This window comes from Streptomyces sp. NPDC093546 (genome assembly GCF_044765045.1).
Taxonomy (GTDB): domain Bacteria; phylum Actinomycetota; class Actinomycetes; order Streptomycetales; family Streptomycetaceae; genus Streptomyces.
In genome coordinates this window covers 319,548-377,218 of record NZ_JBIWJG010000005.1, presented here as the reverse complement: position 1 = coordinate 377,218, position 57,671 = coordinate 319,548, and the positions used below count along the sequence as shown (strand labels likewise).

The following is a 57,671-nucleotide window of genomic DNA, read 5'->3' as shown; positions in this document are numbered from 1 at the left end:
CGCCTCCGCACTGGCGGAGGCCGTCGCGGGCGGCGAGGTCGGCGCCCTCGACGTCACCGAAGCCCACCTGGCGCGCATCGCCGCGGCCAACCCCGAGGTGAACGCGGTCACGAACGTCCTCGCCGACGGCGCCCGCGCCGCGGCGCGCGACACCGACCGCCGACGGGCCGCGGGCGAGCCGCTCGGCCCGCTGGCCGGCGTGCCGTTCACGGTGAAGGAGAACATCCACGTCGCCGGCTCGGCGACGACGTTCGGCGTGCCGCGGTTCCGCGGTCTCGTGCCCGCCGAGGACGCGCCGCCGGTGCGCCGGCTGCGCCGGGCGGGGGCGATACCCGTCGGCCGCACCAACCTGCCCGACATGACGATCGGGGGCATGCACACCGTCAGCACGCTGTACGGCGCCACCCGCAACCCCTGGGACCCGGCCCGGACGCCCGGGGGCACCAGCGGAGGCGACGGGGTCGCGGTCGCCACCGGCATGGCGCCGCTCGGGCTCGGCAACGACTCGGGCGGATCGATCTGCGTTCCGGCGGCGTTCAACGGCGTGGCCGCGCTGAAGCCCTCGTACGGCAGGTTCGCGCTCGACCACCGGATCGGCCCGCAGGACCCGACGCTGTCCTCCCAGCTCTTCCCCGTCGACGCGCCGCTCGCGCGCTCGGTCGCGGACCTGCGGCTGGTGTACGAGGTCCTCGCCGGCGCCGATCCGCAGGACCCGCGTGCGGTGCCGGTCCCGCTCGACGGTCCGCCCCCGGCGCCCGGCCGCCCGGTCCGGGTCGGCGTCGTCACCGACCCGGGCGGGGACGGCGTCCACCCGCATGTGCGCGCGGGTGTGGAGGCGGCGGCCGCGGCGCTGGAGGACGCCGGGTACGCGGTGGAGGAGACCGAGGTGCCGAGGCTGGGCGAGGCCGTCGACGCGTACCACGGGCTGATCTTCACGGAGTTCGCCCTGATGTGGCCGGCGGTGCGGGACCTGCTCACCGAGGAGAGCCGGCGGCACGTCGAGTACACCCTTCAGGAGCACCCGCCCGTCGACCTGGCGGAGTACCTCCGGCTCACCGGTGTGCGCCTGAGCGTCCAGCGCGACTGGGCCCGGCTCTTCGAGCGGTTCCCGCTCGTCCTCGGGCCGGTGTCGACCGAGCCGGCGCCCTTCCCCGACACCATGCACGGCACCGCGGCGGACAACGCCCGCACGATGGCGGCGCTCCGGCTGTGCCGGGCGAACACGTTCGTCGGTACGCCGTCGGTGACGGTGCCCGTGGGCGTCGCCGACGGGCTGCCGCAGGGGGTGCAGATCATCGGCGCGATGTACCGGGAGGACCTGTGCCTGCGGGCCGCGGCGGCGATCGAGCGGAGGCGGGGGACGTTCACACCGGTCACGCCCGCCGCGCCCGCAGCGCCGGTCACGCCTCCCTGACGCCCTCGTACATCTCCTCGATCAGGTGCTTGTACTCGCGCTCCACGACGGGCCGCTTCAGCTTGAGGCTCGGGGTGAGCTCGCCGTGCTCGATGTCCAGGTCGCGCGGGAGCAGCCGGAACTTCTTGATGGTCTGCCAGCGCTGCAGCCCCTCGTTGAGCCGGTCCACATAGCCCTGCACGAGCTGGTTCACCTCGGGCCTGGCCACCAGGTCGGCGTACGGCGTGCCGCCCAGGCCCTGCTCCTCGGCCCAGCCGAGCAGGGCGGGCTCGTCGAGGGCGATCAGCGCCGTGCAGTAGTTCCGGTCGGCGCCGTGGACGAGGATGTTCGAGACGTACGGGCAGACCGCCTTGAACTGGCCCTCCACCTCGGCGGGCGCGATGTACTTGCCGCCGGACGTCTTGATGAGGTCCTTCTTGCGGTCGGTGATGCGGAGGTAGCCGTCGACCGACAGCTCGCCGATGTCGCCGGTGTGCAGCCAGCCGTCCGGCTCCAGCACCTCGGCGGTCTTCTCCGGCAGGCCGTGGTAGCCCGCCATGATGCCGGGGCCGCGCAGCAGGATCTCGCCGTCGTCGGCGATGCGGACCTCGGTGCCGGGCAGCGGCTTGCCGACCGTACCGGTGCGGTACGCCTCGCCGGGGTTGACGAAGCTGGCGGCGCTGGACTCCGTCAGGCCGTACCCCTCCAGGATGTGGATGCCGGCGCCGGAGAAGAAGTAGCCGATCTCGGGCGCGAGGGCGGCCGAGCCGGAGATGGCGGCGCGCAGCCGGCCGCCGAAGGCGTCGCGGAGCTTGGTGTAGACGAGCGCGTCGGCGACCTTGTGCTTGGTGGTGAGGCCGAAGGGGGCACTGGCGGTGCCGGTGCGGCGGAAGTTGTCCTGGGTGACCTTGGCGTAGTCGCGCGCGACCTCGGCCGCCCACTTGAAGATCTTGTACTTGGCGCCGCCGCCGGCCCGCGCCTTGGCCGCGACCCCGTTGTAGACCTTCTCGAAGATGCGGGGCACGGCGGCCATGTAGGTGGGCTGGACGATCGGCAGGTTCTCGATGATCTTGTCGACGCGGCCGTCGACGGCGGTGACGTGCCCGACCTCGATCTGGCCGGAGGTCAGCACCTTGCCGAAGACGTGCGCGAGCGGCAGCCACAGGTACTGCACGTCGTCGGCCGTGATCAGGCCGGTCGCGGCGATGGCCTTGGCCATGTACGACCAGTTGTCGTGCGGCAGCCGTACGCCCTTGGGGCGGCCGGTGGTGCCGGAGGTGTAGATGAGGGTGGCGAGCTGGTCGGCGGTGATCGCCGCGACCCGCTCCGCGACGGCGTCCGGGTGCGTGTCGAGGTACGCCTTGCCGCGCTTTTCGAGGTCGGCGAGGGAGAGCACCCAGCCCTCGGGGTCGGCCTCGTCCGCCTCCACCCCGGCGGCGTCGATGACGACGACGTGGGCGAGCTGGGGCAGGTCCGCGCGCTTGGCGCGGGCCTTGGCGAGCTGGGCGGCGTCCTCGGCGATCAGGACCCGGCTGTCGGAGTCGGCGAGGATGTACGCGGACTCGTCGGCGTTCGTCTGCGGGTAGACGGTGGTCGTGGCCGCGCCGGCGCACATCACGCCGAGGTCGGCGAGGATCCACTCGACGCGGGTGGCGGAGGCGAGCGCGACGCGCTCCTCCGGCTGGACGCCGAGGTCGATGAGGCCGGCGGCGATGGCGTACACGCGGTCGGCGGCCTGCTGCCAGCTGAGGGACTTCCAGTCGTCGGGGCCCTGGCCGGAGGCCGCGGGGACGGGGTAGCGGTAGGCCTCGGCGTCCGGGGTCTGCGCGACGCGCTCCAGGAAGAGCGTCGCCACGGAGGGCGGCCGGTTCTCGATCAGGGTCTTTGTGTCGCTCACGGCGTCCTCCGGGCGGCGGCTTGCGGCAGGGCTGCACGACGGGATGGTTGTTTAACTGACGAGTAACCCTCGGGCGGGATCAGGTTAGAGCGCAGTCGTCCGCCATGTAAGGGGCTGCGGCCTGGCGCTTCATACCCGGTTCATAACGACTGTGCAGTACCTGTGCGATCCCCGGGCACGCAAAAGCGCCCGTCCGTGAACCGAACGGGCGCTTTGGCGCACGTACCCGCGCAGGCGGCTGCTTCCGGTTACTTCTTGGTCTTGCCGCCCGCGGACTCGTCGCTCGACAGCACCGCGATGAAGGCCTCCTGCGGCACCTCGACGGAGCCGACCATCTTCATCCGCTTCTTGCCTTCCTTCTGCTTCTCCAGCAGCTTCCGCTTACGGGAGATGTCACCGCCGTAGCACTTGGCGAGGACGTCCTTGCGGATGGCGCGGATCGTCTCGCGGGCGATGACACGGGAGCCGATGGCCGCCTGGATCGGCACCTCGAAGGCCTGCCGCGGGATGAGCTCGCGCAGCTTGGCGACGAGCCGCACGCCGTACGCGTACGCCGCGTCCTTGTGCGTGATGGCGGAGAAGGCGTCGACCTTGTCGCCGTGCAGCAGGATGTCGACCTTGACGAGGCTGGAGGCCTGCTCGCCGGTGGGCTCGTAGTCGAGGGAGGCGTACCCGCGCGTCTTGGACTTCAGCTGGTCGAAGAAGTCGAAGACGATCTCGGCGAGGGGCAGGGTGTAGCGGATCTCGACCCGGTCCTCGGAGAGGTAGTCCATGCCGAGAAGCGTGCCGCGGCGGGTCTGGCACAGCTCCATGATCGAGCCGATGAACTCGCTGGGGGCGAGGATCGTGGCGCGTACGACCGGCTCGTACACCTCGCTGATCTTGCCCTCGGGGAACTCGCTCGGGTTGGTGACCGTGTGCTCGGTGCCGTCCTCCATGAGGACGCGGTAGACCACGTTGGGCGCGGTGGCGATGAGGTCGAGGCCGAACTCGCGCTCCAGCCGCTCGCGGATCACGTCGAGGTGGAGCAGGCCCAGGAAGCCGACGCGGAAGCCGAAGCCGAGCGCGGCGGAGGTCTCCGGCTCGTAGACGAGCGCGGCGTCGTTGAGCTGGAGCTTGTCGAGGGCGTCGCGCAGCTCGGGGTAGTCGGAGCCGTCGAGCGGATACAGACCCGAGAAGACCATCGGCTTGGGGTCCTTGTAGCCGCCGAGGGCCTCGGTGGCGCCCTTGTGCAGGGTGGTGATGGTGTCACCGACCTTGGACTGCCGGACGTCCTTCACACCCGTGATCAGGTACCCGACCTCGCCGACGCCGAGCCCGTCCGCCGGGAGCATCTCGGGCGAGTTGGTGCCGATCTCCAGCAGCTCGTGGGTCGCGCCGGTGGACATCATGCGGATGCGCTCGCGCTTGTTGAGCTGTCCGTCGATGACACGGACGTACGTCACGACACCGCGGTACGAGTCGTAGACCGAGTCGAAGATCATCGCGCGGGCGGGGGCGTCGGCGACGCCGACCGGCGCCGGAACGTCCTTGACCACGCGGTCGAGCAGCGCCTCGACGCCGAGACCGGTCTTGGCGGACACCCGCAGGACGTCGTCGGGCTCGCAGCCGACCAGGTTCGCCAGCTCCTCGGCGAACTTCTCCGGCTGGGCGGCCGGGAGGTCGATCTTGTTGAGCACCGGGACGATGGTGAGGTCGTTCTCCATCGCGAGGTAGAGGTTGGCGAGGGTCTGCGCCTCGATGCCCTGGGCGGCGTCGACGAGCAGGACGGTGCCCTCACAGGCGGCCAGGGACCGCGACACCTCGTACGTGAAGTCGACGTGGCCGGGGGTGTCGATCATGTTGAGGATGTGGGTGCTTCCCTCACCGGGGCCCGTGGTCGGGGCCCACGGCAGACGCACAGCCTGGGACTTGATCGTGATGCCGCGCTCGCGCTCGATGTCCATGCGGTCGAGGTACTGAGCACGCATCTGCCGCTGCTCGACCACACCGGTCAGCTGGAGCATCCGGTCGGCGAGGGTCGACTTGCCGTGGTCGATGTGCGCGATGATGCAGAAGTTGCGGATCAGCGCCGGGTCGGTACGGCTCGGCTCGGGCACGTGGGTAGGGGTCGCGGGCACGCAGGGTCCTGATTCTCGAGACGCTGGCGTCTCTGCTCGGGTCGACGTCGGATCGATACGTAGGTTCCATGGTCCCACGGACGGGGACGGGCGCTCGGTTTGGGCCGCTCGGAGCACGACTGGTACCGTGGGCAGCTGTGTCTCATAGCCCTCTCAGCGTTGAGGCACACCTCTAAGAAATCCTTACGAACCTGCAAAGGCTCTTTCGTGGCGAACATCAAGTCCCAGATCAAGCGGAACAAGACCAACGAGAAGGCGCGCCTGCGCAACAAGGCCGTCAAGTCGTCGCTCAAGACCGCGATCCGCAAGGCCCGTGAGGCTGCCGCCGCGGGCGACGTCGAGAAGGCCACCGTGGCCGCTCGCGAGGCCGCCCGCAAGCTGGACAAGGCCGTCTCCAAGGGTGTCATCCACAAGAACGCCGCCGCCAACAAGAAGTCGGCGCTGGCTGCCAAGGTTGCCTCCCTCCAGGGCTGAACTCTCTGCTCTTGATTCCATCTGATCCCACGGGATCAGCCGCCGGAAGGGACCCAAGCGGGCCCTCTCATCCGCTCCCGACCGGCACCCCGGGACCGTACGCGGCCTGCGTTCGCCACGCGGGTACGGCCCCAGCATCGTGATCCGAAGGCCCCGGCCTCGGTCCTTCCCCAGGACCGCGGCCGGGGCCTTCGGCGTACCAGGGGGCGCGGGGGTCGGCCCGTCGGCGTGCCGGCGTCGGTGGCCGCTGGGCTCCGCCGGAGCCCAGCCTCAGCCTCGGCGGGAGCGGGCCGCGCGGGCGATCGTGACGACCGCTTTCTCAAGGGCGTACTCCGGATCGTCCCCACCGCCCTTGACCCCGGCGTCCGCCTCCGCGATCGCCCGCAGCGCCACGGCCACGCCGTCCGGCGTCCAGCCGCGCATCTGCTGCCGCACGCGGTCGATCTTCCACGGCGGCATGCCGAGCTCGCGGGCGAGGTCGGCGGGCCGGCCGCCCCGCGCCGAGGACAGCTTGCCGATGGCGCGCACGCCCTGGGCCAGCGCGCTGGTGATGAGCACGGGTGCGACGCCCGTCGCGAGCGACCAGCGCAGGGCCTCCAGGGCCTCGGCCGCCCGGCCCTCCACCGCCCGGTCGGCGACGTTGAAGCTGGAGGCCTCCGCACGGCCGGTGTAGTACCGCCCGACGACCGCCTCGTCGATCGTGCCCTCGACGTCCGCGGTGAGCTGCGAGACCGCGGAGGCGAGCTCCCGCAGGTCGCTGCCAATCGCGTCGACGAGCGCCTGGCACGCCTCGGGCGTCGCCGACCTGCCCAGCGCGCGGAACTCGCCGCGTACGAACGTCAGGCGCTCCGCGGGCTTGGTGGTCTTCGGGCAGGCGACCTCGCGCGCCCCCGCCTTGCGCGCCGCGTCGAGCAGGCCCTTGCCCTTGGCGCCGCCGGCGTGGACCAGCACGAGGGTGATGTCCTCCTCGACGGGCGCCCCGAGATAGGCCTTGACGTCCTTGACCGACTCGGCGGAGAGGTCGTGCGCGTTCCGCACGATCAGCACCTTGCGCTCCGCGAAGAGCGACGGACTCGTCAGCTCGGCGAGCATGCCCGGCTGGAGCTGGTCGGCGGCGAGGTCGCGGACGTCCGTGTCGGCGTCGGCGGCGCGGGCGGCCGCCACCACCTGCTGCACCGCGCGGTCCAGGAGCAGCTCCTCCTGGCCCACGGCGAGGGTGACGGGGGCGAGGGGATCGTCGGTCGTGTTCTTTCTGGTGGCCATCGCGAACCAGCATCGCACGCGCCACCGACAACCCGTCTCCGCCCGGCCACCTCACGCAAAAGCCGATCTACGGCTCCTCGCGCCAGCCGTCCCACTCCGCCGCGAACGCGTCCAGCTCGGCCGCCGGGAACCGCCCGTCCGGGTCCTCGACGACCACCAGCCACTGCGCGTCCTCAGCGTCGTCCTCGCCGGCCAGGGCGTCCCGCACCAACTGCGGCTCCTCGTCGAGTCCGAACCGGTCGCCGAGCGCCTCGGCCGCCTCCTCCGCGGCATCCCGGTCGGGCAGCACCAGCACATGTCTCACATCGTTCACGGGACCATTGTTCAATGCCGGTTCCGGGCCGTGGCCCGCAGGTCCCGCCCTGTGCCGGTGACCGCGATCGGGCCGTCCCGGTCGGTGCGCAGCACCACCGCTCCCCCGTCCCGCAGGGCGGCGACCGTACGCGGTGAGGGATGGCCGTAGTCGTTGTCCCGGCCGGCCGACACCAGGGCGAGCCGGGGCCGGACGCGGTCCAGCAGGCGTGGCTCCTGCCGGGACGAGCCATGGTGGGCCACCTTGAGCACGTCGACCGGCGGCAGGTCGGGGTGGGCCCGCAACAGGCCCCGCTGCGCGGGCGGTTCCAGGTCGCCGAGGAGCAGCAGGGTCACCCCGGAACCCCGGGCCCCGGTGCGGACGAGCAGCGTCACGCTGGCATCGTTCGGCTCCCCGGGGTCCGGTCCCGGGAAGGCGCCCGGCCACAGCACGCGCCACTCCAGGGCGCCGGTCCGGCGCCGCTCCCCCGGGGCCGCCGGTATGACGGGCACCCCGGCGGCGCCGGCCGTCCGGTACACGAACGCGGCTTGGCCCGCGGGTTCCCGGAGGACCGTCGTCTGTACGGCGCCGACCTCGCGGCCCCGCAGCACCCCGGGGAGTCCGGCGACATGGTCGGCGTGGAAGTGGGTGAGCACCACGAGCGGTACCCGGCTCACGCCCAGGTCGCTCAGGCACCGGTCGACGGGCCGCGGGTCGGGTCCCGCGTCCACGACCACGGCCGCGCCCGGACCCGCCGCGAGGACCGTCGCGTCGCCTTGCCCCACGTCGCACATCGCGTAGAGCCAGCCCGGCGGCGGCCATCCGGTGACGAGCCGGGTCAGCGGGGGCGGCCGCACGACCGCGAGCAGCAGCATCGCGGCGCAGGCGGCGGCCACGGGTGAGCGGTGCGGAATCCGCCGGGCCAGCAGCAGGGCCGCTCCGGTGGCGGCGGCGAGCAGCAGTCCGCCCCGCCAGCCGCCCGGCCAGCCGGCCTCCGCGCCGGGCAGCGCGGCCCCGGCGCGGGCGACGGAGGCGATCCACCCGGCCGGCCACCCCGCGCACTCGGCGAGCAGCCGGGCCAAAGGCATCGTCACGGGCGCCGCGGCGAGCGCGGCGAAGCCGAGGACGGTCGCCGGGGCCACGGCGATCTCGGCGAGGAGGTTGCAGGGGATCGCCACCAGGCTGACCCGGGCCGCGAAGACCGCCACCACGGGCGCGCACACGGCCTGGGCCGCCGCGGTCGCGGCGAGCGCCTCCGCGATCCTCGGCGGCACGCGGCGCCGCCGCAGCTCCGAGCTCCACCGCGGGGCGAGGGTGAGCAGCGCCCCGGTCGCCAGCACGGAGAGCAGGAAGCCGTAACTGCGCGCCAGCCACGGGTCGTACAGCACCAGCAGCAGCACGGCGGCGGCCAGCGCGGGGATGAGGGATCTGCGGCGCCCGGTCCCGATGGCGAGCAGCGTGATCAGTCCGCAGGCGGCGGCGCGCAGCACGCTCGGGTCGGGCCGGCAGACCACGACGAAGGCGAGCGTGAGCATCCCGCCGATGAGCGCGGTCGCCCGCAACCCGAGCCCCAGCCGGGGCGCCAGCCCGCCGCGCTCCGCGCGCAGCGCCGAGCCCGGCCTGCCGATGAGCAGCAGCAGCGCGACGCTGAGGTTGCTGCCGGACACGGCGAGCAGATGGGTGAGGTCGGTCGCCCGGAACGCGTCGTACAGCTCGGGCGGGATGCGGGAGGTGTCCCCGACGACCAGTCCGGGCAGCAGCGCGCGGGCGTCGGGCGCCAGCCCGTCCGTCGCCGTGCGCAGCCCCGCGCGCAGCTTCCCGGCGGTGCGCTGGAGCGCGCTCGGCGGTCCGGTCACGCGCGGCGGCCCTGTGCCGACGCGGACGACGGCCGCGAACCGGTCCGCCGTGCGCCACGGCGGGGCCAGCCGCGCGGCCACGCGTGCCGTGGTGGAGGGCAGCAGCCGCTGCCACCCGGCTTCGAGGGGCGCGATCAGCAGCACGGGCGTACGGATCCTGGTGACGCCCCCGCCGGTCACCGCGACGCGGGTCGCCTCGCCGTCCAGGACGACCCAGCGCGTGCCGGCCGGGCCGCCGTCGTGCCGTACCGGGCGGGGGTCGGAGGTGACCGTGACGTCGAGGGTGACGCGCGCGTACTCCCGCGCGAGTCCCGGCAGTGGCCCCCGCCGCAGATCGGCCCCGTGGAACCCGGCCGATGCCGCGCCGGCGGCGCCGCACAGCAGGACGGCGGCGCACGCGGTGACGTTCGCCCGCCACCGCCCGCCGTGCGACCGGCGGGTGGGCCGCAGCCGACGTACCGTCACGGTCGCGAGCAGCCCCAGCGCCGCCGCGACACCGACGGCCACGCCCGTGAGGGTCCACCACCCCGGCGCACCGACCGCGAGGGCGGCAGCCAGCCACGCGGCCAGGGCCGGGGGCACGAGCCGCAGGTCGGCAGGCTCCTCCTGGCGCGGGTCGGCGGCCCCGAGCGGGTGCCCGGAGGCGGCGTGGACCGGTGCACGGGCCGGGGCGGTCGCGCGCGTCATGGCCGTACCAGGGGCTGGAGGTCCGCGAACCGGCGGTCGCCGATCCCGTTGACCTCGCGGAGCTCACCGACCGACCGGAAGCCCCCGTGCCGGGCGCGATAGTCGACGATGTGCCGGGCCAGTACGGGCCCGACACCGGGCAGCGCGTCCAGCTGTTCGACGGTGGCGGTGTTGAGGCTGAGGGGCCCCGCGCCCGCCGCACCCGCTTGACCGGCGGTGCCGGCGGGGCCGCCGAGACCCGCGGGGCCCGGCCCGGGTGCCGAACCGGGTGCCGGGGTGATTCCCACGAGCACCTGCTCGCCGTCCATCAGCACGCGCGCCCGGTTGAGTCCGGAGACGTCCGTGCCCGGCCGGACACCGCCCGCCGCGTGCAGCGCGTCGGCGACCCGCGACCCGGCGGGCAGCCGGAGCACGCCGGGCCGGCGCACCTTCCCGCTCACATCGACGATCACGGGCGGGGACGACGCCGTCGGCGTCGGCGGACCGGTCGCTCCCGGCGTCGCGGCGGCCGCCGGTTCCGCCGCCCCGACGACCTCGGGAGCGCGCACGGCCTCGGGCCGTCCGAGCCAGAAGTACCGCCCGGCCACGAGCGCCGCCACGACCAGGACCACCGCGAGCGCGGCGAGCGCCCTGGGCTCCACCCCGCACCGCAGTTGCAGCCACAGCGGTAACCGGTCCCGCAGCGCCGGCCACCACCGCTCACGGTGTCCCCGCCGCTCCGCGCCCGGCGGTTCCGCTGACGGGGCCTCCGGGGGCGGGGGCATCGCGTACGCCGCCGCGCCGTCGAAGAGCGCGTCCGCACGCCGGCGCGGCACCGCGTCCGTATGCCCGCCGCGGACCCGCCGCCGTACCCGACCGCGGGGACGAGCGCGGGCACGGGAGCGGGCACGGGTCCGCCCGTCGGATCCCGGCAACCGCCCGGGCCCGCTCGTCGCCGGCGCCGAGAACGGCGGCGAGAGGGGTGTCGAGAGTGGTGCCGACGCCGGAGCCGACGACACCGGTGCCGACACCGCTGCAGAGTTCGTCACTGTGCGTGTTCGGTTCGCCATGGCGCACACGGTACGCACATACGCCCGAACCCGCCGAGCAGCCTCAAAATTGGTGGATAACCCAGGAGTTGTGGAAAAACCGGCCACCCGAACGAGCGATGGCCGCGGCCGCCCCCGTCACCAGGACGAGACGACCACGCCCAGCAGCCCCGGCCCGGTGTGCGCTCCGATCACCGCGCCCACCTCGCTGACGTGCAGCTCGGCGAGGTCGGGGACGCGCCGGCGCAGCCGGTCCGCCAGCGCGGCGGCCCGCTCCGGGGCCGCCAGGTGGTGCACGGCGATGTCCACCCGGCTCGCGCCCGCCCGGTCGGCGGCGATCTCCTCCAGCCTGGCGATGGCCTTCGACGCCGTGCGCACCTTCTCGCGCAGCTCGATCCGGCCGCCCTCCAGCTCCAGCAGCGGCTTGACGGCGAGCGCCGAGCCCAGCAACGCCTGGGCCGCGCCGATGCGGCCGCCCCGGCGCAGGTAGTCGAGGGTGTCGACGTAGAAGTAGGCGGAGGTCCCGGCGGCCCGCTTCTCGGCGGCCGCGACGGCGTCGTCCAGCGTGCCGCCCGCCTCCGCCGCCTCGGCGGCGGCCAGGGCGCAGAAACCGAGCGCCATGGCGACCATGCCGGTGTCGACCACCCGCACCGGCACCGGCGCGTCCTTCGCGGCCAGCCCGGCCGCGTCGTACGTGCCCGAGAACTCGGCCGACAGGTGCAGCGACACGATCCCGTCGGCGCCGCGCTCGGCGGCCGCCCGGTACGCCGCCGCGAACGTCTCGGGGCTCGGGCGTGACGTGGTCACGGAGCGCCGTTTCTGCAGGGCGAGGGCGAGGGAGCGGGCCGAGATCTCGGTGCCCTCCTCGAGGGCCTGGTCGCCGAGCACGACGGTCAGCGGCACCGCGGTGATGCCGTGCCGCTCCATCGTCTGCGGCGGCAGGTAGGCCGTGGAATCGGTGACGATAGCGACATGGCGGGACATGAGCGGGAGGTTACCCGCAGGCGGCACCGCACGGCAGTCCGCCCCCGCCGCCGTGCTCGGTTCGGGTCAGTTCGTGGTCTCGGGCCGGGTCGTCTTCTGCCATGAATAGACGTGCGACTGCCGGGGGTCGGGCGCCGTGATCGCCGGCCGCTCGCCCTGCGCCGACGCGGCGCCGCGGTCCGCCTGCGCCTCCGCCTCGGCCTCCGTCGGCCAACCCTGCTCCGCCCGCCCCGCCGACGAGTCCGATGAGGTCGACGAGGAGGCCGACGGCTCGGCCGACCAGTGCCGCAGCGCGCCCGCCTCGATGTCGATCTGGGCGCTCAGCGTCTCCAGCTCGTCGTCCGCGAACCTCCGTGCCCGGTCCCGGGCCGCCCACCGCAGGGAGTCCGCCGAGTGCGTGATCCGCTGCGTACGCTCCCGCAGGCCCGGCAGCTGCTCGGCGACCCTCGCCCGGTCCGGGTCCCGCTCCATGCGCCGCAGGTCGTCGTCCAGCTCGTGCCCGTGCGCGCTGAGCCGGCGGAACAGCTCCAGCGACTCCTTGAGCGAGGCGTCCTCGCGCGCGCCCGCCTCGAGCGCCTCCTGGGTGGCCCGCATCGAGGTGCGCAGCGACAGCCGCAGCTGCGCCAGCTCGGCCACGACGCCGCCCGGTCCGTAGCTCTTGGCGCGCAGGGTGGTGTCCTCCACGGTGCGCCGCGCCTGGGTGAGCGTGCGGTCGACGCCGCGTTTGACGCCCTTGACCACCTTGACGGTCACGTACACGCCCAGCGCGACGAAGGCGACGAAGAGCAGCGCCAGGATCAGGATCGCGGCTTCCATGAAGTCCCCTTGGTGTCGGTGCCGGACGCTCGCGCCCGTGGTTCCTCCACGGTAAACGGAAGAAGCAGGTCGGGGGTTCCATCGAAACCCCCAACCTGCCCGTAAGGGAATCCCTCAGGCGCCGTGCCCGGGATCGCCCTCAGGCCGGGACGGCTACGCCGGGACGATGTTCACCAGCTTCGGCGCCCGCGCGATCACCTTGCGGATGTCCGCGCCGCCCAGCGCCGCGACGACCGCCGGGTCGGCCAGGGCCAGCGCCTCCAGCTCGGCGTCCGTGATGGACGGGGAGACCTCCAGCCGCGCCTTGACCTTGCCCTTGATCTGGACCACGCAGGTCACGGTCTCGTCCACGACGTACGCCGGGTCGGCCACCGGGAAGTCCTGGTGCACCACGGAGTCGGTGTGGCCCAGCCGGTGCCACAGCTCCTCGGCGATGTGCGGCGCCAGCGGCGCGATCAGCAGCACCAGCCGCTCGGCGACGGAACGCGACACCGGGGTGCCCGACTTGGTCAGGTGGTTGTTCAGCTCGGTGACCTTGGCGATCGCCGTGTTGAACCGCATCGCGGCCATGTCCTGGGACACACCGTCGATCGCCTTGTGCAGGGCGCGCAGCGTGTCCTCGTCGGGCTCGGCGTCGACGACGGTGACCTCGCCGGTCGCCTCGTCCACGATGTTGCGCCACAGCCGCTGCAGCAGCCGGTACTGGCCCACCACCGCGCGCGTGTCCCAGGGGCGGGAGACGTCCAGCGGGCCCATGGCCATCTCGTACAGACGCAGGGTGTCGGCGCCGTACTCGGCGCAGATCTCGTCCGGAGTGACGGCGTTCTTCAGTGACTTGCCCATCTTGCCCAGGACGCGGCTGACCTTCTCGCCCTGGTACCAGAAGGCGCCGTCCCGCTCCTCGACCTCGGCGGCCGGCACGGCGATGCCGCGCGCGTCCCGGTAGACGAAGGCCTGGATCATGCCCTGGTTGTACAGCTTGTGGAAGGGCTCGGCCGACGAGACGTGGCCCAGGTCGTACAGCACCTTGGACCAGAACCGCGCGTACAGCAGGTGCAGTACGGCGTGCTCGGCGCCGCCCACGTACAGGTCGACGCCGCCGTGCGGCTGACCCTCGCGGGGCCCCATCCAGTACTGCTCGATCGCCGGGTCGACCAGCGCGGAGTCGTTGTGCGGGTCCAGGTAGCGCAGCTCGTACCAGCAGGAACCGGCCCAGTTGGGCATGGTGTTGGTCTCGCGCCGGTACTTCTTCGGGCCGTCGCCCAGGTCCAGGGTGACGTTGACCCAGTCCTCGTTGCGCGACAGCGGCGTCTCGGGCTGGGTGTCGGCGTCGTCCGGGTCGAAGGTGCGCGGCGAGTAGTCCTCGACCTCGGGCAGCTCCAGCGGCAGCATCGACTCGGGCAGCGCGTGGGCCACGCCGTCCTCGTCGTAGACGATCGGGAAGGGCTCGCCCCAGTACCGCTGGCGGCTGAACAGCCAGTCGCGCAGCCGGAAGTTGACGGTGCCTTCGCCGATGCCCTTCTCGGACAGCCACTCGGTGATGCGGGCCTTGGCCTCGACGACGCCCAGGCCGTCCAGCGAGACGTCGGCGTTCGACGAGTTGACGATCTTCGCGTCGTAGGAGTCGAAGGCGTCGTCCCACGTGGAGGGGTCGGTGCCGCGCTCGTCGGAGGGCTGGACGACACAGCGCATGGGCAGGTCGAAGGCGCGCGCGAAGGCGAAGTCACGGCTGTCGTGCGCCGGGACGGCCATGATGGCGCCGGTTCCGTAGCCCATCAGGACGTAGTCGGCGATGAAGACGGGAACCCGCTCGCCGCTGACCGGGTTGGTGGCGTACGCGCCGGTGAAGACGCCGGTCTTCTCCTTGGCCTCGGCCTGGCGCTCGACGTCCGACTTGGCGGCGGCCTGCTTGCGGTAGGCGTCGACGGCCAGAGCCGGGGTCGCGTGACCGCCCGTCCACAGGGCGTGGGTGCCCGCGGGCCACGCGTCCGGGACGATCTTGCCGACCAGCTCGTGCTCGGGCGCCAGCACCATGTAGGTGGCCCCGAACAGGGTGTCCGGGCGGGTGGTGAAGACGGTGATGGCGTCCTCGCCGACCGCGAAGTCGACGCGTGCGCCCTCGGAGCGGCCGATCCAGTTGCGCTGCTGCAGCTTGATGGCCTCGGGCCAGTCCAGCGCGTCCAGGTCGTCCAGCAGCCGGTCGGCGTAGGCGGTGATGCGCATGTTCCACTGGCGCAGCTTCGCCTTGAAGACGGGGTAGTTGCCGCGCTCGGAGCGGCCGTCGGCCGTCACCTCTTCATTGGCCAGGACGGTGCCCAGGCCGGGGCACCAGTTGACCGGCGCGTCGGAGGCGTACGCCAGCCGGTAGCCGCTCAGGACGTCGGCGCGCTCGGCGGCGGTCAGCTCGCTCCACGCGCGCGTGGAGCCCGGGGTGCCCGGTACGGCGCGCTCGCCGCTCTCGAACTGGGCGACCAGGTCGGCGATCGGACGGGCCTTCTTCGCCTCCTCGTCGTACCAGGAGTTGAAGATCTGCAGGAAGATCCACTGGGTCCACTTGTAGTAGTCCGGGTCGATCGTCGCGAACGACCGGCGCTTGTCGTGGCCCAGGCCCAGCCGGCGCAGCTGGACCTTCATGTTCTCGATGTTCGCCTCGGTCGACACGCGCGGGTGGGTGCCGGTCTGGACGGCGTACTGCTCGGCGGGCAGGCCGAAGGCGTCGAAGCCCAGCGTGTGCAGGACGTTGTGGCCGGTCATGCGCTGGTGGCGGGCGTAGACGTCGGTGGCGATGTATCCCAGGGGGTGCCCGACGTGCAGGCCCGCGCCCGAGGGGTACGGGAACATGTCCATGATGAACTTCTTGGGGCGGGCGACGACGGCCTGGTCACCGGCCAGGTCCCCGCTCGGGTTCGGCGCCTCGTACGTGCCCTCGGCGTCCCAGAAGTCCTGCCAGCGTGCCTCGATGTCGGCGGCCATGGCCGCCGTGTAACGATGCGGGGCTGCTGCCTCGGCAGCAGAATTCGTCTCGCTCATGATCCTTAAAGCTCCATCGATCGTCTCTGCCACGAAATGAAAAATCCCCTCGCACAGGAGGGGACGCCGCGCCGATTCCGACCGGATTCATCAACCGTCGGGACTGATCAGCGCGGCTCGCTAAGCAGAAGGCGTACGGCACGCATGGCGCCAGGGTACCGCAGGGCCCGGACGGGCCGCACCGAGGTTCCGCCGTGTGGGCGCGTGCCGCGTGCGTGCCGGAAATACCGCGCCCCGGCCACGGGGAGCCCCTCCGGTTACTCCGCGTATCAACCCTATCCAGGGCAACCCCAGAGTCAGTTGCCGATGTTCCGAGCCATAAAGGCCCAAACCTCGTACTGGTGGGTATGCGTCGACCTAGCATGCGGCTCCGGGACCTCTTTTCCGCACCACTGGAGTCGCTCCCCATGAACCCTCATCGCAAGATCCGCTCATCACCGCCCACGCTGAAGGGCGGCATGAGCCGGCCGGTGCAGGGCGGGTTGTCCGTGGCGGCCGTGGTGCTCATACCCCTGCTGGCGGTGGGCGGGAGCGACAGTTTCCGCGCCGCCCTGGACTTCACCACGGGCGTGCTGTCCCTGGTGTCGCTCACCGCGTCCGTCGCATGGGGTCTGATCGCCACCGACCGGCTGCTCCTCTCCACCCGTCACCGGCTGATCGCCCAGGCCGTCCACCGGAGCACGGCGGCCGCCTCCCTGGGCTTCCTCCTCCTGCACGCCACCGTCAAGGTCTCCCTGGGCCACACGCAGCTCATCGGGGCCCTCATCCCCTTCGGGCTCGGGTTCTCCGGCTCGGACGGGCTCATCGGCTTCGGGTCCCTGGCGGGCCTGCTGATGGTGATCGCCGCGTCGACCGGTGCCGCCCGGAGCGCCCTCGCGGGACGGGGCAGCATCGCCGCCCGCTGGCGACCGCTGCACATGCTGGCGTACCCGGCCTGGTGCGCGGCGCTGATCCACGGCCTGTACGCGGGCCGCCCGGCGGCCACCTGGGTGGTCACCCTGTACTGCCTGGCGCTCGCGGGCGTCGCCGCGGCCGTGTCCGTACGGATGCTGCCCCGGCCCGTACAGGACCGCCTGGCGGCACGCCTGCTGGCGTTGATCGGGCCGGGCGCCGCGCAGCCGGACGCGGAGCCCGCCCGGCGTGACCTGTCGGTGTCGCCGCTGCCCGGCGCGGCAGCCGCTCCCGCTCCCGCTCCCGAACCGTCCCCCTCCCCCTCCCCTTCCTTCTCGCCGTCCGGACGACCCTCCGGGCGTCACTCCGAGCGGCCCTTCGGCCGGCGTCGCCGCGCGCAGCCGCCGCGCTCCTTCGACCCGCCGTCCCCGGCTCCCGCCTACGGCCCGCTCGCCGCGGAACGGCCGGCCGCGGGGGCCGGTCTCTCCGCCGGGTACCGCGCGGTCTCCCTCGGCAACGCGAGCACCCAGGGCTTCCCCACCCAGGAGATCCCGTTCGCCGAGCGCATCCCCATGACGGAGGAGCTGCCCGTCGTCTCCGACGAGCCCGCGACCCGGCCCGGGTACTGGCCGACCCCGTCCCCTCCACCGCCCGCCCAGTCCCCCGCACCGCCCTCGTACCCGTCCCCCTCCTCCCCCTCGTACCCGTCCCCCTCCTCCGTCTCGTACCCCTCTTCCCCCTCCCCCCCGTACAGCAGCTCCACCGAGCCCGCTCCCGGCCCGTTCCAGTACCCGACGGCCGGTGAACCGTGGACCGCACCCGCAGGAGACCGCCCGTGAACACCCCGCTCCCCGACGTCCCCGAAGTCCGCGTCGTCGGCCTCCCGCACCTGACCCAGGGCTTCGACCTGGTCGAGCGGCTGGACCTGCAGATGCACCTCAAGGTGCACGGCCCGCTCGAACCGATACCCGGGGAGCGGCTGGCCCAGCTCGCCGAGGAGATCTCCCTGCGCGGCCGCGGCGGCGCGGGCTTCCCCTTCGGCAAGAAGCTGCGCGCGGTCGCCAAGGCGGCGATACGGCGCGGGGTGCGGCCCGTCGTGGTGGTGAACGGCAGCGAGGGCGAACCGGCCTGCCGCAAGGACACGGTCCTGCTCAACCGCGCCCCGCACCTCATCCTGGACGGCGCCCTGCTGGCCGCCGAGGCGCTCGGCGCGCGCACCCTGATCGTCGCCGTGACCCGCAACTCCACGGAGATCTCCATCCGGGCCGCACTGGCGGAGCGGGGCCTGTCCGACCGGCGCGGACAGCAGCTGCGCGCGCGGGTGGTGCGTACTCCGGAACGGATGGTCTCCGGCGAGGCGTCCTCCGTGATCCGCGCGGCCAGCGGCGGTCCGGCGATCCCGCCCGGCCGCCGCGAGCGGGCCGCCGAGTCCGGCGTGGGCGGCGCGCCGACGCTCCTGTCGAACGCGGAGACGTTCGCGCAGCTGGCCGTCGCGGGAAGGATCGGCGCCCGCCGCTACGGCCACACCGGCCTGGAGAGCGAGCCCGGCACGGTCATGCTGACGATCTCCGGCGCGGTCGCCCGCCCCATGGTGGTGGAGGTCCCGACGGGCGTCCCGCTGCGGTACGTCCTGGAGATGGCCGGCGCCCCTCCGCAGCCCCAGGGCGTCCTCACGGGCGGCTACCACGGCAACTGGATCGACGCCATGGCCGTGCACAACGCCGTCGTCTCGCGCGAGTCCCTGGCAGCCGTGGGCGGCTCCCTCGGGGCGGGCGCGATCCTGCCGATCGGCCCGGAGACGTGTCCGCTGGGTGAAGCGCAGCGGGTGGCGAACTGGCTGGCGGCGGAGACGGCCGGCCAGTGCGGCCCGTGCCGACTGGGCCTGCCGGCTGCGGCGGGGGGCCTGTCGGACGTGCTGAACGGCGGCGGACCGGCCGCTCTGGAGGCGCTGCGCGAGGTGACGCAGGCGGTGAAGGGCCGGGGCGTGTGCAAGCACCCCGACGGGTCGGCGCGCTTCTTCGGCTCGACGCTGTCGGCGTTCACGGACGATCTCGCCGCGCACGTGCTGCACGGCGGCTGCGGGCGTCCGACGATCGGCGTGCTGCCGCTGCCGGAACCGGGCTACCAGGAGGCCGAGGAGTCCATCCCGAGCGGCGAGAAGCTGGCCGTGGACTGGACCCTGTGCAAGGGGCACGGGCTGTGCGCGGACATCGTGCCGGAGCTGATCCGGATGGGCCGGGACGGCTACCCGGTGCTGGCGGACGCGTCGGTGCCCGTACACCTGCGCACGCGCGCGCAGCTGGCCGTACGCCGCTGCCCCGAACTGGCGCTGCGCCTGGAGCGTTCCGAGGACGAGCGCCCGGGCCGTCAGGGCCGCCCCGCGCTGCCGAGCGCGGCCCGCAAGGCCCTGGGCAGCGGGCGGGGTTGACCGGACACAGAGAAGCGGGCCATCCGGATCGGATGGCCCGCTTCTTGTCTTGTGGAGCTAAGGAGAATTGAACTCCTGACCTCCTGCATGCCATGCAGGCGCTCTACCAACTGAGCTATAGCCCCTTGCGGTGTGTCATTCGCTCGGTTTCCCTTGCGGGCTTCCCTCGCGGCGACACAGAGAACATTACACGGTCCCCCCGGTGGTTCACCAAATCCGTTTACGGCCGGGAGGGCTCCGGCCGGTAGCGTCCCCCCTCGTGACCGTGACCCTGAACATGCGCGCCCGCCTGCGGAGCCTGCCTCTCCCCGCCGCGGTGGCGGCCTGCCTGCTGTCCTTCGTGGCCTTCTGGATGGCGCAGCGCGCCGCCAACGTCACGATGCTGGACCTGTCGGTCTACCGGGCGGAGGGGGAGACCGTACTGGCGGGCGGCGACCTCTATGCGATGCGCGCCACGTCGGCGAACCTGCCGACGACGTACCCGCCCTTCGCGGCGCTGCTGTTCACGCCGCTGACGCTGCTCGGCGTGCCGGAGATGCGCACCCTGGCCACCGCGGGGAACCTGCTCCTGCTGCTGGCCCTGGTGCGGCTGTCGCTGCGCCTGGTGGGCCGGGAACGGCCGGAGACGGCGCTGTGGGCGGCCGCGGTGCTGGTGTGGTGCGAGCCGGTGTGGACGACGCTGCGGTACGGGCAGATCAACCTGCTCATCGCGGTGGCGGTGCTGTGGGACCTGACCCGGCGGGAGAACAACCGGTGGGCCGGTGTGGGCATAGGCCTGGCCACGGCCGTCAAGCTGACGCCCGGGCTCTTCGTGGTCTTCCTGCTGCTGGTGGGGGTGGCACGCGCGCGGACGCACGGCTGGGCGTGGAACACGTGGCTGCGGCAGGCGGCGACGGCGACGGGGGTGTTCGCCGTGGTGACCGTGGCGTCCGCCGTGATCCTCCCGTACGACTCGCGCCGCTTCTGGACGGAGATGATCTTCGAGACCAGCCGGGTGGGGCGCAAGGAGGAGACGGCCAACCAGTCGCTGAGCGGGGTGCTGGCCCGGCTGCTGCACACCACGGACCCCGGGCACTGGTGGCTGGCCGCCGCGGTCCTGGTGGGGGTCGCCGGCCTGGCCGTGGCGGTGCTGGCCGCGCTGCGCGGGGACCGGCCGGTGGCGGTGGTGGCGTGTGCGACGACGGCGCTGCTGGTGAGCCCGATCTCCTGGTCGCACCACTGGGTGTGGTGCGTGCCGATGCTGATCCTGCTGGCAACCCGCGTGAGTACGGCGTGGACGGCGGCCGTAGCGCTGGTCTTCGCGTCCTTCGCCCTGTGGTGGGTGCCTCACCAGCCCGCCCCCGTACGGCTGGAACTGCACCAGAACGCCGGGCAGATGCTGCTGTCCGGGCTCTACACCCTGGTGGGGCTGGGGCTGTTGACGGCCTTCGCGGTACGCCTCGGTATCGGCCGTCGCCGTCAGGCCGTGGCGAACGAGTAGAACCGCTTGAGGGTGCAGTGCTCGTCGAGCAGGCGCCCGTAGATGGGCTCCCCTTCGAGTTCCCGGTAGGTCTCGATGGGGTCGCCTTTTATGATCAGCGCCCGCGCGCACTCCTCGCACCAGTACTGGTACTCGGGGTTGACCGGGTCCATGTCGCGGACGATCGGCGTACCACTGCCGCACCAGTCGCATTTCCGCCTGTGCGCACCCATCACTCAGCTCCAGCTGTGGCCGCAGGACGTGCACACATAGGACACCCCGCCGTTGTCGCCGAGCATTTGGGCGACGTGCGAGGAGCCGCACGAGGGGCAACTGAGACCGGCGTTCGTCTGCGACGCCGCGGCGAGCCGGGCAGCCGGTTCCTCGAAACTGCTAGCGGCCATCGCGCACTCCCTCCCATCCGGACGTCGTCCCCCTCCGGCCGTCCGATTCTGCCATGGCCCCGCAAGAGGGTCAGCGGAGTCGGCGGACCGGGCCGACCGCCGCTGCACTGATCGACGCGGCGGGCTGCGCCGGGGGGCACGGGCACACGGGCTCACACGGGCGGGAAACCCGGAAACGCAGGATCCCGCCCCCTTGCGGGGACGGGATCCGGTGATTGTGGAGCTAAGGAGAATTGAACTCCTGACCTCCTGCATGCCATGCAGGCGCTCTACCAACTGAGCTATAGCCCCTCGTGTTCTTCGCGCTCCGCGCTGCGAACAAGAAGAACTTTAGCCTGCCACCTGCCGGAAAGTGAAATCCGGGTCCGTGATCGCCGTCGGGTCCGCGTCGGCCGTCGTCAGTCGTCGTCGCCGAGGACCGGTTCGGGGAGGGTTCCGGCGTTGTGCTCCAGGAGCCGCCAGCCGCGGGCCCCCTCGCCCAGAACCGACCAGCAGCAGTTGGAGAGGCCGCCGAAGCTCTCCCAGTGGCGCGCCTCCAGGCCGAGGAGCCGGCCGATGGTCGTGCGGATCGTGCCGCCGTGGCTGACCACGACGAGGGTGCCGTCCACGGGCAGCTTGTCGACGTGCTGCAGCACCACCGGAGCGGCCCGGTCGGCGACCTCTGTCTCGAGCTCGCCGCCGCCGCGCCGCACCGGCTCGCCGCGCTTCCACGCGGCGTACTGCTCGCCGTACCGCTCGATGATCTCGTCGTGGGTCAGGCCCTGCCACTCGCCCGCGTAGGTCTCGCGGAGCTCCGAGTAGTGGTTGACCTGGTGGCCCGTGATCGCGGACAGCTCGCCGGCCGTGGCCGACGCGCGCTTCAGGTCGGAGGCGATGATCGCGTCCGGCTTCAGCGCGGCGAGCAGTCTGGCGGCCCGGCGCGCCTGGGCGACGCCGGTCTCGGTGAGCTCGATGTCCGTGGAGCCCTGGAAGCGGCGCTCCAGGTTCCACGACGTCTGGCCGTGGCGCCAGAGGACTACGCGGCGGCCCCTGCCGCCCTTGGTGCCGCTCAGCTCAGCTCACCGTCCGCACCTTCGGCGCCCATGAGCCGGGCGTGCTCCTCGGCCTTGCCGCGGGTCTTCATGGCGTCCTCGGGCAGCGGCAGCTCGGGGCAGTCCTTCCACAGCCGCTCCAGGGCGTAGAAGACCCGCTCCTCGCTGTGCTGCACGTGGACGACGATGTCGACGTAGTCGAGCAGGACCCAGCGGGCCTCGCGGTCGCCCTCACGGCGGACCGGCTTGGCGCCGAGCTCCTTGTTGAGCCGCTCCTCGATCTCGTCCACGATCGACTTGACCTGGCGGTCGTTGGGCGCGGAGGCGAGCAGGAAGGCGTCGGTGATCGACAGGACGTCGCTGACGTCGTAGGCGATGATGTCGTGCGCGAGCCGGTCGGCCGCCGCCTGGGCGGCGGTCGTCACAAGCTCGATGGAACGGTCAGTGGCGGTCACAAGCAGGCTTTCGTCGGCGGTCGGGAACACCCCCAGGGTCTCACGTACCGCCGACAGCCCGGCAAACGATTAGCTCACTCGCTTACTCGTAGTCCCGGCCCAGGACGACCGTGACGTCCGCGTTCGCGGCGGTCGTGCCCTTCTCGACCGCGTCGGCGGGCAGGCCCAGGGTCTTGGCGACCTCCACGGCCCTCGCCTTCTGGGCCTCGTCACCATAGATGACCTGCGAGGACGACACGGAGTCGGCCTTGCCGCCGTCGATGACGGCGTAGCCGCCGTTGACCAGGGCGATCCGGGCGCTCTCGGCGGCGTCCTGGTCGCCCGAGGCGTTCTTGACGCCCACGCGTACGGCGGACCCCTGCGCGGGTGCGGTGACCGAGCCGCCGAGGATGTCCTTGACCACGCTCCGCGCGGCCTCCTCGCTGAGGGTGCCGTCCTGCTGGACGGGGAGGAGCGCCGTCTTGTAGTCGCCGCCCTTGGCGTGCTCGGCGAGCTTGGCGAGCGAGGCGCCCAGGTCCTTCTCGGGGAGGGACGGGTCGAGGATCTGCGCGAGCGTCTCCACGGTGACCGTGGCGGCCTTCGGATCGTCCGACATCTTGCGCAGGACGCCGTACATGACCTGGCCGAACCGCTGGAGCTGCGCCGCCTCGGCCTCGCCCGGGCCGCGGTGGGTGGCGTACGCGACGGCCATGCGCCCGTTGAGCGTCTGGTTCTCGCCCTTCGGCACCAGAGGGTCTTCGCCCTTCTTGGCGGCGGGCACCTCGGTGTCGGTGGTGAGGTCGACGCCGCCGACGAGTTCGACGAGGTTCTCCAGGTAGGGCGTGTCGAGCCGCCACGTCCCGGTGATCTCCGTGCCGAGCAGGGCGCCGATGGCCTCGCGGGTGCCGGCCGAGCCGTCTTCGTCGACGGACTTCGCGAGCGTGGTGGTGGTGCCGTCGTCGTGGGCGACGGAGAGGGCGTTCGGCAGCAGGACCGTGGTCCCCTGCTTGGTGGTGGCGTTGTCGACCAGCAGCGCGGTGGAGGTGTCGTCGCTCTTCGTGTTGTGCAGGTGGACGACGATCACGTCCCGCTTCTGCGGGCCGCCGGCGGCGGTGCCGCCCTGTTTGGCCTCCTCGTCGGCGAGGCCGGGGAGGTTGCCCGAGGCCCAGAGGTAGCCGACGCCGCCGATGAGGGCGACGGCCAGGACGACGACGAGCGCGATGATCCGGTTGCGGCCCCGGCGGCGGGCCTCCTCGCGCCGCTCGGAGCGGCTCTCGGTGAACTTGAGCCAGTCGATGACGTCTTCGGAGTCCTCGTCCGGGTCCTCGACGAAGGAGAACTGCTCGGTGCGGTACTCGCGGTCGTCATCCCCCTTGCCCTGCCGGTCGGGCGCGGGCCCGGGCGCCGCCGGCCGGCGCGGGCCGGGTACGGAGGAGCCCGCGGGCGCCGCGCGCTCCGGCTCGGGCTCCGGCTCGGGCGGGGAAACCGGCTGGTGCTGCGGCTGGGACACCGGCTGGGGCTGCTGGGGGATCCACTGCTGACCGGCGTCGTAACCGGTGCCCGCGTAGCCGTCGTACCCGTACCCCTGGGCCGCCTGGCCCTGCTGAGGAGGGTAGGCGGCGTCGTAGGACTCGTAGCCGTAGCCCTGCCCCTGCCCCTGCCCCTGCTGCTGGTACTGCTGCGGCTGCTGCTGGGCGTAGGGGTCGTACTGCTGCTGGGCCTGCTGGTACACCGGCTGCCCGTACTCGTCGTAGCCGACGATCTGCGGCTGCGGCGGGTAGTACGGGTCGTACGGGTGCTGCTGGTCGTTCACCGGTGCCCCTCTCCGTGGCTCACTTGCCGCGGTACAACTGGCGCTTGTCGATGTAGCGCACCACGCCGTCCGGCACCAGGTACCAGACCGGATCGCCCGCCGCGACCCTCGCCCGGCAGTCCGACGACGAGATGGCCAGCGCCGGCACCTCGACCAGGGTCACCCCGCCCTTGGGCAGCCCGTCGTCCGACAGGTCGTGGCCCGGGCGCGTCACCCCGATGAAGTGGGCGAGGGAGAAGAGCTCCTCGGCGTTGCGCCATCCCGGCATGATCTGGGAGAGCGCGTCCGCCCCGGTGATGAAGAAGAGGTCGGTGTCCTCATTGAGGGCACGCAGTTCCCGCAGGGTGTCGATGGTGTACGTCGGTCCCGACCGGTCGATGTCGAGGCGGCTGACCGAGAACTGAGGGTTGGACGCCGTGGCGATGACCGTCATCAGATAGCGGTCCTCCGCCGGGGACACCGTCTTGTGGGTCTTCTGCCACGGCTGTCCGGTCGGTACGAACACCACCTCGTCCAGGTGGAACCGCGCGGCCACCTCGCTGGCGGCCACCAGGTGTCCGTGATGGATCGGGTCGAACGTCCCACCCATCACGCCGAGTCGGCGTTTGCCGGGACTGGTAGGCACTTCCTGGTCTCCCATGCGTGCAGAGCCTACTGGCACGGCGGCGCACCCGGTCCCGGCGGTCCGGGGCTCAGCGGTCGCGGTTGAAACGCGTGGTGATCCACAGCAGCAGGAGGAGCGCGACGAGGGCACCGATACCGGTGAGGTACGGGCTGAGGCTTTCGTGGTTGCCGCCGTGCTCGGAGCCCTCGGCGAGCGTGACGAGGGAGGCGGCGGTGCTGGGGATGCTCATCTTCGGAAGGCCTATCCATCGGGAATCGGAGCGGAGACTTCGCGCACATCGTATGCGGGCGCTCCGGGCACGCTCACGCCGACTCAGGCGTTGTCATCTTCCGGGCCGTCCCCCGCGTCGAGTCGGCAGGTCCGAGTCGACAGTTATCCACAGGCCGCCTGCCCGAAGGCGCCAGCACCTACTCTGGGGGGCGTCAGGGGGACGAGGCGGGGCTCGTACGAAAGAGGGGGCATCATCCATGGGCGACAGCAGTGCCGGGAACGAGAACGTGCCGAGCAGGCAGCGCACGCGTTTTCCGGGCATCTCCTCGCGCGCATACGAACATCCGGCGGACCGCTCGGCGCTCGTCGCGCTGCGCAAGCTCAGCGGCTTCGACACGGTCTTCAAGGCACTGAGCGGGCTGCTGCCGGAGCGCAGCCTGCGGCTGCTCTTCCTCTCCGACTCCGTGCGGGTGAGCGACGCGCAGTTCGCGCACCTCCACGCGATGCTGCGCGACGCCTGCTACATCCTGGACCTGGAGAAGGTCCCGTCGATGTACGTCACGCAGGACCCGAAGCCCAACGCCATGTGCATCGGCCTGGACGAGCCGATCATCGTGGTCACCACCGGGCTGGTGGAGCTGCTGGACGAGGAGGAGATGCGGGCGGTCATCGGCCACGAGGTGGGTCACGCCCTGTCGGGACACTCCGTGTACCGCACGGTGCTGCTGTTCCTCACCGGCCTCGCGGTCAAGGTCGCCTGGATACCCCTGGGCAACGTCGCGATCATGGCGATCGTGACGGCGCTGCGGGAGTGGTTCCGCAAGTCGGAGCTGTCGGCGGACCGGGCCGGGCTGCTGGTCGGGCAGGACCTGCGGGCGTCGATGCGCGGCCTGATGAAGATCGCGGGCGGTAACCACCTGCACGAGATGAACGTGGACGCGTTCCTGGAGCAGGCCGAGGAGTACGAGGCCGGGGGCGACCTGCGCGACTCCGTGCTGAAGATACTGAACGTGCTGCCGCGCTCCCACCCGTTCACCACGGTGCGGGCGGCCGAGCTGAAGAAGTGGGCCGAGAGCCGCGACTACCAGCGGATCCTGGACGGGCACTACCCGCGGCGCGCGGACGACAAGGACACCTCCGTCACGGACTCCTTCCGGGAGTCGGCGTCCCACTACGCCGAGTCGGTGCGCACCAGCAAGGACCCGCTGATGAAGCTGGTCGGGGACATAGCCGGCGGCGCGGGCGACCTGGGCGGGAAGCTCCGCGACCGGTTCACCGGGGGCACGGGCGGAAACGGCGGCAACGGCGGCAACGGCGGCACCAATGGCACCGGCGGTGGCGGCAAGGCGGGCGGCGGCGAGCCGGGCGACGCCTGAGCCGGCTGCGGGCTGAGCCGGCGCTCCTGCCGGGCTCAGCGGGTCGGCTGGGCGTGAGGGGCCAAGGTGCCGCAGAGCGGGGTGGCGGCGCGGCCCCTGGCGTACGGATCGGTGACCGCGGGGCCCTCCGCGGTGGCGCGGTCGCCGGCCAGCAGCGGTCGCATCACGCCCGCCGGATCGGCCGAGCAGGACTGCGGGCCCGCCAGCACGCGGCTGCTGACCAGCTCGGTGCGGTGCATCCGGAGGTCCTCCCGGTCGAGGCGGAAGCGCAGCTCGCGCCGGACGGTGAACAGCGACGCGGCGGCCGTGTCGCCGTCCGCCCCGGCCGGGCGGAGCGCGTAGACGAGGGTGTGGTCCGTCGTCACCTCCAGGGCGTCGGACACCGCCTCGGTCACGCGTATGGTGCCGCGTGCGCGCACGGCGGTGGCCGCCAGCGCCACGTCGTCCGGGTCGAACCGCACCAGCCAGCCGGTGGCCGCGTGCCGCCCGTCGTCGGCCGGCGACTCGACGCTCCGGTCGAACTGCGCCAGCTGATCGGGGTCGAGCAGCAGCCGCACCGGCCGGACGGAGCCGCCCGTCAGGACGTCCGGGTCGAGCGCCGACCGCACGAGGTAGTCCTTCACGGTGCTGAGCGCGGCCGTCACCTGGCTCTCCGTGAAGTGGGCGGTACGCCGCGCCGGGGGCAGCGCGACGCCGGCGGCTCCGGAGTGGAACGCGGCGGCGGGGCTGCGCGCGTACAGCTCGTCGGGGTCTCCGCCCGGGACCGGGCCCTGCGGGGCCAGCGGGACGATCGTGCTGCGCAGCGGCTCGGCGGGTCGGTCGGGCAGCGGCTGGAAGGGGCGGGCGCCCGCGTAGATGGCGGCGGCGAAGGCCAGGGCTACGACCAGTACCAGGGCGAGCGCGCCGGGGCGGGAGCCGCCGCGCGGCCGCCAGGCGGGGCGGCGGCGTACGGCGTCGGTGTGCTCGGCCAGGCGCTCCCGCGCGGAGTACTCCTGGAGCCGGGCAGCGCGGACGAACGACTCGTCGAAGACGACGGATCGGTACTCGTCCTCGCCACCGCCGGGAAGCCCTTCGGGCGTCCCCTCGGGCGGGTCGCCACTGCGTGCCATACCTTCAGGGTAGGTCGGCGGGACCCCCGGTAAACGCGCCCGGCGAGGGCGTTCGGCGGCGGTTTCAGGGCGTGTGCGGCGCCGCCGGGAGCGGCGCCGGGGCGGTGTGGGCGGCAGAGGCCGGAGGGGCGGACGCGGTCGCGTTCGGCTCGTCGAAGCCGGTCGTCCCAGTCGTCCCGGTCGCCCCCGTCGTCGCCGGGGCCGGGACCTGGTTGTCGCGGCTGCCGGAGGCGCCGCGGTACACGGCCGCGAAGGCGAGGGCGACCATGCCGACGCCCATGAGCACGGCCAGGACCCAGGCGACCGGGCGGTGCCAGCGGGCGCTGGGCCGGTACGGGCGCAGGGCGCCGCCGTGCGGGCCGTACGGCTCCCGGCAGTGGCCCTGGCAGCGGTCGGCGCCGTCGCCGTACTCGCCTTCGCAGTCGCATGCGGGGGCTGCGTCGGCGTCGGCGTCCAGGGAGGCGGCACGCGCTTGGGCGGCGGCCAAGAGCCGCTCGACGGCGGTCGGTTCGTGGAACGCGGCGGCCCGTACGAAGTCCTCGTCGAACACCACGGAGGCGAAGTCCTGGTCCGCGCCCCCGCGGTCGTCGTCGGGCTCCCAGCCGTCCGGGAACGGCTTGCCCCCCACGTCGTCCGGCACCCCTTCAGGGTAGTCGTGGGAGGGGGGTTTGGGCAGGGAGAGTGCGAAATCTCCCTGCCGTCGTGCCGCTACCGGACGTGACCGTCGCCGGTGACGATGTACTTGGTCGACGTCAGCTCCGGCAGACCCATGGGGCCGCGGGCGTGCAGCTTCTGCGTCGAGATGCCGATCTCGGCGCCGAAGCCGAACTGGCCGCCGTCCGTGAAGCGCGTGGAGGCGTTCACGGCGACCGTCGTGGAGTCGACCAGCTGGGTGAAGCGGCGGGCCGCGGCCTGCGAGGTGGTGACGATCGCCTCGGTGTGGCCGGAGGACCACAGCCGGATGTGCGCGACGGCGGCGTCCAGCGAGTCGACGACGGCGGCGGCGATGTCGTACGAGAGGTACTCGGTCTCCCAGTCCTCCAGCGTGGCCGCCACGACGGTGGCCTTGGAGCCGTCTCCGTACGAGACGACGCGCTCGTCGCCGTGGACGGTGACGCCCGCCTCGGCGAGGGCGTCGAGGGCGCGCGGCAGGAAGGCGTCGGCGATGTCGCGGTGGACGAGGAGCGTCTCGGCGGCGTTGCAGACGCTGGGCCGCTGCGCCTTGGAGTTGATCAGGATGTCGACGGCCATGTCGAGGTCGGCCTGGGCGTCGACGTACACGTGGCAGTTGCCGGTGCCGGTCTCGATGACCGGGACGGTGGACTCCTCCACGACGGTACGGATGAGCGAGGCGCCGCCGCGCGGGATCAGGACGTCGACCAGGCCGCGGGCGCGCATCAGCTCCCGTACCGAGTCGCGGGACTCGCCGGGCACGAGCTGCACGGCGTCGGCGGGGAGCCCGGCGCCGCCGACGGCGTCGCGCAGGACGCGGACGAGGGCGGTGTTCGAGGAGTACGCGGAGGACGAGCCGCGCAGCAGCACGGCGTTGCCGGACTTCAGGCAGAGGGCGGCGGCGTCGACGGTCACGTTGGGCCGGGCCTCGTAGATGATGCCGACGACGCCGAGCGGGACGCGGACCTGGCGCAGGTCGATGCCGTTGGGGAGGGTCGAGCCGCGCACCACCTCGCCGACCGGGTCGGGCAGCGCGGCGACGTCGCGGACGTCCGCGGCGATGGCCCGGACCCGCTCCGGGGTCAGCGTCAGCCGGTCGATGATCGACTCGCTGGTGCCGGCCTCGCGGGCGCGCGCCACGTCCTCGGCGTTCGCCTCGACGATCTCGCTGGTGCGGACCTCCAGCGCGTCCGCCATGGCGAGCAGCGCGTCGTCCTTCGCCGCGCGCGGGAGCGGCGCGATGTCGGCGGCGGCCGCGCGGGCGCGGTAGGCAGCGCGGGCGACCGGCGACATGTCGTCGAACGGCGTGATGGAAGGGGTGGGGGCGGAGTGCGAGGTCATGCCCGCAGGGTAATGCGCGGAGGGCGGGCATCCCTCACATATCCCGCAGTGCGAGACGCTCTTCTCAGAACCAGCCCCGGTCGGCCACCGGCCGGTACGGGGTCAGTACGGGTGGACGCCGACGGGGGCCGCCGGCGGCGGGCCGTAGCCCTCCGCGATCCGCTGGTGGTAGGTCTCCCGGTCGATCACCTCGAGACCGACGATCTCCCAGGGCGGCAGTTTGGCGCTCTGCCGGTGCTCGCCCCACAGCCGCAGGGCCACCGCGGCGGCGTCGTGCAGGTCGCGGGCCTCTTCCCAGTACCGGATCTCGGCGTGATCGGTGGCGTATCTGCTGGTGAGCAGGAACGGGTGGTCGTGCGCGAGCTGCTCCAGGGCGCGCCGGACCTCCGTCAGCGGGGCCTCCTGGCCCGAGACGCTGAGGGTGATGTGCCAGAGCTTGGACACCTGGCGGTCCCGGTGGTGCCGGTCGGGCTCGCGGACGGTTTCCGCGTCGCGGACGGCGGCGTCACCCAGACCGGCGTCCTCGAAGTCGGCCCCGGCCTCGACACTCGTCAGGGCGCGTTCGGTCGTCCCTCGGGGCAGTGCCCCCGGGCGCGCTCGTCTCACCGGCGGCCTCCTGTTGATGCGTGCTCGTGCTGTCACCCCGCTTACCCCCCGACACAAAGTTGACCAGTCCTGAGCGGAACTTGGGGCTGTTTTGGTGAAGGTCTCCGGCGGAGGGCGGGACTTTCAGCCGTTCTGGGGCTGGAGCACGACCAGATCGTCCCTGTGTACGACTTCTCTCTCGTATGCCGGACCCAGCTCCTTCGCGAGCTCTCGGGTGGAACGTCCCAGGAGCTGCGGCATCTCCTTGGCGTCGAAGTTCACCAGCCCGCGGGCGACGGCGCGGCCCGCCGCGTCGCGGAGCTCGACCGGGTCGCCGGCCGCGAAGTCGCCCTCGACGGCCGCGATACCGGCCGGGAGCAGCGACTTCTTGCCCTGCACCACGGCTCGTACGGCGCCCTCGTCGAGGATGAGCGCGCCCTGCGGGGTCGAGGCGTGGGCGAGCCAGAGCAGCCGGTCGGCCGAGCGCCGGCCGGTGCGCCGGAAGTACGTGCCGGTGTCGCGGCCCGCGAGGGCGTCGGCGGCCCGGCTGGCGGAGGTCAGGACGACGGGGACGCCCGCGGCGGCGGCGATCCGGGCGGCCTCCACCTTGGTCACCATGCCGCCGGTGCCGACGCCGGCCTTGCCCGCGGAACCGATCTCCACGCCCTCCAGGTCCTCCGGCCCGCGGACCTCCTCGATCCGGGAGGTGCCGGGCTTCGACGGATCGCCGTCGTAGAGCCCGTCCACGTCGGAGAGCAGGACCAGCAGGTCGGCGCGGACGAGGTGGGCGACGAGCGCGGCGAGGCGGTCGTTGTCGCCGAAGCGGATCTCGTCCGTGGCGACGGTGTCGTTCTCGTTGACGACCGGTACGGCGCCCATGGCCAGGAGCTGGTCCAGGGTCCGGTAGGCGTTGCGGTAGTGGGCGCGGCGGCTGGTGTCGTCGGTGGTGAGGAGCACCTGGCCGACGCGTACGCCGTAGCGGGCGAAGGAGGCGGTGTAGCGGGCTACGAGCAGGCCCTGTCCGACGCTGGCGGCGGCCTGCTGGCGGGCCAGGTCCTTGGGGCGGCGGGCGAGGCCGAGGGGCGCGAGTCCGGCGGCGATGGCGCCGGAGGAGACCAGGACGATCTCCTTCTCTCCGCCGCTGCGGACCTTGGCGAGTACGTCGACGAGCGCGTCGACGCGGTCGGCGTCGAGGCCGCCGGAGGCGGTGGTCAGGGACGAGGAGCCGACCTTGACGACGATCCTGCGGGCTTCTGTCACGTACTGCCTTGCCACTGCTGTCACATGGGGAAATCTATGCCAGGGGCGGGGGTCGGCGCGCGCGTGTTTCAGCGCGTGGACAGCGCGCTGGACACGTCGGCGGGCGCCGGAGCCCTGGCCGGGGCGGGCCTCCCGGGCCGTCCCGGGGGGCGCGCGGGCGCCGCCCCGGGCGTGCGCCGGAGCCGCCGCGAAAGCGGCCGAATCCGATCGCCGCCGCGCCGGCTCCCCCGCCGCCCCCGCCGATGCCGGCCGGGCGGGCCCTCACGCCGCCTCGCGGGCCGCCTCCGCCGGAGCCGCCGTGCGAGGAGTGGACGCGTCGCCGCGCGTGCCGCGCAGGTGCAGGCGGCGCAGCACCGCGCCCGCGAGGCGCCGGGCCCGGCGGCGGGCGCGGCGCAGGGTGCGGCCGGCGGCGGCGCGGGCGGCGGCGCGCGGGCCCGCCGCGCCGCGGAGCTCGTACGCGGCGTCGGGGATCCCCGCCGCCGGGTCGCGGAAGCGCGGGTACGCCAGGTACTCCCGGCCCCAGCGGCGTACGCGCTCCGGGGGCGTGCCCGCCTTCAGGTACGCGACCACCTCCCGCAGCGCCTCCGGCTTGTTCAGCGCCACGCAGGTCAGCCGCAGCCGGTCCTCGGGCTTGAGCCGGCGCGCGACGCCCGGCGTCCAGTACGCGGCCATCAGCGGCGCCGCCAGCTCCATCTTGTGGCGCAGCACCTCGGGCGGCTGCTTGAGGAGCACCGGCCCGAACTGCGGCAGCAGCGTGACGATGAACGGCCGCAACATCAGCAGGTCGCGCTTCTCGCCCTTCGGCACGTGCCGGGCGATCAGCTCCATCAGCGCTTTCGCCGAGTCGAAGCGGAGGGTGTAACTCCCGGTCTTGGTGACGTGCTTGCCGTCCTCGCGGCCCACCAGGTAGTAGCAGACGTAGTCGGCGACCACCGAGACCCCGTTGCCGCGCAGATACGCCTCCAGCGTGAACAGCGCGTCCTCGCCCGTGCGCAGCGACTCGTCGAAGCGCATGCCGTGGCGTACCAGCAGCTCGCGCCGGAAGAGCTTCTGGGCGCTGAGCGTGTACTTGACGTTGGAGGTGAAGATGTCGGCGCGCTCGACGGTCCGGCCCCACATCGACTTGGCCGCGTTGCGGTTGACGCCGACGGTCTTGCCGAGCACCACGTCCGTGCCCGCCTTGTCGGCCATCGCGACGAGCCGCTCCAGGGCTTCCTCGCCGAGGTAGTCGTCGGCGTCGAGGAAGAAGACGTACCGGCCGCGGGCCAGTTGCAGCCCGGTGTTGCGCGGGCCGCTGGGGCCTCCGGAGTTGGCCTGCCGGACGACGCGCGTCGGCACGGCCGACCGGGCGGCGAACTCCTCCAGGTACTCGCCGGTGCCGTCCGTCGAGCCGTCGTCGACGGCGATGATCTCCATGCGCCGCGGGCCGATGGTCTGCGCCTCGGCCGAGTCCAGGCACGTGACCAGGTACGGCATGGCCTCGTAGGCCCCGATGATCACGCTGACATCGGGAGCGTCGGAAGTGTCGGGAGCGTCGGGAGTGTTCTCAGGCATCGGCACCCACTACGGCGGTAAGCGGTAAACGGACGACGGCCGTCCGTCCGTGCGTCATGGTGCCCCCGACCCGTGTCGGGCATGTGTCGGCACGCACGACGGCCCGTAAGTCCCCTTCGTACGAGGGACTTACGGGCCGTTGTGTGTACGCCGGTGTGCGCCGCGGTGTAGGTCCGCGCTCGCGTCGGCTCGGTCAGGTAGCGACGGGGGCGGCCACCTCGTCCGCGCCCTTCTCGGCCACGGTGTCCGTCACCACGTCGGCCGCCGCGGTGGCCTCCGCGTCCAGCTCGCCGATCCGCTGGCCGGCCAGCCGCTGCGCCACGCCGCGGTTGCGGGCCTCCGCCTTCGTCGCGAGGGCACGCACCGCCGCGTTGAACCGCTCCATGGAGGTCGGCTCGTCCGGACCGAGCAGGTACTGCTTGAGCCGGCGCCGGTCGGCCGCGAGCAGGTCGGCGGCCGGGTCGGCCACGGCGGCCAGCAGTTCGTCCAGCTCGGCGGCGCTGTTGGAGAGGATCACCGCGGCGCGGACCGCTGTGTTCTGGCGCTTGAACTCCTCGGCGCCGAGCTCGGCCGAGTCCGTCACGGCGTACGGCTTGCCGCTCGCGATGAAGTCCGACACCACGCTGGAGATGTCCGAGACCATGCCGTCGGACTCGTTGAAGCAGTCGTACAGCTTCGGCTCGGGGCCGGTGACGACGCGGTGCTCCCACCAGCCGAAGGAGCGCCAGTACGCGTCGTTCCACTCCGCGCGCAGCCGCTTGATCTCGGCGAGGCGGTGCGGGTCGGCGAGCGAGACGCGCGACTCCTCGGCCTCGTCGCCGCCCTTGCGGCCGGGGCGGCAGAGCTCGGCGATGCGGGCCTCGATGCGGGTGAGCTCGGCGCGCGCGGCGGTCTGCGACGCCTGGGCGGCGGCGATCTCCTTCGCCCAGCGCGGGTCGGTGGCGCGGGCGGCGTTGGCTGCGGCGACCATCTTCTGCAGCCGCTCGTCGACGGCCTTGGCCTTCTTGTTGACCAGGCCGGTGAAGGGGTGCGGCTTGTAGATCACGCGGACCGGGCTCGGGGCGTTCAGCAGCCGCTTCATGATGTTCTCGCCGGCCAGCAGCAGCGAGGTGTTGCCCGGGTTGTTGTCCCAGCCCTCCCAAGTGGGGGCGTACAGGAGGGTCGGGATCGGGTTCTTCGGCGCACCCGTCCAGGGCTTGATCGGCGCGAGCTGCGGGCGGCCGACCTCGACGATGTCCTCGTCGCGGACGCCGACGTCGGCGAGCGCGTACCGGTCGCGGCCCGCCTGGCCGGCGGTCCACACCTCGTCGTACACCTTGGAGAAGGGGTTGACGCTGGCGAGCTTGTCGCTGTCGCCGTGGCCGATGAAGACGTGCTTCATGGTCGGTACGCGCAGCATGTGGATGTTCTTGCCGACGTTGGCGGCGTACAGCGTGACGCGGATCGAGGAGAAGTCCATCGCCATCAGGTGCTGCCCGCCGGGCACGCACAGGACCGGCACGGACGTCGGGTTGAGCTTCTTGACGAGGTTGCGCTCGCGCATGATGACGATCGGTCGGCCGTCGGCCTGCTCCATCGTCTCCAGCCACATGTTGACCTGGTACGCGGAGTCGTCGGAGCCGGAGAAGTACAGCGCGACGGTCGGCTGGTACTCGCCGAGCCAGGTGCCGACGGCCTTGAGGACCGCGCCCGCGGCCGGCACCCGGCGGCCCCGGCGCAGGTACGGGACGAGGACGAGGGTGTAGAGCAGCCCCAGCGCGAGGGTGGCGGCGACGCCTGCGTACGCGACGGTGTTCTCGCCGGTGGCGGCGGCGATGATCACGCCCGCGACGGCCGGGATGTCGAGGTGCAGCATCTTCTCGGCGGACCGATTCAGCAGGGCGCGCGGCGGGGCGTCCGGGATGCGCACGGCGTGCAGGTCGATGTTGCGGGTGACGACCGGCATGGTGCGCCGCAGCCGGATGAGGGTGGCGAGGGCGCCCTGCGGGGCCTGGAGGCCGTAGAAGAGCAGGAAGCAGGCGACCGCGGCGTAGAAGACCGGCTGCTCGGCGAGGTTCTCGCGGGCGAGCAGCAGGATCAGCAGCAGCTGGCGCAGCAGGAAGCGGATCGGCAGGCCGGCTCTGACCTTGCTCAGCCGGTTGATCAGATAGCTCTTCTTCTGGTGCAGATACCAGTCCGCGACATAGGTCACGGCACCGGCGGCCGCGAAGAACCAGAGGTTCGGGATCAGCGCGGCGAGCATGACGCACGGATAGCCCAGTCCCATCAGGACTGCCGCGGCCAGCTCCGACGCACTGCCCACGCGTACCAGGCGAATGGCGGTCGAAATCACGAAGAACCTGCTCCAGAGGGGGGTGCCGGTTTATTTCACATTGCGCTGCGGGGGTTCAGGAGCCACGGGCTCGTGAACCGGTGGTTCATGAACTCGAGGCCCGTGAACCCGCGGTTCACGAACTCGGGCCCCTGTATTCGCGGTGAGGCGACACAGAGGCCCGAATTGCACATCAAGCGATCCAGATCATGAGATTCTGCGATCCGCCGAGTATTACACATCTCCCTGGCGGTCCAGTACGGACGCCAGGGCCTGCTCGAAGCCCGACGCCTCGCTCGCCCCGGCGGTCGGGTCCTGCTGCCGTACGTCGATGACATGGCCGGTCAGGTCGGAGAGCAGCACGTCCAGCGAGGTCCGGGCCACGGCCTCGGAGGACAGCAGCGAACCGGCCGGCTCCTGGCCGAACGCCTTCGTGCGCATGGGGGTCGCGGTGCGCTCGGGGTTGACGCAATTCACCCGGATTCCGTCGCCGGCCCATTCGTCGGCGAGGGCCTGGGTGAGATTCACCATGGCGGCCTTGGTGGAGGAGTAAAGGCTGTACTCGGCGCGGCCGCGGGTGTAGCTGGAGGAGGTGTAGAGCAGCAGCTGTCCCTTGGTCTCGACCAGGTATTTGTACGACGCACGAGCGATGTGCACGGGCGCGAGGTAATTGACGTTCAGCGCTTCCTGAATGGTGGCGCTGTCGGTCTCGGCGAGCTTGCCGATGCGCAGCACGCCCGCGGTGTTGATCACGTAGTCGATGCGGCCGCTCTCCGCGTACGCCTTGTCCAGCGCGGCGTCGACGTGGTCGGGGTTCTCCACGTGGGTGCCGGTGGTGGAGCGGCCCAGCGCGTACACCGTGGCGCCGTAGCGCTCGGCGAGGGCGGCGATGTCGGCGCCGATGCCGTACGAACCGCCGAAGACGACGACGGTCTTGCCGGAGAGCTGCTCGCGGTAGGCGGCCTCGTCGGCCTGGCGGGGCGCGGCGGTGGAGGCCAGCTGGAAGAGCTTGTCGGCGATGAAGACGTCGACCGGCTGGGTCACCTTCATGTTGTACTCGTCGCCCGGTACGACGTGGATCGGCACGTCGGGCAGGTACTTGAGCACGACGGAGCAGTCGTCGGTGGCCTGGAAGTTCGGGTCGCCGGCGGCGACCTCGTACGCCCTGCGGATCGTGGAGAGCTTGAACGCCTGCGGGGTCTGGCCGCGGCGCAGCCGTGAGCGGTCCGGGACGTCGGTGATGAACTCGCCGTCCTCGCCGTGGGTGCGGGTCACGATGATCGTGTCCGCGGAGGGGATGGCGACGTCGACGGCCTGGTAGCGGTCGAGGGCGTCGACACAGTCCTTGATCACGCGCTGTGACAGAAGCGGACGGACGGCGTCATGGAAGAGGACGTTGCGGTCCTCCCCCTCCGCGAGGCCCTCGCCGAGGGCGCGGATGGCGCGCTCCGTCGTCTCGTTGCGGGTGGCGCCGCCCTCCAGGACGCGGGTGACCTTGGTCAGCCCGGCCTTGGCGATGATCTTCTCGACGTCGGGCACGAAACCGGGCGCCATCAGCACGATCACGTCGTCGACGCACTCGGCCTGCTCGAAGATCGTCAGCGTGTGCTCGATGACCGCCTTGCCCGCGATCTTCAGCAGCTGCTTGGGGATCGCGAGGCCCACCCGCTGGCCGGTACCACCGGCCAGGACGACTGCTGTGGTGCGGGTCTTGGCTTCATGCGGCGCTGACACAGAACGACCTACCTTGCGACGACGGGGGGACGGGCTGATGGTCGCACTCTCCGTGACCGTCCCGCAAGGCGGACGGCAGGCACCCGGCACCGGGTGGACACCCCGTGTTCACCGCGTGGCCTGGGGAGTTGATCCGGCACCCGGAAGGGCGTTCGGTGACCGACGCCACACGGGGGACGGCGGAGTGTGATGGTGCTGTGCGGACCCGGTTACTTGACCGGCACATCGGCGACGTTGACCAGCAGGTCGTTGGTGTCGGCGTACGCCGGGCGGACGCGGACGTACTGCTGCGGCAGGCCGCGCAGCCTGCGCGCCGCGATGCGCAGCAGGGCGTAGGGCCGCTTCTTGCGCAGCCGCGTGGCGGGATAGCCGAAGACGGGGCCCTTGTCGACGATGTCGTCGAGGACGCGGGCGAGGCGGACGGGCTCGGCGCCGGGGGCGTACCGCACCAGCAGGTCCCACCACTGGTTGGCCGCGGTCTGGTGGGCGGCGGGTCCGGCGGCGGGGAAGGTGAAGCGGAACCGCCCGTCGCCCTGCCAGGTGCCGGGGTACGTGAGGTCGACGGAGCCGCGGCCGCGGCGGCGCACGATCAGGGTGGGTGCGCCCGGTGCGGGCGCGGCGCCGATCAGTTCACCGGAAACGGTGATCTCTCCCCGGGAGACCTGGAGATCGGCGGCCTCGGCGTGGACGGGACGCACCCAGGAGCGCAGCAGGAGCTGCTTCTTCGGCTTGCTGGGGTACGGGACGAGGGTGCGTACGCCGCCGGTGACGCGTTCCCGGGCGCGCATCGCGCCGCGCTGGTCTATGGAACGGGTGGTGATGCGCACGCGCCGCCCGGAGCCGGGCAGTTCGACGGAGCCCTCCCAGATGCCCTCGTGGAACACCGCGTCCGCCGGGATGGTGGCGCGGCCCTCGGCGTCGAAGGGGAAGCGGTGGTCGTCGGTGCGGTCGTCGGTGCGTACGCAGGCGAGGTGGAGTCCCTCCCGGCGCGGGCCCGCGAGCGTGACGGTCACGGCGCCGTCGGGCTCGACCACGCAGTCGGCGACGGGGGCGTAGCCGCCCGCCTCGGCGCGCTGGGCGGCGGCGGTGCGCAGCTCGCCGAAGAGCTCCTCGTACTGCTCGGCGACCCGGGCCGGGTGGAAGCGGCGGGCGTTGCGCAGGGCGGCCGCGCCCATCTTCCGGCGCAGTTCCTCGTCGTCGATGAGGGTGAGCAGCGCGGTGGCGACGGCGTCGGTGTCGCCCACGGGTACGAGGATGCCGTCCTCGCCGTCCGTGAGGATCTCGCGCGGGCCGTAGTCGCAGTCGGTGGAGACCACGGGCAGGCCGCAGCGCATCGCCTCGACGAGCGTCATGCCGAACGACTCGTGGCGCGAGCTCGACGCGGCGATGGCGCCCTTGGCCCACTCCGGCTCGATGGGCGAGTGCGGGCCCATGAGCCGGACGCTGTTGTAGAGGCCGAGTTCCTCGATGCGGGCGAGGAGCTTGTCCCGCTCGGTACCCCAGCCGTAGATGCGCAGGTCCCAGTCGGGATGGGCCTTGACGACCTTGGCGAAGGCGTCGATGAGGACGTGGTACTGCTTCTCCGGGGAGAGCCGCCCGGCGGCGACGACCGTCTTCCCGGAGACGTCCGACGGCGCGACGGGCGGCTCCGGAACGCTGTTGGGGATGGCGAGCACGCGCGTGGCGGGCAGCGGCATGTGCTCCCGCCACACCCGGGCGTCGCCCTCGGAGACGGTGACGTAGGCGTCGAGCGCGTCGAGGTGCGCGTACATCTCCTTGCGCAGGGCCGTCTTGTGGTGGTGGTGCGTCATGTGCTCCTGGCCGATGAGCACGGCACCGGAGGGCGCGAACTGCGCGACGTACGCGGAGAGTCCGGGGCGGGTGCCGATGACGACGTCCGCGTCGGAGCCCGCGGTGGCGTAGTGCGCCCGGACGCGCTCGTCGGTGAGCTTGCCGTACTCCTTGTAGCGCGCTTCGTTCCTGGGGAAGTGCTCGGCGGGCTGGAGCAGGAGCGGGTGCTCCTTCTCGTTGGTGGGCGAAGAGGGGCGGGTGTCGACGAGCGGGACGACGGTGATGCGGGGGTCGATGTCGAAGAGCGGGATGTCGCGGTGCCGGAAGACCGACACGATCTCCACCTCGTGGCGGTCGGCGAGCTCTTCCGCGAGGTTGAGCGTGGTGCGGATGGTGCCGCCGATGCCGTAGATGGTGTGGATGAGGAAGGAGATCTTCATCAACGCTCCGTTCGATGTGCCGGGGGCGGTTCTGCTCGGCCCCTCGTAGCTAGACGGCTGTTCGACGGCATTGGTTGTGTCGTGAACGGACCCAATCCCTCCCGCGCGGCGCCGGGCACCGCGAAGCCCCGGCCCCCGGAGGCCGATGTGGCGGGTTCCGGGGGACGGGGCTCTGTGGAAAGGCCCGTGAGAGGGGCTCGCTAGAAGGGCTCGAAGCCCTCGAACTCGCGGAGCGCCTCGTCCCGCTCGGCGTCGCGGTCCTTGCGGCGCTGGGCCGCGGGGCGCGGGGCCTCGAAGCGGTGGTCCTCGCCGCGGCGGCCGAGCATCTCGGCGCCCGCCATCATCGTGGGCTCCCAGTCGAAGACGACCGCGTCGTCCTCGGGGCCGATCGCCACGCCGTCGCCGGCGCGGGCGCCGGCCTTCATCAGCTCCTCCTCGACACCGAGGCGGCTGAGGCGGTCGGCGAGGTAGCCGACGGCCTCGTCGTTGGTGAAGTCCGTCTGGCGCACCCAGCGCTCCGGCTTCTCGCCGCGCACCCGGAAGAGGCCGTCCTCCTCGAGCGTGACGGTGAAGCCCGCGTCGTCGACCGCCTTCGGGCGGATGACGATCCGGGTCGCCTCCTCCTTCGGCTTGGCCGCGCGGGCCTTGGAGACGATCTCGGCGAGCGCGAAGGAGAGCTCCTTCAGGCCCGTGCGGGCCACGGCCGAGACCTCGAAGACGCGGTAGCCGCGCTCCTCCAGGTCCGGGCGGATCATGTCGGCGAGGTCCTGGCCGTCCGGGATGTCGATCTTGTTGAGGACGACGATGCGCGGGCGGTCGTCGAGGCCGCCGTACTGCTTGAGCTCCTCCTCGATGACGTCGAGGTCGGAGACCGGGTCGCGGTCGGACTCCAGGGTCGCCGTGTCCAGGACGTGCACCAGGACCGAGCAGCGCTCGACGTGGCGCAGGAACTCGAGGCCCAGGCCGCGGCCCTGGCTGGCGCCCGGGATCAGACCCGGCACGTCGGCGATCGTGTAGACGGTGGAGCCGGCGGTGACCACGCCCAGGTTCGGCACGAGGGTCGTGAACGGATAGTCCGCGATCTTGGGCTTGGCCGCGGACAGCACGGAGATCAGCGAGGACTTGCCGGCGCTGGGGTAGCCCACCAGGGCCACGTCCGCGACCGTCTTCAGCTCCAGCACGATGTCGCCGGAGCGTCCCGGCTCGCCGAGCAGCGCGAAGCCGGGCGCCTTGCGGCGCGCGGAGGCCAGCGCGGCGTTGCCGAGGCCGCCGCGGCCGCCCTCGGCGGCGACGTACGAGGTGCCGTGGCCGACCAGGTCGGCCAGGACCTCGCCGTTCTTGTCCAGCACGACCGTGCCGTCCGGCACCGGCAGGATCAGGTCCTGGCCGTCCTTGCCGGAGCGGTTGCCGCCCTCGCCGGGCTTGCCGTTGGTGGCCTTGCGGTGCGGGGAGTGGTGGTATTCCAGCAGGGTGGTGATCGACTGGTCGACGACCAGGATCACATCGCCGCCACGGCCGCCGTTGCCGCCGTCGGGGCCGCCGAGCGGCTTGAACTTCTCCCGGTGAACGGAGGCACAGCCGTGGCCTCCGTTACCCGCGGCGACATGCAGCTCGACGCGGTCCACGAAGGTGGTCATGTCCTATGCCTCCAGTTACGTAGGAATTGTCTTCGGTGCAACAAGCGAAAGGCGGACCCGCTTCCCGATACGGGAAGTGAGGTCCGCCTCTCGTAAGTGGCTTAGGCAGCCGGAACGATGTTCACGACCTTGCGGCCGCGGTGCGTCCCGAACTGAACCGCACCGGCCTGCAGCGCGAACAGCGTGTCGTCGCCACCACGGCCGACACCCGCGCCCGGGTGGAAGTGGGTGCCACGCTGGCGGACCAGGATCTCACCGGCGTTGACGACCTGACCGCCGAAGCGCTTCACGCCGAGCCGCTGAGCGTTGGAGTCGCGACCGTTCCGGGTGGACGATGCGCCCTTCTTGTGTGCCATGTCTCCTCAGTCCCTTACTTCGCGGCCGACGGGATCGTCGTGACCTTGATCGCCGTGTACTGCTGGCGGTGGCCCTGACGACGGCGGTAGCCGGTCTTGTTCTTGTAGCGCAGGATGTCGATCTTGGCGCCCTTGTGGTGGTCCACGACCTCGGCCTGGACCTTGATGCCGGCCAGCACCCACGGGTCGCTGGTCACGGAGTCGCCGTCGACAACGAGCAGGGTCGAGAGCTCGACCGTGTCGCCAACCTTGGCAGTGGAAATCTTGTCAACCTCAACGATGTCGCCGACAGCAACCTTGTGCTGGCGACCACCGCTGCGCACGATGGCGTACACGGTTCTCTCCTTGCTCGTGAACGGGAACCCCTGATGCCAGCCGCTCGCACGGACCGGCGAGGTCCGTGACTGTTCCGGGTGGATGAGCGGCCTCTCCGACCCGGGCCCGGGGGCCCCGCGGAGGAAGGTGCTCAGGAGCTGGCGCGCATGGAAACACGCCGACGGTCAAGGTTACGGGGCTCGGGTGGAGGGGTCAAACCGGGCCTGCGGGCGGTGCGGCCGTGCTCCACGGGTGGCAATACCGCCCCCGACCACCGACCGGCCGACCGGTTGCGTTTTCTCGCCCACGTATGCTCACTCCGCGAAGAGGCACTGGGAAAGGCGTCAGAGTGAACTACAGGGTCCAGCCCACCGCGCAGGTCGACGAGACCGCTGAGATCGGGGCCGGCAGCAGCGTCTGGGAGCTCGCCCAGATCCGGGAGAACGCGCGGCTCGGCGAGGCCTGCGTGGTCGGGCGCGGCGCGTACATCGGCACCGGCGTCCGCATCGGCGACAACGTGAAGATCCAGAACTACGCCCTGGTGTACGAGCCCGCCGAGCTCGCCGACGGCGTCTTCGTGGGGCCGGCGGTCGTGCTCACCAACGACCACAACCCTCGGTCGGTGGACCCCGAGGGCCGGCAGAAGCGGGGCAGCGACTGGGAGGCCGTCGGCGTGAAGGTCGCCGAGGGCGCCTCGCTCGGCGCGCGGTCAGTGTGCGTCGCCCCGGTCCGTATCGGACGATGGGCGATGGTCGCGGCCGGCGCCGTGGTCACCAAGGACGTGCCCGACTTCGCCCTGGTCGTCGGCGTCCCGGCCCGCCGCATCGGCTGGGTCGGCCGGGAGGGCGTCCGGCTGGTCGAGCGGGACGGGGAGCCCGGGGTGTGGGCCTGCCCGAAGACGGGTGCCCTGTACGAGGAGAAGGACGGGGTCCTTTCGGAGCGCGCGGACCTCTCCGCCTGACGGCTGATCCACGGGCCGGCCGCCCGGAGTGACCAGTCACACAGGCGTCGGCACCTCCGCCACAGAACCGGACACGCACATCCAAGCGTCCGATAGCATGGACGCATTTTGCCTTGAGGGAAGGGTTCCACCACTGTCATGCCGCTCGGATCAAGCGGACGCCGGCCACGCGTTCTGTACCTCGCGTATTTCTTTCCGCCCAGCCGTGCAAGTGGTGTCTTCAGAGGCCGCGCCACTGCGAACCACTTCGCCGAAGCCGGCTGGGACGTAACCGTCTGCACGGCCCCGCGCGAGTTCTTCGAGACGTACCTGCAGAACGCCTGCGACCCCTCCCTCGAGGACACCGTCGACCCGCGCGTCCGGGTCGTCCGCCCGCCCATGGCGTACTACGCGTGGGAGAAGGACGTCCGGCAGTTCGGCCGCCTGCGCCGCAACTTCCCGACCCTCGCCGCGAGCTTCTACAAGCTCTTCCAGACCAAGGTCCTTCCCGAGCACTACCTCTCCTGGATCCCGGGTGTCCTCACCCACGCGGTGAAGGCGCACTTCAAGGAGAAGTTCGACCTCATCATCGCCACCGGGAACCCCTTCGCCTCCTTCGTGGCGGCGCACATGCTCAGCAAGCTGCTGAAGATCCCGTACGCGGTGGACTACCGCGACGCGTGGACCTTCAACCAGTTCACCGAGCAGCTGAAGTTCAAGGAGGACAGCAAGGCCTTCGAGTGGGAGGCGAAGGTCCTGCGTGACGCCTCCGAGGCCGTCTTCGTCAACGACGGCATGCGGCAGTGGCACATCGAGCGCTACCCGTACGCCGCCGACCGCATGACCGTGGTCCCCAACGGCTGGGAGCCGGAGCTGCTCGGCGAGTCCGAGTACGTCCCGCCCGCCCCGGACCGGCCGCTGCGCTTCGGCTACCTCGGCACCGTCACCTCGTACCTCCCGCTCGACGAGCTCTTCGACGGCTGGCGCATCGCGCGCAGCCACCCGCTGCTCCGGGACGCCGAGCTGAACATCCACGGCCACCTGGGCTTCTTCCCCGCCGACGTGGCGACGCTGACGAAGCGGCTGCCGCTGGAGGAGAACATCGGCGTGCGCTACCACGGCGCCTTCGGCAAGACCGAGGCCAAGGCCGTGTACGCGCAGACCGACGCGCTGGTCTTCTGCGTGCCGGGCGCGCGGTACGTCACCTCCGGCAAGGTCTTCGAGTACATGGCCTCCGGCAAGCCGATCGTCTCCGTGCACCAGCCGGACATCGCCGCCACCGAGGTCCTCGACGGCTACCCGCTCTGGTTCGCCGGCGGTGAGCTCAACGCGGAGCAGGTCGCGAAGTCCTTCATCGCGGCCGCCGAGGCCGCCCGCGCCGTCGACCGAACGCAGCACGAGCTCGCCGTCGAGCACGCCCACAAGTACACCCGTGCGGCGACGCTCGGCCCCTGGGAACAGCGGATGCGCAAGCTGGTGGAGGAGCACCGATGAGCACCCACGTCCTCTATCTCGCGCTCGGGGAGTCCCGGGTCCGCGGCACCCGCGTCCACGTCGAGAAGCTGGCCGCCGCCGGACGCGAGGTCGTCCTGGTGGTCTCCGGCCACGCGGCGTGGGACGACCTGCCCGAGATCCCCGGCGTACGGGTCCTGCGGGCCGAGCTCAACAAGAAGGGCTCCGCCTGGCGGGCCGCCCGCAAGCTGGTCCTCGCCAAGGACGGCCCGCTGAAGAACGCCGACCTCCTCGTCGCGGGCGACGCGCAGGCGCTCCCGGTCGCGTGGACGGCCCTGCGCCGGCGCCCCGGCCTGGAGTTCCGGCTGGAGCCGTACGAGGGCACACAGCGGGTCACCGAGCCCGCCGACCTCGCGGTGCTCACGCCCTGGTACCCCTCCCCGAACAACCCGTTCGCCGGATCGTTCGTGCAGGCCGCCGCCGAGGCCGTCGCCCACCGCTACGACCGGATCTCGATCCTGCACACGGAGGACTGGCCCGGCAGCGCCGACCCGCTCCTCCAGGACGCGATCAAGGCCACCGCCGAGCGCTTCCTCGACCGGCGCGAGCTGATCCCGGTGCTGGACACGCCCGAGGGCGTCGTCACGCGCGTGCCGGTGCCCATCAGCGTCCGCCGCAACTACGCGGTGTGGGTCGCCCGGCAGGAGGAGGCCCTGCGCAAGGCGCTGCCCACCGGCCGGATCGAGGCGCCCGTGGTCCACGCGCACACCGGCATCTACGGCGGTGTCCTGGCCATGCACCTGGCCCGGCCCGACGCGCGCATCGTGGTGACCGAGCACTCCTCCTTCCTGGAGAAGATCTTCCGGCAGCCCGCCGGACGCAAGCTGTACGACGAGGTGCTGCACCGCGCCGACGAGTTCCTGTGCGTCAGCAAGCACCTGCGCGACCAGATCGTGGCCGAGTTCCCGCACCACGACGGCAAGATCCGCATCGTGCCGAACGTGATCGACTTCGAGCGGTTCACCGCGGAGGCCAAGCCCTCCGAGAAGCTGCTCAACTGGCTCTACGTCGGCCGGCTGCTCCCCGCGAAGGGCGTCGTCCCGCTGCTGGAGGCCTTCGCGCTCGTCGCCGAGAAGGAGCCCGAGGCCACGCTCACGATGGTCGGCGCCGGTTCCCTCACCGAGCAGCTGCTGGCCCGCGCGGAGGAGCTCGGCCTGGGCGACCGCTTCACGATCCTGCCGCCCGTGCAGCCCGAGGAGGTCAACGGCCTCATGCACCGGTACGACCTCCTGGTGCACGCCAGCCGCGCCGAGACCTTCGGCATGACCGTCGTCGAGGCCAACGCCGCGGGCCTGCCCGTGCTCGTCACCCGCAGCCGCGGCCCCGAGGAGACCCTCGCCGGCATAGAGGAGCTGGCCGGCGGGCTCATGGACGTCAGCGACGACCCCCAGGTCATCGTCGACGCCTACTGGGAGCTGCGCGAGCGCTTCGACCAGCTGGACCTGGACCGGGCCCGCGAGGTGCTGGTCTCCCGGTACAGCCGCGAGGTCGTCGGCCGCAGGCTCATCGAGGTGTACGAGGACCGGGCGCCGGCCATCGAGCCGGACCCGGAGCCCGAGGACGCGGTCGACGCCGAGGCCGCCGAGGCCGCGGCGGCGGCCCCTGCCGCACCGGCCGCTCAGGCCGCGGACGGCGCTCTGACTCCCGGACGGGCCCTCCTCCTCGCCTACACCCCCGCCCGGCCCCGCCGCGTCGCCGACTTCGCGAACTACCTGGCCGCCCGGGGCATCGAGGTCCACCTGGTCACGGCCAGGGAGGGCGCCTGGGCCCGTACGCAGCTGGACGAGCGGGTGCGGGTGCACAACATCGAGAAGGCCGAGCAGCGGCTGCTCATCCCGCGCGGTGAGCGGTTCGTCGTCTATCGCGCCCCGCGCGCGGTCCTGCGGCGCGTGGACCGGCTGGCCGGCAAGCAGCGGGACAAGGTGGCGCCCGAGCTCGCGGTGAAGGCGACCTGGCGCGCCCACAGCAAGCTGGCGAGCGGCTTCCACAAGAAGGTGTTCCACCGCGGCTACCGGGTGGTGCGCCCGCGCATCTACGCGAAGATCGCCGAGCGGGAGGTCCTGCCCCAGCTGCGGCTGGAGCCGACGGACGTGGTGTTCGCCTGCGACACCAACGCGGCGCCCACGGCGTGGCGCATCGCGCAGGCGTATCCGGAGCTGCGCGTGACCAACGAAATGGACCGCGCCAAGTTCGAGCACCTGCCGGTGGTGGACACCAGCGCGTCCTGATCCACGCCGCGTGACACGACGGCCGGTTCCCCACCGCGAGGTGGGGAACCGGCCGTCGTGCGTACGCCGGTGTGCCGGGACGGGAAAGCGGCGAGGCCCCGCCGCGGTACGCGACAGGGCCTCGCCGGTGGAGAGCTCGCCAGAGCGTCAGCCGCCGATGACGACGCGGCGCACGCCCTTCCAGGCGGCCGGGTCGGTGGTGCGGCGGCCGTCGACCAGCACGGTGACGTCCGGCAGGTCCGCCGGGGTCAGGGTGCGGTACTCGGCGTGGTCGGCCTGGAGGATCGCGGCGGTGACCTTCTCGCCCCGGTGGGCGGTCAGGCCGTGCGCCTCGAGCTCCTCGGCGGTGTACATCGGGTCGGAGACGAACGGCACCGCGCCGCGCGCCTTGAGAGCCTCGACGGTCGGGAAGACGCCGGAGAAGGCGGTCTCCTTCACGCCACCGCGGTACGCGGCGCCCAGCACCAGCACGTTGACGCCCGTCAGGTCGCCGTACGCGGCGGCCAGCAGGTCGACGGCGTACTCGGGCATCGCGGCGTTGGCCTCGCGGGCCGAGCGCACGACGGTCGCCTCCGGGTCGTTCCACAGGTACATCCGCGGGTAGATCGGGATGCAGTGGCCGCCGACGGCGATGCCCGGCTGGTGGATGTGGCTGTAGGGCTGGGAGTTGCAGGCCTCGATGACCTTCTTGACGTCGATGCCGTTCTTGTCGGCGAAGCGGGCGAACTGGTTCGCCAGGCCGATGTTGACGTCGCGGTAGGTCGTCTCCGCCAGCTTGGCGAGCTCGGACGCCTCGGCGGTGCCCAGGTCCCACACGCCGTTGGCCTGCGGCAGGTCCTTGCGCTCGTCGAAGTCGAGGACCTGCTCGTAGAACTCCACGCCCCGCCGGGTGGACGCCTCGTCGATGCCGCCGACGAGCTTGGGGTAGCGGCGCAGGTCGGCGAAGACGCGGCCGGTGAGGACGCGCTCCGGGGAGAAGACCAGGTGGAAGTCCTCGCCCGCCTTCAGGCCGGAGCCCTCCTCCAGCATCGGCGCCCAGCGGGTGCGGGTGGTGCCGACCGGCAGGGTCGTCTCGTACGAGACGAGGGTGCCGGGCTTGAGGCCCTTGGCGATCGCCTTCGTCGCGGAGTCCATCCAGCCGAAGTCCGGGGTGCCCTCGGCGTCCACGAACAGCGGGACGACGACCACGACGGCGTCGGACTGGGCGACGGCGGCGGTGGTGTCGGTCGTCGCGGACAGCAGGCCGGCGCCGACGGTCTCCTTGAGGAGGCGGTCCAGGTCGTGCTCGCCGGGGAAGGGCTCGGTGCCGGCGTTGACCAGCTCGACGACCTTCTCGTTGACGTCCGCGCCGATGACCTTGTGGCCCTTGGCGGCGAACTGCACGGCGAGCGGCAGGCCGATCTTGCCGAGCGCGACTACACAGATATTCATCGGGTCAGTTTCCTCTTCACACGGGACATCGTTTGGCGCAGTCGCTTGCCCACGCCGGGCGAGGGCTCCCAGAGCGGAGCCGTGGTGATCACGAGCCGCCCCTTGGGGTTGGCGTTGGCGGAGACACGGTACGGCACCCGCTCCCGCCAGCGCCGGGCCAGCGGCAGCGGCAGGCCGCGGACCGGGACCGGGATCTCGTACACGGAGCCCGCCACCTCCACGTAGACGCGGATGCCGAGCTTGGCCCGGTGGGCCTCCAGGGGGAGCCGGACGCGCAGCACCGTGCCGGTGCCGTCGGCCGTCTCCTCGCGGGTCTGCTCGCCGGGCGGGGCGGGCGGCAGGTCGGTGCCGGCGGGCAGCCGGCGGCCGCCGGGCTTGTCCGCGCTCTTGGGCATGGCCTTGGCGGCCGCCCGCACGGTGGCCGAGTCCGTCTCGCCGGTGACGGGGATCCGCACCGCGAGCCGGACGGCCATCCGGTCCGCGTCCTGGTCCCACTCGGCGCCCAGCAGGGCCGTACCCTCCGCCAGTTGACGGGGTACGGCTTCGGCGACGACCTCGAAGAGCCGGTCGGGCAGGCCGAGGCGGGCGTCCCGGAAGCCGGGGTAGCGGGCGAAGGCGCGGCCGTTCTCCAGCAGGAACGGCGGGGCGCCCTGCTCGGTCTCGTCCGCGATGGCGCGCACCAGCTCGTCGACCGCGCCGCGCTGGGCGAGTCCGATGCGTACGCGCCGCTTCACGTCGAGCTTGTCGCGGATGGTGTCGGTGAAGTAGAGGTCCGCGAGGCGGGCGATGCCCGCGCACACCTGGGCTTGCGTCTCCCGGTCCAGGCGGGGGAAGTCCTCCTGGATGAGCTTGGCGAGCTCCCAGGTGAAGTGGCGCTCGAAGACCGCGTCCCGCTTCGGACCGGCCTCGATCAGCTCCGCCGCGCGCCGCATGATCTCGCTGACGCAGTGCAGGCGCGCGAGGTGGTCGGCCCGGTACGTGATGTTCGACGCGTCGCCGCGCTTGACCGCGTAGTAGCAGGTGTAGTCGGCGACGACCGAGATCTTGGCGGCCCGGACGCACGCCTCGATGGTGAACGGCTGGTCGGAGCCGACCGGCATGTCCTCGGGGAAGCGCAGCTTGTACTTCTCCACCAGTTCGCGCCGGAACAGCTTGGTGTTGGCCAGCGTGAACGGCAGCGCCGAGTCGTACAGGCTCACGTCCGGGTCGCTCTTCTTGTAGAGCGCCTGGTGGACGTAGCGGCCGTTGGTGCCGACCATCTTGCCGACCACGATGTCCGAGCCGTGCTTGTCGGCGCAGGAGACCATCCGCTCCAGCGCTTCCTCGCCGAGGTAGTCGTCGGAGCCGATGAAGTACACGAACCGGCCGGTGGCCACCTCCAGCGCCCGGTTGCTGGGCGCGGCGGGGCCGCCGGAGTTCTCCTGATGGATCACCTTGACAGTGTTCGGGTACTTTTCCGCGAAGCGGTCCAGTTCCCGGCCGCTGTCGTCGGTCGAGCCGTCGTCGACGGCCACGACCTCGAGCCGGTCCAGACCGATGCTCTGCCCGACGAGCGAGTTCAGACACTCGGTCAGGTACGGCATCGTGTTGTAGACGGCTACCACGACGGTGACATCGGGCGTGGTCAACTCGCTGAGTCCTCCGGGGAGAGCCGCACGGTGGCACCGCTGTTGGCGGACTCGAGGACCGCGGCGGCCACCTCCACCGTACGCAGACCCTGACGCAGCGTGCAGATGTCCTGCGACTCGCCGAGCACCGCGTCGCGGAAGAGCTCGTGCTCGACGAGGAGCGGCTCGCGCTTCGGGATGGCGTAGCGGATCATGTCGCCCTCGGCGACACCGCGGAACGCGCGCAGCGCCTCCCACTCGGTCGCCACCGCGGCGTTCGAGTAGAAGGTGAGGTCGGCGGTGAGGGTGTCGGCGATGAAGCAGCCGCGCTCACCGGTGACGGAGGTGAACCGCTCCTTGAGCGGGCTCAGCCAGTTCACCAGGTGGTTGACCATCGTGCCGTCGGACAGCTGGCCGACGGCCGAGACCATGTCCTCGTGCGGGCGGCCGGACTTCGACACCGTGTGGGCGGCGATGGAGGTGTACTCCTGGCCCGTCACCCAGCCGGTGAGGTCGATGTCGTGCGTCGCGAGGTCCTTGACCACGCCGACGTCCGCGATGCGGTGCGGGAAGGGGCCCTGGCGGCGGGTGACGACCTGGTAGACGTCGCCCAGCTCACCGGCCTCCAGGCGGGTGCGCAGGGACCGCAGCGCGGGGTTGCAGCGCTCGATGTGGCCGACGCCGGCCACCAGGCCGCGCGACTCGAACGCCTCGACGAGGCGGCGGGCGCCCTCGACGGTGTCCGCGACCGGCTTCTCGACCAGCGCGTGCACCCCGGCCTCGGCCAGCTTCAGGCCGACTTCCTCGTGCAGCGCGGTCGGGCAGGCGACGACGGCGTAGTCGATGCCCAGCGAGATCAGTTCCTCGACGGTGGACAGGACGGGCGCGCCCTGGGCCCAGCCGTTCTTGTCGCCCATCGGGTCGACGACTCCGACGAGGGTCACGCCGTCGAGCCCGGCCAGTACGCGGGCGTGGTGGCGTCCCATCGAGCCGAGGCCGATCAGGCCGGCCCGCAGTCCAGCAGCAGTCACAGGTTCTCTCCCAGCGCGTTCACGGCGGTGACGATGCGCTCCAGGTCGTTCTGGGTCAGCGAGGGGTGCACGGGCAGCGAGACGACCTCGGCCGCGGCCTTCTCCGTCTCGGGCAGGTCCCAGGTGCGGCCCGCCTTCTGGTCCGGCTCCCAGTACGGCTTCAGCCGGTGGATCGGGGTGGGGTAGTACACGGCGTTGCCGACGCCCGCCTCGGTGAGCTTCGCCATCGCGGCGTCGCGGGCGCCTTCGCCGCCCGTCACGCGGATCGTGTACTGGTGGTAGATGTGGCGCGCGCCCTCGGCGACGACCGGCGTGACGACGTTCGGGGCGGTGATGTGCTCCGAGAGGTACGCGGCGTTGGCGATGCGCTGCTCGGTCCAGCCGTTCAGCTTGCCGAGCTGGACGCGGCCGATGGCGGCGTTCACGTCGGTCATCCGCATGTTGGCGCCGACGATCTCGTTGGCGTACCGCTGCTCCATGCCCTGGTTGCGCAGCAGGCGCAGGGTGCGGGCGATCTCGGCGTCCGCGGTGGAGACCATGCCGCCCTCGAGGGAGTGCATGTTCTTCGTCGGGTAGAAGCTGAAGGTGCCGCCGGTGCCGAAGGCGCCGACCGGGGTGCCGTTCAGGGCCGCGGCGTGGGCCTGGCAGGCGTCCTCGACGACCGCGAGCTTGTGCTTGTCGGCGATGGCCATGATCTTGTCCATGGCGGCCGGGTTGCCGTAGATGTGCACCGGCATGATCGCGGCGGTACGCGGGGTGATGGCGGCCTCGACGGCGGCGGGGTCCAGGTTGAAGCTGTCCCGCTCGATGTCCGCGAAGACGACGTCGGCGCCGACCAGGCGGACGGCGTTCGCCGAGGCGGCGAACGAGAAGGACGGGACGATCACCTCGTCACCGGGGCCGATGTTCATGGCCATCAGCAGAAGGTGCAGCGCCGAGGTGCCGGAGTTGACGGCGACGCAGTGGCGGCCGTCGACGAGCTCCGAGAACTCCTCCTCGAAGGCCGCGACCTCCGGGCCCTGCACGACGCGGCCGGTGCGCAGTACGCGTACGGCGGCTTCGATCTCTTCTTCACCGATGACCGGGCGGGCAGCGGGGATGGGCTGCTCGTTGATGCTCGGCATGGACGTCCTCCTATGAACACCGCAAGAGCTCTTTTGGCAGAGGTCTGGGGGTGAGCGGACGTCTCGCGAGGCCGCGCGTACCCCTCCGGCGCGATGCCGACGCCCTACCGAGGATTGCTGGGACCGGTCTGTCCCGGAACCGGGTCGGTCACCGCCGTAGTCTCCGGGCGGGGCCCGCCCACGGCAGCGACCGGCGTCACATTATCAGGAATTTCCTCGCCAATTTCGGGCCCGTTAACGACCGGAGGCATCGATTGCGAAACAAAATCCCGGTCCCGCCCCGGGGAATCCCGGGGCGGGACGCGGAACGTTCCACCGTGCCTTGCGAAGTGTTCAACCGTCAGCCGGGGGATGTTCCCCCGGCCGATGGCTGAATCCCGTCGGCCCGGTGGCCTGCCGTCAGTCCTCCGTGACAGCCGTCACGGAAGGGGCCGGGGCCTGCTCGGCGGCGGCCGTCTTCTTGGCCGTCGCCTTCTTGGCGGTGGCCTTCGTGGCGGCCTTCTTGGCGGTCGTCTTCTTCGCCGTGGTCTTCTTGGCGGCCGCCGTCTTCTTGGTGGCCGCCTTCTTGGCCGTGGCCTTCTTGGCGGTCTTGCGAGCGGCCGCCTTCTTGGCCGGGGCCTCGGACTCCGACGCGGCCTCGGGCTCCGCCTGGGCCGGGGCCTGGGGCTCGGGCTCGGGCTGAGCCTCCGGCTCGGCCGGGGCGCTCTTCACCACGACGATCGCGGCCTGGGCCGCCTCCGGGGATCCGGCGGGAGCGGTGACCTTGCGGACCACGCGGCGCCGGGCACGCGGCGGAGCGGCCACCGGGGCCTCCTCGGCGACCGGCTCGGCAGCGACGGGCTCGGCGACCGGCTCGGCCTGCACCGGCTGCTCCGGGGCGGACTGCTCCGGCTCCGGCCGGCGCGGGGCCTCCGACGCGACCGGGGCCGGGGCCTCGGCGGGCGCCGGGGCCGTCGCCTTACGGGTAGCGCGGCGGCGCGTACGGCCCTTGGGGGCCGCCTCGGCCACCTCCGGGGCCGGGGCCTCCGCCGGGGCGGCGACGGCCGGAACCGCCTCCACCTCGATGGTCTCCGGGGCCACCTCGGCCAGCGCCGGCTGCGGCGTCGGCTCCTGGGCGGTACGCGGGGCGCCGGCCGGAGCCGTCGCCTTGCGCGTCGCCCGGCGGCGGCCACGGCCACGGCCCGCGGCGGCCTCGGCCTCCGCGACACTGGAGTACAGCTCCTCGTCGGGGCGGAAGGGCTCCTCGACGGCCACCGGGGCGGCGACCTCCGCGGCCAGCTCGGCCTCGGTCTCGACCTCCGGCTCCGCCTCGTCCTCCGGGGTCTCGACGGCCGGGGCCTCGATCGCCTCGGCGGCCTCGGCGGCGCGGGCGCGCTTCTTGGCCCGCTTGCCGCCGTTGCCGCCGCCACCCACGGTGGTCGGCTGCTCCATGTGGACGATGACGCCACGGCCGTTGCAGTGGACGCAGGTCTCGGAGAAGGACTCCAGCAGGCCCTGGCCCACCCGCTTGCGGGTCATCTGGACCAGGCCCAGCGAGGTGACCTCGGCGACCTGGTGCTTCGTACGGTCCCGGCCCAGGCACTCCAGCAGGCGCCGCAGCACCAGGTCCCGGTTGGACTCCAGCACCATGTCGATGAAGTCGATGACCACGATGCCGCCCAGGTCGCGCAGGCGCAGCTGGCGCACGATCTCCTCGGCCGCCTCCAGGTTGTTCCTGGTGACGGTCTCCTCGAGGTTGCCGCCCTGGCCGGTGAACTTGCCGGTGTTGACGTCGATCACGACCATGGCTTCGGTCTTGTCGATCACCAGCGAGCCGCCGGAGGGCAGCCAGACCTTGCGGTCGAGCGCCTTCATCAGCTGCTCGTCGATCCGGTACGTCGCGAAGACGTCGACCTCCGACGTCCAGCGCTGCAGCCGGTCGGCGAGGTCCGGCGCCACGTGGGACACGTAACCGTGGATGGTCTCCCACGCCTCGTCACCGCTGATGATGACCTTGGAGAAGTCCTCGTTGAAAATGTCGCGGACGACCCGGACGGTCATGTCCGGCTCACCGTAGAGAAGGGTCGGGGCGTTGCCGCTCTTCGCCTTCTTCTGGATGTCCTCCCACTGCGCCTGGAGCCGCTCGACATCGCGGCGCAGCTCGTCCTCGCTCGCGCCCTCGGCGGCGGTGCGCACGATGACGCCCGCGTCCTCGGGGACGATCTTCTTGAGGATGGTCTTCAGCCGGGCGCGCTCGGTGTCGGGCAGCTTGCGGCTGATGCCGGTCATCGAGCCCTCGGGCACGTACACCAGGTAGCGGCCGGGCAGCGAGACCTGGCTGGTGAGGCGGGCGCCCTTGTGGCCGATCGGGTCCTTCGTCACCTGGACGAGGACGGACTGGCCGGACTTGAGCGCGGTCTCGATGCGGCGCGGCCCGTTGGCCATGCCGAGCGCCTCGAAGTTCACCTCACCGGCGTACAGGACGGCGTTGCGGCCCTTGCCGATGTCGACGAAGGCGGCCTCCATGGACGGCAGGACGTTCTGGACCTTGCCCAGGTAGACGTTGCCGACGTAGCTGGTGGCCTGCTCCTTGTTGACGTAGTGCTCCACGAGCACGTTGTCCTCGAGGACGCCGATCTGGGTGCGCTCGCCGCTCTGGCGGACGACCATCACGCGCTCGACGGCCTCGCGGCGGGCGAGGAACTCGGCCTCGGTGATGATCGGGACGCGGCGGCGGCCCTGCTCGCGGCCCTCGCGGCGGCGCTGCTTCTTCGCCTCCAGGCGGGTCGAGCCCTTGATGGACTGCACCTCGTCGGACGGCTCGGCCTTCTCGCGGGCCGGGCGCGGCTCGCGGACCTTGACGACCGTACGGACGCCGTCCTCCTCGGGCGCCTCGGCCTCGGCGGGCGCCTCACCGGTGCGGCGGCGGCGGCGACGGCGGCGGCGGGAGCTGCTGGTGCCGGCGGCGGAGGGGGTGCCGGCCTCGTGGTCGTCGCCCTCCTCGGCCTCGCCCTCGTGCTCGGCGGCCTCGTCCTCCTCGTCCTCAGCCTCGTGCTCGGCGGCCTCGGCGTCGGTCTCCTCGGCCTCGTCGGCGTCCTCGCGGGCCTCGTCCGCATCGGTCATCTCGCCACGGCGGCGACGGCGGCCACCACGGCGGCGGCGACGGGACGGGCGGTCCTCGTACTCCTCACCCTCCTCGGCGGCCGCGGCCTCCGGCTCGGGCTCCTCGGCCTCTTCGGCCGCCTCCGGCTCGGGGGCCGCGGCGACGGGCTCGACCGGCTCGCCCCGGCGGCGGCGACGGCGGCGTCCACCGGTCTCCACCGGCTCGGCGGCCTCGGCGACCGGCGCGGGGGCGGCCTGCGCGGTCTGCGTGACCTCGGGGGCCTCGTCCTCCTCCGGCTCCGCGGCGCGGGCGGCGGCAGCGGCGGCCGCGGTCTCCGGCGTCTGGAACATCGGCTCGGTGAAGACCGGGGCCTGGAAGACGGGCACGGCGGGCCGCGTGGCACGGCGGCGCTCCGTCTTGTGCGCCGGGTCGGTGGTGAACTGCGGCGCGGCGGCGCGGCGGCGGGTACGGCCGCGGGAGGCGGCCCGCTCCGCGGCGGCGACCTCGTCCTCGTCGGCGGCGATCTGCGCGACGGTGCCGGCGGGCAGGCTCTCGCCCTCCTCGGCGACGGACTCCTCGGCCTGCGGCTGCGCCTTGGCCTGCGGCGGCCCGGCGGGCGCGGTGGCCTTGCGGGTGGCACGACGACGCGTACGAGCAGGCGCGGGCGCCTCCTCCACGGCAGGCGCCTCCGCGACGACCTCGGCGACGGCCTCGGCAGCGGGCTCCTGAACCGGCTCCTCCACCTCGACGGCCTTCGGCGGGCCCGCGGGCGCGGTCGCCTTGCGCGTGGCACGACGACGCGTACGAGCAGGCGCGGGCGCCTCCTCCACGGCAGGCGCCTCCGCGACAGCCTCGGCAGCGGGCTCCTGAACCGGCTCCTGAGCGGGCTCCTCCACCTCCACGGCCTTCGGCGGCCCGGCGGGCGCGGTCGCCTTGCGGGTGGCGCGGCGGCGCGTGGGAGCGGGTGCCTGCTCTTCGGCGGCAGCCTCGACCTCAGGGGCGCCGGCGGGCGCCGTGGCCTTGCGCGTGGCACGACGACGCGCGGGGGCAGGTGCCTGCTCCTCGGCGGCAACCTCGACCTCGGGCGCACCGGCGGGCGCGGTCGCCTTGCGCGTGGCGCGACGACGCGTGGGAGCGGCGGGCTGCTCCTCGGCGGCGGCCGGGGCCTCGGGAGCGCCGGCGGGCGCCGTGGCCTTGCGCGTGGCACGACGACGCGCCGGAGCGGGTGCCTCGGCGGCGGCCGGGGCCTCGGCGGGCTCCTGCGGCTGCGGCGCGGCGGCGGGCGCGGCCGGCGTGTCCTGCACCACGACCTCGGCGGCCTCCGGCGGGGCCGTGGCGCCACTCGGCGGGCCCGCCGGGCGCGACGCGGCACGGCGCCGACGGCGCGGGGGCAGCGTGTCGCTCGGAGAGTTGTTCTCTTCGCTGTTGTTGTTACCGGCGGTCACGCCGGTGTCGTTCGGCTCGAGCATGCGGGCGGTTCTCCCGTCACGCTCCCGGGCGCCGCGTCGGGCGCGGGCGCCGCACGGGAGCTGTTATGTCTGGCTCGCCGGTTCCGTACGCGGTTTGCGCACGGCCTGGCGAAAGTCTGTTGTGTGTCCACGCGGCCCGACCCAGGTGGCTCCCGAGTACCAGGGCCGCGCTGCAACGACCGCCCCTACGCGGAACCTGAACCTTCGGGCGCCGCCGTCGCGGAAGCGAGTCCGGCGGCCTTGGGTGGGGCGGCCGTGACTGCCTCGCGGTCGGGCGCGAGCGGGTCGGTCACCGTGCCGGACTCCTCGTCGAAGAGCCCCTGCGCCAGCCTGGTCACCGCTGCGGGGACCGGCGGCGCCAGGTCGGCCACAGCTCGGAGACCGGACAGGACGTCGTCGGGTCGTACGGCAGGTGTCACGTGCCGAACAACCAGCCGCAGTATCGCACAGGGGCCCTCTCCGGGCCTATCGCCCGGCGCCGGAGCCGCCTGGAGATCCGCCACGGCGCTCCGGGCGTCGAAGCTGCGCATGCCGTTCTTGGTCTTGCGCTGCACCTCGACGGCGTCGGCGGCGAGGAAGGCGGTGACGGCGCGCTCGGCGTCCGCCACCTCCACCCCGTCGAGCCGCAGCTCCCACACGGAGGCGGTGAGCCGGTCGGCGAGTCCGGACGTACGGGCCTCGACGGCGTCGATGATGTCGAGCCCGTCCGGCAGCGACTCGTCGAGCAGCTCCCGCAGCGTGGCGGGGTCACGCGGCTCGGTGAGCGCGATCTCCAGGTACTCGGCCTCGGAGCCCGTACCCGTGGGGGCGGCGTTGGCGTACGACACCTTGGGGTGCGGGGTGAAGCCCGCCGAGTACGCCATGGGCACCTCGGCGCGGCGCAGCGCACGCTCGAACGCGCGCTGGAAGTCGCGGTGGCTGGTGAACCGGAGGCGGCCGCGCTTGGTGTAGCGCAGGCGAATGCGCTGCACTGCCGGTGCGGGCGGCGGGCCTTCGGGCTGTCGCTTGCCCAGTGGTTCTTCTCCTCGGTGCGGGGCGGGCGCGGGTGGCGCGCCGCCCACGAAAATTCGGGCGGCTCCCAGGGGTCCCGCCCGGCTCACCCCCGCTTTCGCAGGGAGATCTCGGGTGCGGGCGCCGCGCCAGGAGCGGTCGTTGTACTACCCAGAGTACGCGCCGGGACGGGAGAAGGTTCCAGGGGCTGCCGCGCGGGGGCCCCGCCGACGAGCGCGCGCCAGGCGTCGCGGCGGGCCCTGCGTACCGCCTCACCTGCGGAGACGAGCGCGGCCTTCGCGGCGCGCCCCGCCTCGGCGGCCGCCTTGCGGGCCGGACGCCAGACGTGGTCGCGGACGGCGTGCCCGACGGGCACGCACACGGTGCGGTAGAACCAGGCGGCCGGACGGCCCAGCAGGTTCCAGGCCAGCCACTTCAGCGCGCGCCCGACCGCCCGCGACACGTACCCGGCGACACGCCACGCGACCTCGGCCACCGCGACGATCTCGCGGCCGACGGCGACGAGGCCGCGCCCGACCGGGCGGAGCACCCAGCGGTACACGAAGACGGCGGGCACCACGACCAGCGCCCTGACCACCGCCTTGGCGAGCCACAGCGCGCCGTGGCCCAGCGGCGTGAGG

At 72.4% G+C, this 57,671-nt stretch carries 43 protein-coding genes, 2 tRNA genes and 1 pseudogene (1 of these 46 only partly in view); 9 read left to right on the top strand and 37 right to left on the bottom strand.

Annotation, left to right across the window (positions count from 1 at the left end; translation table 11 throughout):
* A protein-coding gene (locus ACIRNI_RS14275) for an amidase (RefSeq protein ID WP_403551389.1) crosses the window boundary here: on the top strand, positions 1–1,414 show its 3' portion. The gene continues 41 nt to the left of window position 1, outside the view; 1,414 of the gene's 1,455 nt are visible here — the last part of the coding sequence; the start codon falls outside the window, past its left edge; the stop codon is at positions 1,412–1,414.
* Here the strand turns inward: ACIRNI_RS14275 and ACIRNI_RS14270 are convergent.
* The gene (locus ACIRNI_RS14270) at positions 1,401–3,290 is read right to left on the bottom strand and encodes an AMP-dependent synthetase/ligase (RefSeq protein WP_403551387.1); all 1,890 of its coding nucleotides are present in this window, start codon (positions 3,288–3,290) and stop codon (positions 1,401–1,403) included. The genes ACIRNI_RS14275 and ACIRNI_RS14270 overlap by 14 nt on opposite strands.
* Positions 3,291–3,538: 248 nt before the next feature.
* Positions 3,539–5,410 (bottom strand): translation elongation factor 4, encoded by a 1,872-nt coding sequence (gene lepA / locus ACIRNI_RS14265; RefSeq protein ID WP_403551385.1) that lies wholly within the window; start codon positions 5,408–5,410, stop codon positions 3,539–3,541.
* Positions 5,411–5,617: 207 nt separating this feature from the next.
* On the opposite strand from lepA, the gene rpsT reads away from it, so the two are divergent.
* Entirely contained in the window at positions 5,618–5,884 is a 267-nt protein-coding gene (rpsT, locus tag ACIRNI_RS14260; protein WP_355355943.1) for a 30S ribosomal protein S20, read from the top strand.
* A 270-nt stretch (positions 5,885–6,154) separates the two neighbouring features.
* Here rpsT and holA read toward each other — a convergent pair whose 3' ends face one another.
* The 7 genes from holA to leuS form a co-directional block, all read right to left on the bottom strand.
* Positions 6,155–7,147 (bottom strand): DNA polymerase III subunit delta, encoded by a 993-nt coding sequence (gene holA / locus ACIRNI_RS14255; RefSeq protein WP_403551383.1) that lies wholly within the window; start codon positions 7,145–7,147, stop codon positions 6,155–6,157.
* Between the two features lie 67 nt (positions 7,148–7,214).
* On the bottom strand, positions 7,215–7,460 hold the full coding sequence (locus tag ACIRNI_RS14250; protein ID WP_355355947.1) for a hypothetical protein: 246 nt from the start codon (positions 7,458–7,460) through the stop codon (positions 7,215–7,217).
* 11 nt (positions 7,461–7,471) lie between these two features.
* On the bottom strand, positions 7,472–9,982 hold the full coding sequence (locus ACIRNI_RS14245) for a ComEC/Rec2 family competence protein (RefSeq protein ID WP_403551379.1): 2,511 nt from the start codon (positions 9,980–9,982) through the stop codon (positions 7,472–7,474).
* Positions 9,979–10,797, bottom strand: a complete 819-nt coding sequence (locus ACIRNI_RS14240) for a helix-hairpin-helix domain-containing protein (protein WP_403551377.1) — start codon at positions 10,795–10,797, stop codon at positions 9,979–9,981. The genes ACIRNI_RS14245 and ACIRNI_RS14240 overlap by 4 nt, the downstream gene beginning before the upstream one ends.
* Before the next feature lie 351 nt (positions 10,798–11,148).
* On the bottom strand, positions 11,149–11,994 hold the full coding sequence (locus ACIRNI_RS14235; RefSeq protein WP_403551375.1) for a DegV family protein: 846 nt from the start codon (positions 11,992–11,994) through the stop codon (positions 11,149–11,151).
* Positions 11,995–12,060: 66 nt separating this feature from the next.
* A complete protein-coding gene (locus tag ACIRNI_RS14230) occupies positions 12,061–12,810 on the bottom strand; it encodes a hypothetical protein (RefSeq protein ID WP_403551373.1) in 750 nt (249 codons plus the stop codon).
* Positions 12,811–12,963: 153 nt separating this feature from the next.
* Positions 12,964–15,840 carry a leucine--tRNA ligase gene (gene leuS, locus ACIRNI_RS14225; protein ID WP_403551371.1) on the bottom strand — a complete coding sequence of 959 codons (2,877 nt, stop codon included), beginning with the start codon at positions 15,838–15,840 and terminating at the stop codon, positions 12,964–12,966.
* A gap of 407 nt (positions 15,841–16,247) precedes the next feature.
* On the opposite strand from leuS, the gene ACIRNI_RS14220 reads away from it, so the two are divergent.
* Positions 16,248–17,570, top strand: coding sequence for a hypothetical protein (locus ACIRNI_RS14220; RefSeq protein ID WP_403551369.1), 1,323 nt, complete (start codon positions 16,248–16,250; stop codon positions 17,568–17,570).
* Entirely contained in the window at positions 17,567–19,159 is a 1,593-nt protein-coding gene (locus tag ACIRNI_RS14215; RefSeq protein ID WP_403551368.1) for an NADH-ubiquinone oxidoreductase-F iron-sulfur binding region domain-containing protein, read from the top strand. Before ACIRNI_RS14220 ends, ACIRNI_RS14215 begins: the two co-directional genes overlap by 4 nt.
* Before the next feature lie 52 nt (positions 19,160–19,211).
* On the opposite strand, the gene ACIRNI_RS14210 is transcribed toward ACIRNI_RS14215, so the two are convergent.
* Positions 19,212–19,284: transfer RNA gene (locus tag ACIRNI_RS14210), tRNA-Ala, on the bottom strand.
* Between the two features lie 134 nt (positions 19,285–19,418).
* Here ACIRNI_RS14210 and ACIRNI_RS14205 point away from each other — a divergent pair.
* Positions 19,419–20,639, top strand: coding sequence for a glycosyltransferase 87 family protein (locus ACIRNI_RS14205; RefSeq protein ID WP_403551366.1), 1,221 nt, complete (start codon positions 19,419–19,421; stop codon positions 20,637–20,639).
* On the opposite strand, the gene ACIRNI_RS14200 is transcribed toward ACIRNI_RS14205, so the two are convergent.
* From ACIRNI_RS14200 to ACIRNI_RS14165, 8 genes are all read right to left on the bottom strand, one after another.
* Complete coding sequence (locus tag ACIRNI_RS14200; protein WP_026277450.1) at positions 20,618–20,851, bottom strand: hypothetical protein; 234 nt, start codon at positions 20,849–20,851, stop codon at positions 20,618–20,620. The genes ACIRNI_RS14205 and ACIRNI_RS14200 overlap by 22 nt on opposite strands.
* A 3-nt stretch (positions 20,852–20,854) precedes the next feature.
* A complete protein-coding gene (locus ACIRNI_RS14195; RefSeq protein ID WP_355355963.1) occupies positions 20,855–21,022 on the bottom strand; it encodes a hypothetical protein in 168 nt (55 codons plus the stop codon).
* 218 nt (positions 21,023–21,240) lie between these two features.
* A tRNA-Ala gene (locus ACIRNI_RS14190) sits at positions 21,241–21,313 on the bottom strand.
* Positions 21,314–21,420: 107 nt separating this feature from the next.
* Positions 21,421–22,074 carry a histidine phosphatase family protein gene (locus ACIRNI_RS14185; protein WP_403551624.1) on the bottom strand — a complete coding sequence of 218 codons (654 nt, stop codon included), beginning with the start codon at positions 22,072–22,074 and terminating at the stop codon, positions 21,421–21,423.
* A complete protein-coding gene (gene rsfS / locus ACIRNI_RS14180) occupies positions 22,071–22,508 on the bottom strand; it encodes a ribosome silencing factor (protein WP_403551364.1) in 438 nt (145 codons plus the stop codon). The genes ACIRNI_RS14185 and rsfS overlap by 4 nt, the downstream gene beginning before the upstream one ends.
* Positions 22,509–22,590: 82 nt before the next feature.
* Positions 22,591–24,300, bottom strand: coding sequence for an LCP family protein (locus tag ACIRNI_RS14175; protein ID WP_403551362.1), 1,710 nt, complete (start codon positions 24,298–24,300; stop codon positions 22,591–22,593).
* Between the two features lie 19 nt (positions 24,301–24,319).
* Positions 24,320–24,940, bottom strand: coding sequence for a nicotinate-nucleotide adenylyltransferase (gene nadD, locus ACIRNI_RS14170; RefSeq protein WP_403551360.1), 621 nt, complete (start codon positions 24,938–24,940; stop codon positions 24,320–24,322).
* Positions 24,941–24,992: 52 nt separating this feature from the next.
* Positions 24,993–25,154, bottom strand: coding sequence for a hypothetical protein (locus ACIRNI_RS14165; RefSeq protein ID WP_355355970.1), 162 nt, complete (start codon positions 25,152–25,154; stop codon positions 24,993–24,995).
* A gap of 238 nt (positions 25,155–25,392) precedes the next feature.
* Between ACIRNI_RS14165 and ACIRNI_RS14160 the strand changes: the two genes are divergently transcribed.
* The gene (locus tag ACIRNI_RS14160; protein WP_403551358.1) at positions 25,393–26,511 is read left to right on the top strand and encodes a M48 family metallopeptidase; all 1,119 of its coding nucleotides are present in this window, start codon (positions 25,393–25,395) and stop codon (positions 26,509–26,511) included.
* Positions 26,512–26,546: 35 nt separating this feature from the next.
* Here ACIRNI_RS14160 and ACIRNI_RS14155 read toward each other — a convergent pair whose 3' ends face one another.
* The 12 genes from ACIRNI_RS14155 to rplU form a co-directional block, all read right to left on the bottom strand.
* A complete protein-coding gene (locus ACIRNI_RS14155) occupies positions 26,547–27,620 on the bottom strand; it encodes a hypothetical protein (RefSeq protein WP_403551357.1) in 1,074 nt (357 codons plus the stop codon).
* Between the two features lie 64 nt (positions 27,621–27,684).
* Entirely contained in the window at positions 27,685–28,260 is a 576-nt protein-coding gene (locus tag ACIRNI_RS14150) for a hypothetical protein (protein ID WP_403551355.1), read from the bottom strand.
* Positions 28,261–28,328: 68 nt separating this feature from the next.
* Positions 28,329–29,633 carry a glutamate-5-semialdehyde dehydrogenase gene (locus tag ACIRNI_RS14145; RefSeq protein WP_403551353.1) on the bottom strand — a complete coding sequence of 435 codons (1,305 nt, stop codon included), beginning with the start codon at positions 29,631–29,633 and terminating at the stop codon, positions 28,329–28,331.
* A 102-nt stretch (positions 29,634–29,735) separates the two neighbouring features.
* Positions 29,736–30,239: a hypothetical protein gene (locus ACIRNI_RS14140; RefSeq protein ID WP_403551351.1), complete on the bottom strand. Its 504-nt coding sequence runs from the start codon at positions 30,237–30,239 to the stop codon at positions 29,736–29,738.
* Positions 30,240–30,362: 123 nt separating this feature from the next.
* The gene (gene proB / locus ACIRNI_RS14135) at positions 30,363–31,478 is read right to left on the bottom strand and encodes a glutamate 5-kinase (RefSeq protein WP_355356018.1); all 1,116 of its coding nucleotides are present in this window, start codon (positions 31,476–31,478) and stop codon (positions 30,363–30,365) included.
* A gap of 261 nt (positions 31,479–31,739) precedes the next feature.
* Positions 31,740–33,032 carry a glycosyltransferase family 2 protein gene (locus ACIRNI_RS14130; protein ID WP_403551349.1) on the bottom strand — a complete coding sequence of 431 codons (1,293 nt, stop codon included), beginning with the start codon at positions 33,030–33,032 and terminating at the stop codon, positions 31,740–31,742.
* A gap of 193 nt (positions 33,033–33,225) precedes the next feature.
* Positions 33,226–35,364 carry a hypothetical protein gene (locus ACIRNI_RS14125; RefSeq protein ID WP_403551347.1) on the bottom strand — a complete coding sequence of 713 codons (2,139 nt, stop codon included), beginning with the start codon at positions 35,362–35,364 and terminating at the stop codon, positions 33,226–33,228.
* Positions 35,365–35,577: 213 nt separating this feature from the next.
* Positions 35,578–37,077 carry a bifunctional cytidylyltransferase/SDR family oxidoreductase gene (locus ACIRNI_RS14120; protein ID WP_355355986.1) on the bottom strand — a complete coding sequence of 500 codons (1,500 nt, stop codon included), beginning with the start codon at positions 37,075–37,077 and terminating at the stop codon, positions 35,578–35,580.
* Between the two features lie 209 nt (positions 37,078–37,286).
* The gene (locus tag ACIRNI_RS14115; RefSeq protein WP_403551345.1) at positions 37,287–39,308 is read right to left on the bottom strand and encodes a glycosyltransferase family 4 protein; all 2,022 of its coding nucleotides are present in this window, start codon (positions 39,306–39,308) and stop codon (positions 37,287–37,289) included.
* Positions 39,309–39,508: 200 nt separating this feature from the next.
* A complete protein-coding gene (obgE, locus tag ACIRNI_RS14110; RefSeq protein WP_403551343.1) occupies positions 39,509–40,945 on the bottom strand; it encodes a GTPase ObgE in 1,437 nt (478 codons plus the stop codon).
* Positions 40,946–41,046: 101 nt separating this feature from the next.
* The gene (gene rpmA / locus ACIRNI_RS14105; RefSeq protein WP_093477705.1) at positions 41,047–41,301 is read right to left on the bottom strand and encodes a 50S ribosomal protein L27; all 255 of its coding nucleotides are present in this window, start codon (positions 41,299–41,301) and stop codon (positions 41,047–41,049) included.
* 14 nt (positions 41,302–41,315) lie between these two features.
* Positions 41,316–41,636: a 50S ribosomal protein L21 gene (gene rplU, locus ACIRNI_RS14100; protein ID WP_361413548.1), complete on the bottom strand. Its 321-nt coding sequence runs from the start codon at positions 41,634–41,636 to the stop codon at positions 41,316–41,318.
* A 329-nt stretch (positions 41,637–41,965) separates the two neighbouring features.
* On the opposite strand from rplU, the gene ACIRNI_RS14095 reads away from it, so the two are divergent.
* From ACIRNI_RS14095 to ACIRNI_RS14085, 3 genes are all read left to right on the top strand, one after another.
* On the top strand, positions 41,966–42,577 hold the full coding sequence (locus ACIRNI_RS14095; protein WP_355355995.1) for an acyltransferase: 612 nt from the start codon (positions 41,966–41,968) through the stop codon (positions 42,575–42,577).
* 138 nt (positions 42,578–42,715) lie between these two features.
* Complete coding sequence (locus ACIRNI_RS14090; RefSeq protein ID WP_355355997.1) at positions 42,716–44,050, top strand: glycosyltransferase; 1,335 nt, start codon at positions 42,716–42,718, stop codon at positions 44,048–44,050.
* Positions 44,047–46,296, top strand: a complete 2,250-nt coding sequence (locus ACIRNI_RS14085) for a glycosyltransferase (RefSeq protein ID WP_403551341.1) — start codon at positions 44,047–44,049, stop codon at positions 46,294–46,296. The genes ACIRNI_RS14090 and ACIRNI_RS14085 overlap by 4 nt, the downstream gene beginning before the upstream one ends.
* Positions 46,297–46,443: 147 nt before the next feature.
* Here the strand turns inward: ACIRNI_RS14085 and ACIRNI_RS14080 are convergent, their stop codons facing one another.
* The 7 genes and pseudogenes from ACIRNI_RS14080 to ACIRNI_RS14050 all read right to left on the bottom strand — a co-directional run.
* Positions 46,444–47,727 (bottom strand): nucleotide sugar dehydrogenase, encoded by a 1,284-nt coding sequence (locus ACIRNI_RS14080; protein ID WP_355368334.1) that lies wholly within the window; start codon positions 47,725–47,727, stop codon positions 46,444–46,446.
* Positions 47,724–49,355, bottom strand: coding sequence for a glycosyltransferase family 2 protein (locus ACIRNI_RS14075; protein ID WP_403551339.1), 1,632 nt, complete (start codon positions 49,353–49,355; stop codon positions 47,724–47,726). The genes ACIRNI_RS14080 and ACIRNI_RS14075 overlap by 4 nt, the downstream gene beginning before the upstream one ends.
* Positions 49,352–50,365 carry a Gfo/Idh/MocA family protein gene (locus ACIRNI_RS14070; RefSeq protein ID WP_403551337.1) on the bottom strand — a complete coding sequence of 338 codons (1,014 nt, stop codon included), beginning with the start codon at positions 50,363–50,365 and terminating at the stop codon, positions 49,352–49,354. The genes ACIRNI_RS14075 and ACIRNI_RS14070 overlap by 4 nt, the downstream gene beginning before the upstream one ends.
* Complete coding sequence (locus ACIRNI_RS14065; protein ID WP_403551335.1) at positions 50,362–51,489, bottom strand: DegT/DnrJ/EryC1/StrS family aminotransferase; 1,128 nt, start codon at positions 51,487–51,489, stop codon at positions 50,362–50,364. The genes ACIRNI_RS14070 and ACIRNI_RS14065 overlap by 4 nt, the downstream gene beginning before the upstream one ends.
* Positions 51,490–51,888: 399 nt before the next feature.
* On the bottom strand, positions 51,889–56,040 hold the full coding sequence (locus ACIRNI_RS14060) for a ribonuclease E/G (protein ID WP_403551334.1): 4,152 nt from the start codon (positions 56,038–56,040) through the stop codon (positions 51,889–51,891).
* A 185-nt stretch (positions 56,041–56,225) separates the two neighbouring features.
* Positions 56,226–57,011 (bottom strand): TIGR03936 family radical SAM-associated protein, encoded by a 786-nt coding sequence (locus tag ACIRNI_RS14055; protein WP_403551332.1) that lies wholly within the window; start codon positions 57,009–57,011, stop codon positions 56,226–56,228.
* Between the two features lie 125 nt (positions 57,012–57,136).
* Positions 57,137–57,671 (bottom strand): annotated as a pseudogene (locus ACIRNI_RS14050) (hypothetical protein); the annotation flags it as partial.

What these genes read in the sequence shown, in the direction of transcription:
- ACIRNI_RS14165 (WP_355355970.1), bottom strand. Translation starts at nt 25,154, where the DNA reads ATGAGCATCCCCAGCACCGCCGCCTCCCTCGTCACGCTCGCCGAGGGC.
- holA (WP_403551383.1), bottom strand. Translation starts at nt 7,147, where the DNA reads ATGGCCACCAGAAAGAACACGACCGACGATCCCCTCGCCCCCGTCACC.
- ACIRNI_RS14130 (WP_403551349.1), bottom strand. Translation starts at nt 33,032, where the DNA reads ATGCCTGAGAACACTCCCGACGCTCCCGACACTTCCGACGCTCCCGAT.
- ACIRNI_RS14085 (WP_403551341.1), top strand. Translation starts at nt 44,047, where the DNA reads ATGAGCACCCACGTCCTCTATCTCGCGCTCGGGGAGTCCCGGGTCCGC.
- ACIRNI_RS14145 (WP_403551353.1), bottom strand. Translation starts at nt 29,633, where the DNA reads ATGACCTCGCACTCCGCCCCCACCCCTTCCATCACGCCGTTCGACGAC.
- ACIRNI_RS14235 (WP_403551375.1), bottom strand. Translation starts at nt 11,994, where the DNA reads ATGTCCCGCCATGTCGCTATCGTCACCGATTCCACGGCCTACCTGCCG.
- ACIRNI_RS14195 (WP_355355963.1), bottom strand. Translation starts at nt 21,022, where the DNA reads ATGGCCGCTAGCAGTTTCGAGGAACCGGCTGCCCGGCTCGCCGCGGCG.
- ACIRNI_RS14115 (WP_403551345.1), bottom strand. Translation starts at nt 39,308, where the DNA reads ATGAAGATCTCCTTCCTCATCCACACCATCTACGGCATCGGCGGCACC.
- ACIRNI_RS14065 (WP_403551335.1), bottom strand. Translation starts at nt 51,489, where the DNA reads ATGCCGAGCATCAACGAGCAGCCCATCCCCGCTGCCCGCCCGGTCATC.
- obgE (WP_403551343.1), bottom strand. Translation starts at nt 40,945, where the DNA reads ATGACCACCTTCGTGGACCGCGTCGAGCTGCATGTCGCCGCGGGTAAC.
- ACIRNI_RS14080 (WP_355368334.1), bottom strand. Translation starts at nt 47,727, where the DNA reads ATGAATATCTGTGTAGTCGCGCTCGGCAAGATCGGCCTGCCGCTCGCC.
- ACIRNI_RS14090 (WP_355355997.1), top strand. Translation starts at nt 42,716, where the DNA reads ATGCCGCTCGGATCAAGCGGACGCCGGCCACGCGTTCTGTACCTCGCG.
- leuS (WP_403551371.1), bottom strand. Translation starts at nt 15,840, where the DNA reads ATGAGCGAGACGAATTCTGCTGCCGAGGCAGCAGCCCCGCATCGTTAC.
- ACIRNI_RS14060 (WP_403551334.1), bottom strand. Translation starts at nt 56,040, where the DNA reads ATGCTCGAGCCGAACGACACCGGCGTGACCGCCGGTAACAACAACAGC.
- ACIRNI_RS14245 (WP_403551379.1), bottom strand. Translation starts at nt 9,982, where the DNA reads ATGACGCGCGCGACCGCCCCGGCCCGTGCACCGGTCCACGCCGCCTCC.
- ACIRNI_RS14155 (WP_403551357.1), bottom strand. Translation starts at nt 27,620, where the DNA reads ATGGCACGCAGTGGCGACCCGCCCGAGGGGACGCCCGAAGGGCTTCCC.
- rpmA (WP_093477705.1), bottom strand. Translation starts at nt 41,301, where the DNA reads ATGGCACACAAGAAGGGCGCATCGTCCACCCGGAACGGTCGCGACTCC.
- ACIRNI_RS14220 (WP_403551369.1), top strand. Translation starts at nt 16,248, where the DNA reads ATGAACCCTCATCGCAAGATCCGCTCATCACCGCCCACGCTGAAGGGC.
- nadD (WP_403551360.1), bottom strand. Translation starts at nt 24,940, where the DNA reads ATGGGAGACCAGGAAGTGCCTACCAGTCCCGGCAAACGCCGACTCGGC.
- ACIRNI_RS14160 (WP_403551358.1), top strand. Translation starts at nt 25,393, where the DNA reads ATGGGCGACAGCAGTGCCGGGAACGAGAACGTGCCGAGCAGGCAGCGC.
- ACIRNI_RS14200 (WP_026277450.1), bottom strand. Translation starts at nt 20,851, where the DNA reads ATGGGTGCGCACAGGCGGAAATGCGACTGGTGCGGCAGTGGTACGCCG.
- ACIRNI_RS14230 (WP_403551373.1), bottom strand. Translation starts at nt 12,810, where the DNA reads ATGGAAGCCGCGATCCTGATCCTGGCGCTGCTCTTCGTCGCCTTCGTC.